The following is a 57,671-nucleotide window of genomic DNA, read 5'->3' as shown; positions in this document are numbered from 1 at the left end:
AGGATTTCCAGCAACTCGCCCTTACTGCCCCGACGAACGCTCAGCACAGTGGTTTGCAGCGTGTGAATGCTGTAACCGCGTCGGTTGAGCTCGGTGCGTACCGAGTCCACCAGAAACGGCAGATCGTGATGCAGCACTTCGACGGCAGTGTGCGTCGATTGCCAGCCGTGGCGTTCGTAATCCGGGTTGTAGACCCGCACTTGAGGTTGGGCCGGGTCAAAACGTTCGAGCAGGCGCCAGGCCGACAGCGTACAGCCGGCAAGGTCGGACATGCGACGTTGAGTGAGTTCATCCAGAGAAATGATGCCGAAGAATTGCTCGGCGAACAGCGCCACTTGTGGCAGTGCCTGTTCACTGATGTGCTGCGCCAGTGCCGCTTGCAGTTGATGCTGGAAGTCGGCCTTGCTGGCTGCGGTGAAGAACGCCATCTGTGGTACTCCGCTTGGGCTTGTTATTGAGAGACGCGTCGCGTGCTATTCCCGTAGGGGGAGTTGCCCATGCTGAGCAAGGTTTGGTCTGGCAACCGCCCTCAATGCTCAGCATGACAGGGAAGTGAAGCTGGCCGCGACCCGGGGGTCACATTCACATTCCGGGAGGGGTATCTACAAAAACGACTGCCCGATCAGCGGGCTGTGTCTTTAGAGATAGCTATCCTGGATGCAGCTTAACGAGAGGCATACCCGAGATACTTGCGATGCGGCGACATATTCAGTCATCTGGACGTAACCGCAGGTGCTGCCCATGTTCAACCCTAGCACTGGAGAGCAAAAAATCCTCACAGAAAAAACCGATTTACTGACGTCAGGTTCTGAAATGACTGACATCACAATTCGCTTCAGTTGGCTGTTTCAGCATTCAAACCTGCAAAAACGTGCGCAGGCTGGCAAACTTGCTGTTTTGATTGCTCTGCAGGCGCCCACGCGTCAGGAATAAGCCCATGAAAATCACAGCCCCCCACCTGCTTGCCTACCCGTGCGACGACGAAGAGGAAAACCTCGCCACGGTATGCTGCTACAGCACGCAGGGCGACATGTTCCTGATGAGCCGCTATCCGGATGAAGATGAGTTGAAGATCTCCCTGGGGGACAACGATCCCTCGTCACTTGAAGGGATCAAGGTCACCCTGAGCCCTGCCCGCCTGCTGATTGAAGTGGCAGCCGATGACATTGACGCATTCAATGGCGAAGATCACCTTGAAATCTGTTTTGACGAAAATTTAACGGACACCATTGAACTTGAGCAGACCCTCACGCTCATTCTCGACGGCACAGGCACCTACGTCAGCGAACTTGACGTCGCGAAAACTTAACCAGCAATGCGTGCCTGATCAGGCAGTCCGCCGCATCGCAAACACGCTGCCCAAGACAATCGCCATGCCGATCAAGACCCCGCCTGATACCGTGTTGCCCAGCAACACGGCAGCCATCAACATGGCGACGGGCGGCACCAGGTACATCACGCACACCGAACGACTCACCTCGGTGTGGGCCAGCACATAGGCCCACAGTAGATAGGCCAATGCGCTGGGGAAGATTCCCAGCACCAACACGGCGAGGTTGACCCTGACAGGCGCGGCCCTCACTTCTGCGATCAGGCCCGGTGCGTAGACGCCTAAAAGCAGGGTCCCGGCCCAAATCGTGTAGCAGACGATGGTCAACGGGCTATAGCGGCTGGAATAGTACTTTTGCAGCGCGAAATAAATGCTCCAGGACAACGCAGCCAGCAGTATCAGCAACCCCTGAGGGCGGAAACCACCCAGCCCCTTGTCACCCCAAATGACAACCAGCGCACCCAGCAGGCCCGTACCCACCCAGCACCAGCGCCAGGCACTGACTGACTCTTTGAGCCATATTGCCGCAATCAACGTACTGAAAATCGGCGTTGACTGCGCCAGCACGCTGGATGCGCCAGGGCTGACCCAACGCTGGCCGGTGTTCAAGGCCACATGGTGAATCACAATCGCAAACAGCCCCAACACCGTGAGCCACGGCGCATCACGCAGGCGAGGCAAACCGATGCCGCGGACCAGCGCAACCACGGCCATGAACAGTGAAGCCACCAAAAAGCGCAGCAAGGCCAAGTGACCGGGGGTATAGCTTTGCAGGCCTATATGAATACCGATGGGCGAATAAGCCCAGCACATCACCACCCCCGCCATCGCTGCAAGCAATGCAGGTGATGTCGCCGCGTTCAAGCGCGCACCGCAGCCGCCGGGATATCGCCCATGGCAACGGCGATGCCCTGCCAATAACGCTCAGTAATAGAGAGAAACCGATTAAATCCCTGGCACAACCCGGAGAAATCTTCTTCGGTGCAACATTCGATGGCTGCGGCTTCAACCGCCTGAACTTTATGTTCTTTTTCTGCGTCGCCAATATGGATATGAAAATATTCACACTGTTCATGAAACTCATCATTGTCTGTATACAAATATTGATAGTTTCTCGCCCCTTCATATAAACGCGTCAACATGGAATACGCCAACCATTCTTGAGCCAAGAGCGCCCCTAATACGTGAGGTTCAGAACGCCCTAGCCCCTGCGGTGCATATAAAGCATCTTGTTCATCAATAAACAGTCGGGTGGACGACAACAGAGGACCGCTTTCAAGTTCTTGCAACGAATAAGGCCGTTTGGCCAAGCGGCTCAACAAATCGAGCAAATAGCCTTGCAACAGCACACTGTGCGCTTTGTGCACATCCCCGCCGCCCAACTCCGAGTAGAGGTTTTTGACGATTTCAACCCGTGCGTGCAGGGTTTTGGCCCGTAGCAGCGACAAGGCCACCATCGTCGCTGTCCGCCGGGTACGGGCCCAATAATTACGGGCAAACACTTCAACTTCATCCAACGTCAGGGTTTCGTTGAGCCAACGCGTATAAAAGTCATTATTGAGTGCACCGTGTGTAAACACGGTCCGTGCCAATGCCTCGACGTTTGTTTTTGTAATCTTCATATTGACCTCGATGACAGAGTGGTTACGCTTCCTTCATCCAGCGCACACAAACGTCAGCCGGATGTGTTTCAGAAGTTAATGTCAGTCAGCCTCGCAAGGGCGAACAAGTGATTAATTAAGAGTTCTGAACTCATGGAGAGTGAACCGTGGAATTGAGCCAACTCAGGATGATCAAGTCAGTGGCCGAATGCGGCAGCATTGCGCTGGCTGCTCAACAACTTCACTGCGTGCCGTCCAATATCACAACGCGCATCAAACACCTCGAAACTGAACTGGGCACCGTGCTGTTCACCCGGGCGGGCCGAGGGTTGAAAATCAGTTCGGCGGGCCAGTTGTTTCTCGGCTATTGCGAACGCATCCTGGCACTGGTCGAGGAAGCCAAACGGGCGGTCACACCCGATGCCAATCCCCACGGGATTCTACGGATCGGCGCCATCGACTCTTGCGCATCGGGGCGCCTGCCGCCGCTGCTGGCCGAATATCACCAGCGCTACCCTGACGTCACCCTGGAACTGGTCACCGGCCAATGGCCACAGTTGCTGGATGACGTTCAGCATCATCGGCTGGACGCTGCAATTGTCGCCATCGATGTTCAGCACCCAAAATTGCTTGCCACTGACCTCTATCACGAGCCCTTGATCCTGATTGCAGGGGCTTCCCATGCGCCGCTGACGGAGCTGAGTGCCATCGCCCGGCAAACCGTGTTCATGTGGCCAGCAGGCTGCCCTTACCGCGCCACACTTGAGCAGTGGCTAGGCGGACACAATCTGCGGATCAACAGCGTCGCGTACGCCAACTGGGGCAGTATCATCGGCTGTGTCGACGCCGGGGCGGGGCTGGCCATCGTGCCCGAAGGCATTCTGGAGCGCTTTGGCGCCGGCGCAGCGCTGACGCGCTATCGTTTCAACGACCTGCAACCGGTGCAAAACCGGCTGGTGTGGCACCGAGAAACGGGTTGTCATACGGCACGCGATGCCTTCGCCAGCCTGCTGGCAGAGCGTTTTTCACAGCAGAACCCGTCGCTGGACACTGCTCGCAAATAAGCAACATTCTCAACAACCGGGTTGTTTTGTGCTTTTTCCACAAAAACCCCGACTGGCATTAGTCCCAACCCCCTGCAATGGATTAAAGTAACGCCCCCAGCCCCGGCGCAATTCATGCGCCGCCGGTGTCCTTTTCAGGAACAGTCATCGATGGAACATCGTGAAGCGCTGCTTGCGCTGCGAACCTTTCTTTCAACGCAGATTCTCGGTCAGGAAAAGCTGATCGACCGGCTGCTGATCGCGCTGCTGGCTGACGGCCACATGCTGGTTGAAGGCGCCCCTGGCCTGGCCAAGACCAAGGCCATCAAAGAACTCGCCGAAGGCATCGAAGCGCAGTTCCATCGTATTCAGTTCACCCCCGACCTGCTGCCCGCCGACATTACCGGCACGGAGATCTATCGCCCGGAAACCGGCAGCTTCGTGTTCCAGCAAGGGCCTATTTTTCACAACCTGGTGCTGGCCGATGAAATCAACCGCGCCCCGGCCAAGGTACAGTCAGCCTTGCTGGAGGCCATGGCTGAGCGTCAGGTCAGCGTCGGGCGCAGCACGTACGAACTGTCGCCGCTGTTCTTGGTGATGGCCACCCAGAACCCCATCGAGCAGGAAGGCACCTACCCGTTGCCTGAAGCCCAGCTCGACCGCTTCCTGATGCATGTCAAAATCGGCTTCCCGGATGCCGCCGTCGAGCGCCGCATCCTGCAGCAAGCCCGTGGCGAAGCCCTGAACGGTGAGACCAAACCCGAACGCCGAGTCAGCCAGCAAGCCATTTTCGCAGCGCGCAAGGAAATCCTCGGCCTGTACATGGCCGACGCCGTGGAGGAATACCTGGTGCAACTGGTCATGGCCACCCGCACCCCCGGCAAATTCGACCCGGAGATGGCTGAATGGATCGCCTATGGCGCCAGCCCGCGCGGCTCGATTGCGCTGGACCGCTGCGCCAGGGCACACGCGTGGCTCGCCGGGCGCGACTTTGTCAGCCCGGAGGACATACAAGCCGTATTATTCGATGTGTTGCGCCACCGCATCATTCTGTCGTTTGAGGCCGAAGCCGCCGGTATCGACCAGGACCGCGTGGTGCAGCGCATTCTCGACGTCGTAGCCGTTGCCTGACCGATGAACAGCCCCCTGCCCGCCGAACCCGGCATTCGCGTCACCCTCGCCGAGTTGATCGAAATGCGCCATCGGGTGCGCGAAGTGCAACTGTTTTCCTCGCCCAGCCAGCGCAGCCCGCTGGTGGGCCTGCACCACTCCAAACTGCGCGGGCGCGGGGTCGATTTCGATCAGGTACGGGTGTATCAGGCCGGAGACGATGTGCGCACCATTGACTGGCGCGTCACTGCCCGCACCCTTGAGCCGCACACCAAAATGTTCCATGAAGAGCGCGAACGGCCGATTTTCATCCTTGCCGAGCAAAGCCGCCGCCTGTTTTTCGGCTCGGGGTTGATGTTCAAATCCGTACTGGCCGCGCAAGCAGCCAGCCTGATTGGCTGGGCCGCACTGGGCCATAACGACCGCGTGGGCGGGCTGGTGTTCGGGGACCATGAACATTACGAAATCAAGCCGCGGCGCAGCAAACAAAGCCTGTTGCAACTGCTCAACCGGCTGGTGCGGGTCAATCAGTCCTTGCACACCGAGGTGCAATCAGACCGCGATGCCTTGGGCATGGCCTTGATCAGGGCTCGAGAAGTACTGCGGCCCGGCAGTCTGGTCATCGTGATTTGCGACGAACGCGCCCTCACCGACGCGGCTGAACAACAATTGAGCCTGCTGGCCCGCCATTGCGACCTGATGCTGTTGCCGCTCTCCGACCCGCTGGATCATGCGCTGCCTGCGGCGGGCTTGCTGCGCTTCGCGGAACGCGGTGCCCAGCTTGAACTCGACACGCTCAACTATGATTTGCGGCAGGCTTACCGCGCGCAAGCCGAAGCCCGCATCGCACGCTGGGCACTGCTCGCGCAAAAACTGCGGGTGCTGCTGATGCCCTTGAGCACCCAGAGCGAAATGATCGAGCAATTACGCGATTACCTGAATGCCAAACGGCCCGGCAAAACGCTATGAGCGCCCTTGAGCAACTGCAACCGTTAATCGCGCCTCAAGCGATAGGCCTGTGGCCGCCTGCTCCGGGTTGGTGGCTGCTGCTCGTGATCCTCCCCGCGCTGGGCTGGGGCGTGTGGTGGTTACGCCGCTATTTGCCGGCCAAACGCTCGCCCAAGCGCGCTGAGCAACCGCTTGACCCGGTGCGTCTGGCTGCCCTTGAGGAACTCGCGCGCTTTCCCAAGCCCTACGACGGCGCTCCTGCCGGCGCCTGGCTGCAACAGCTCAATGGCCTGCTCAAACGCTTGTGCCGCAACCATTACCCCTACAGCCAGAGCCACACCCTCAATGGCCGCAAATGGCTGGCGTTCCTTGATAACCGGTGCCCCGCGGCCGGGCTGACACGCTGGATGGTGCTGGTAGAAGGCGCCTATAAACCCGAATGCAAGCTCGATGACAAAGCCATCGCCGGGCTCAATCAAGCGGTTGAAACCTGGATCCGCAAACATGTTTGAGTTCGCCTGGCCCTGGCTGTTCGCCCTGTTGCCGCTGCCGTGGCTGATGCGCGCTGTGTTGCCGGTAGCGGACAGCGGCGAAGCTGCGCTCAAAATCAGTTTTCTCGGCGACCTCGAAGAACTGGCGCGTCGCAAGGCGCGTTCGACACTGCCTTCGTGGCGCCAACAAGCGCCCTACATGCTGTTGTGGCTGTTGCTGCTGACAGCAGCCGCGCGCCCGCAATGGGTCGGGGAGCCGCTGCCCATTGCCGCCAGTGGCCGGGATTTGTTAGTGGCCGTCGACGTTTCGGGGTCGATGGACTTCCCGGACATGCAATGGCGGGACGAAGACGTCAGCCGCCTGGATCTGGTCAAAAGCCTGCTGGGCGACTTTCTGGAAAACCGCGAGGGTGACCGCGTCGGCTTGATCCTGTTCGGCAGTCAGGCTTACCTGCAAGCGCCGCTGACATTTGATCGGCATACGGTGCGCACCTGGCTGGACGAAGCGCGCATTGGCATTGCGGGCAAAAACACGGCCATTGGCGATGCCATCGGCCTGGCCCTGAAACGCCTGCGCCAACGCCCTGCCCAGAGCCGCGTACTGATCCTGGTCACCGATGGCGCAAATAACGGCGGGCAAATCGACCCGCTGACCGCTGCGCGCCTGGCCGCTGAAGAAGGCGTCAAAATCTACCCGATCGGCATCGGCGCGGACCCTGAAGACAGCAGCGCCAAAGGTCTCTTCGGCATTAACCCCGGGGTTGATCTGGACGAGCCCGCGCTTCAGGAAATCGCCCGCCTGACCGGCGGCCAGTACTTCCGCGCCCATGACGGTCAAGAGCTTGCAGCCATCAAGGACACCCTTGATCAACTCGAACCGGTGGCACAACAACCCACCCAGGCCCGCCCCGCCAAGGCGCTGTATAGCTGGCCACTGGCGTGCGCATTGCTGCTGAGTGTGCTGCTGGTGATTCGCGAACTGTGGCCCAATAATCTGCTGCAACGCTGGCTGACCAAGGAGCACCTCCTGCAACCTCATCCTCAATGGCGCCAGCGCCTCAAACGGCTGCGCCTGCGGAGACGCCGATGAGCGCCTTCTGGCCGCACTGGTTCCGCCCCGAATGGTTGGCGGTGTTGCCCCTGCTCGGCTGGTTACTGTGGAAGCTCTGGCGCCGGCAAAAAAGGGCGGGACGCTGGCAAATGATCTTGCCCGTGGCGTTTCAGCGGGTGCTGCTGAGCGGCGGCAATGGCCGCGACAGCAAACTGCCATGGATGATTCTGGGGCTGGCCTGGCTGTTGGCGGCGCTGGCACTGATGGGCCCGAGCTGGCAACGGGTGGAGCAATCCACGCAAAAACCCGCCGATCCGTTGGTGGTGATGCTGGAGTTGACCCCCGAGATGCTGGCCACCGACAGCTCGCCCAATCGCCTGGAACAAGCACGGCGCAAGGTATACGACCTGCTGCAAAACCGCAGCGACGCGCAAACAGCAGTCATTGTGTACGCCGGTAGCGCCCACACGCTGGTGCCCCTGTCGGACGACCTGGCGACCAGCCGCAACCTGCTTGAAGCGCTCAAACCCTCAATCATGCCTGAGCCGGGCCATCGCGCCGATCTGGCGGTCGGTAAAGCCTTGCAGCTGCTGAATCAGGGCGGGCTGGGTCAGGGTCGACTGCTGCTGATTGGCTCATCCCTCAGCGAGCAGGAACGTGAAGGCATCCGCGCAGTGATGGATAGCCGCGCACCGCCGCTGCTGATGCTCGGTGTCGGTACGCGCGACGGAGCGCCGGTGGTCGATGAAAACGGTCAACTGCTCAAAGACGACCAGGGCGCCATCCTGTTGCCTCGCCTCGACAGCCCCGATTTGCGCAGCTTCATCCTGGACGTCGGCGGCCGCTACCGTCAGGCGCGTCTGGATGACAACGATTTGCGCGGGCTGGGCCTGCTGGACGGTGCACAACACCTGCGTGCGGACGGCCAGACCCAACGCCTTGATACATGGGCCGACCAGGGTTACTGGCTGTTGTTGCCACTGTTGCTGCTCGCAGCCTGTGCCGGGCGTCGCGGCTGGTTGTTCTGCCTGCCGCTGCTGCTCATGTTGCCGCAGCCCGGCTATGCCTTCAGCTTTACCGACCTTTGGCTACGTCCCGACCAACAGGGCCAACGCTTGCTGGAGCAGAAAAAACCGCTGCAAGCTGTGGAGCATTTTGATGATCCGATGTGGCAAGGGCTGGCGCTGTATCAAGCGGGTGACTACACCGCTGCAGCCCAGCGCTTTGCCGAGGTCAACAGCGCCAGCGCCCACTATAATCGCGGCAATGCGCTGGCCATGGCGGGCGAGCTGGAAGCTGCCGTTGACGCCTACGAGCAGGCGCTTGAACGTGAGCCCGAACTACTGGCCGCAGCCCAGAACAAAGCATTGATCGAGAAACTGCTGGCTGAGCAGCACGCGCAACCCCCGGCGCCGGACCCGCCACCCGAAGCCGAGCACCCGGCACCTGACACCCCGCCCCCGATCAGCACGCCAACCCCGGGCACGGCCGGCGTCAACACCCGCGAGCAAGACAACAGCACGGTGGCGACGCCCTCGGGCGAGCTCAATCCACACGATGCCGCCCCACCGGACGCCCAACCCGCTGCACCCGGCGAACCCGAGGCAGAGCCCGCTACCGCCCCAGCACCGCCTGCCGCCCGGCCCATCGAAGAAGAACACCGGCAGGCATTGGAGCAATGGCTGAAACAGATTCCCGACAACCCCAGCGAACTGTTGCGACGAAAATTTTGGTACGAACAGCAGCAACATCAGGACACGCCTCAATGAACCGCCTTTGTGCTTTGTTACTTTTGCTGTGGTGCTGGACGCTGCCCGCCCAGGCACTGGGGCTGGTCGCCAGTGTCGACCGCGATCACCTTAACTCGGGCGAAACCGTCGAGTTGACGCTGGAATCCAATGACGCCACGCAATTTGGCAAGCCTGACCTCACGCCCCTCAACGACCTGTTTGAGGTGCGCGGCACGCGCCAGGTCAATCAACTGACCAACCTGAGCGACAGCAACAAGGCCAACACGCGCTGGATCATCACCCTGCAACCCAAACGCACCGGCACGGTGGTGATCCCGCCGCTGCAGGTTGGCGATCACCGCAGTCAACCGATCAGCCTGACGGTCAGCCAGAGTGTGGTCAGCGACAACGAACTGGCCCCGGTTTTTATTGAGTCCAGCCTCGACCAGTCCAGCGTTTATGTGCAGGCGCAAGCCATCCTGACCCTGCGCATTTACCACTCGGTTGCGTTGTACGACGACAGCAGCCTGACCCCGTTGCACCTGAGCGATGCCATCGTCGAACAGCTCGGTGAGTCGCGCACCTACGAAAAGCTGATTAACGGCGTGCGCCACGGCGTCATCGAAATGCGCTACGGGATCTACCCGCAGCACAGCGGCGAGCTGCTGGTGCCTGCGCAAACCTTCAGCGCCACTCAGGTCGACAGCCAACAGTCCAACGCCCCGGCGCCCTTGGGCCCGATACCGGGAAAGCTGGTGCATGTGACTTCGCCGGACATCCCGCTCAAGGTCAAACCCAAGCCGCAAGACTACCCGAGCAACGCTGCATGGCTGCCCGCTCGCAGCCTGAGCATGAGTGAAACCTGGAACCCCGAGCCCGATCACTGCATGGTCGGCGACTCGCTTACCCGAACCCTTACGCTCAAGGCTGAAGGGCTGTCCAGCGCGCAATTACCCGCGCTCACCGCTACCGACGTCAACGGGTTACGGCGCTACCCGGACCTGCCGCAACTGAGCAACCAAATCACCGAAAACGGCCTGATCGGCAGCCGCGAGGAGCGCGAGGCGCTGGTGCCCACCCGCGTGGGCCAAGTCGAATTGCCCGCTGTTGAAGTGGTGTGGTGGAACACCCACGAAGACCGCCTTGAGCGCAGCTATTTACCGGCGCGCACGCTGCAAGTCGCCGCCAATCCGGACTTGGCCGTGGACGCTGCGGCCAGCAATACGGCACGCCCCCTGAGCGATAATTCGTCGCTGTGGCTGTGGCAACTCAGCACTTTCGTACTGGGTTGCTCGACGCTGATCGGCTTCGGCCTGTGGTGGCGCGCCCGCTGGCAGCCGGCCATTTTGCGAGCCGCGCACACCGGGCCCAGCCCCCGCACGCTACTGGATGACCTCAAGCGCGCTTGCCTGGCCAACGACCCGCAGGCAACCCGACAGGCACTGGATGCCTGGGCACGCCAGCAGCCGGAAACCCTGGCAGACATGGCCGCACGCTTTGTGTTGTTGTCGGATGCGCTGGACGGCCTGAATGGCGCCCTCTACAGCGAGTCCGGCCAGCATTGGCAAGGTGAAGACTTATGGAAGGCCATTCGCAGCATTCCGGCGATCGAACGCGAGCAAGACCCCGGCAGCGAGCCGAGTAGCCTGCCGCCGCTCTACCCCAAATAATTTCGAGGTATCGACAGCAATTCAGCATGCCTGTCGCCACCGCTGATGACCTTTTTTAACGGATTCTGTTATGCGCCTGTTTCACACATCTGACTGGCATTTGGGGCAAAACCTCCATGGCCAGGAACGTGACTTCGAACATGCCTGTTTTCTCAACTGGCTGTTGAGCCAACTGGCCGCCCGACAACCCGACGTGCTGCTGATTGCCGGCGACATCTTCGACACGGTCAACCCGCCGGTCAAAGCGCAGGAGCGCCTTTACGACTTCATCGTCAGCGCCCATGAACAACAACCCGCGCTGACCATCGTGATGATTGCCGGCAACCATGACTCCGGCTCACGCATTGAGCTGCCCGCCCCGTTGATGCGGCGTCTGCGCACCCACGCGCTGGGCCGCGTGTTGTGGCTGGACGATGGTCAACTGGATGCCGAACGCCTGATGATCCCGCTGCCCGATGCCAGCGGACGCATCGCGGCCTGGTGCCTGGCGTTGCCTTTCCTGCGCCCTGCCGAGGTCACCGGCGCACATCTGGGCGATGACTACCTGCGTGGCATCGGTCAGGTGCATGAGTGGTTGATCGAGGCCGCTAACGCCAAGCGCCATCCCGGCCAGGCATTAATAGCCATCAGCCATGCACACATGGCCGGCGGCTCGGTGTCCGAAGACTCGGAGCGCAGCCTGATCATCGGCAACGCCGAAGCGCTGCCCGCCAGCCTGTTCGGCCCGAGCATCAGCTACGTGGCCCTGGGGCATTTGCACAAGCCGCAGAAGGTCAATGGTGAAGAGCGGATTCGCTATTGCGGTTCGCCCATCCCCCTGTCCTTTTCAGAAATCAGCTACCCGCATCAGGTGCTGGAAGTGCAACTGGAGGGCGAAACCCTGGTCAGCGTTGAGCCCTTGCTGATCCCTCGTGCTGTGAACCTGCAACGCATCGGCCCGGCGCCTCTGGCCGAGATTCTCTCGCAGTTGAGCGACCTGCCGGACGTTGACCTGCTAGCCGATCCCCAGCGCCAGCCCTGGCTCGAAGTGCGCGTGGTACTCGACGAACCCCAGCCGGACCTGCGCCAGCAGATTGAAACCGCCCTGCAAGGCAAGTCCGTGCGCCTGGTGCGCATCAGCGCCGACTACGCGGGCAAGGGCAAAGGTGCCGACGAGGATGACGGCTCGCGGCTGATCGAACTCGACCAGTTGACCCCGCAGGAGCTGTTCAGCCGGGCCTGGCAAGAAAGCTACGGCCGAGAAGCCGATGAACAGACCCTCAAGGACTTTGCCGTGTTGCTGCAAGACGTACAGCTGGAGGGCGAACAGCCATGAAAATTCTCGCCATCCGCCTGAAAAACCTCGCTTCGCTGGCGGGGCCGTTTGAGCTGGATTTCACCGCCGAGCCCTTGGCCAGCGCCGGTCTGTTCGCCATTACCGGCCCCACAGGCGCCGGTAAAAGCACCCTGTTGGACGCCTTGTGCCTGGCGTTGTTTGGCGCCGTGCCGCGCCTGAACAACACCGGCCGCGATGCCAAAGTGCCAGACGTCGACGGCGAGATCGCCACCGGCGACCCCCGCACGCTGCTGCGCCGCGGCACGGGTGAAGGCTATGCCGAAGTGGATTTTGTCGGCATTGACGGTCGCCGCTACCGGGCGCGCTGGGAGGCCAACCGGGCGCGGGAAAAGGCCACTGGCAAGCTCCAGGCCAGCCGCCAAAGCCTGCGCGATCTGGACAGCGATCAATTGCTGGCCAGCCAGAAAGGTGACTACAAGGTCCAGCTTGAAGCCCGGCTGGGCTTGAACTTCGAACAGTTCACCCGCGCCGTGATGCTGGCCCAAAGCGAGTTCAGCGCCTTCCTCAAGGCCGACGACAACGAACGCAGCGAACTGCTGGAAAAACTCACCGACACCGCGCTGTACACCCGGCTGGGCAAACGCGCTTTCGACAAGGCCAAGGAAACCCGCGACCTGCACAAGCAGCTACAGGACCAAGCGGTGGGCATTACGCCCCTGTCGCCGCAAGCGCGCAGCAAACTGAACCAACACTTCACCCTGGCCCAGGAACAGCTCAAGGCACGGCAACTGCAACTCAAACAGCTAGAGCAGCAACATGCGTGGCTCAAGGTCTTGCGCGAGCTGCAGGAACAGCAACACAGCGCCGCCGAGCAATTGCAACAGGCGCAAGGGCTGTGGGACAGCCAGTGCAGCGAACGCGAAACCCTGCATTTGCTCGACCAACTGGCCCCCCAGCGCCATCAGTTTTCACGGTTGGCCGAGCTGGACACGCAGGTCAGTCCACTCGCCGCCCAGATTGCCAGCCAGGCACTGCAACACACGCAATTGCAGGCCCAACACGCGCAGCTGGAGCACACGTTAGAGGCTGCGCGCCTGGCGACAGAACAGGCCCAGGCCACGCACCAGCAGTGCGCCACGCCCCTGCAACACGCCTATGCAGAACAGGCCAACCTGCAACGGCTCAATCAAACGCTCGACAAGCAACATGCCCTCAAGCAGCAAGCCGACACCGCCAGTGCATCGGGCCAGCAGCGGCTCGACACCCTCGTCGAGCGCCAGCAACGCAGTACCGAACACCTGTCGCTGATTGCGCAACAGCTTGAACACAGCGCGGAACTGGCACCGCTGGCCAGTGCCTGGGACGTCTGGCGGCCGCGCTTGCAGCAACTGGTACGGTTGAACAACACCTTGAACACAGGGCAACAAGAGTTGCCGGCCTTGGAGCAACGTGCTCTGCACGCTGCGCAACAGCTGACTGCGCTGCGCAATAGCCTGGAAATCCTGTTTCAGGAAGCCGCGGCCGAACCTCATGCCGTCAACGAGCAAATCCAGACCTTGGGCAGCCTGCTCAAGGACAATCGCCAGCAGCAGCGCGATTACGAAGACTTGCAACGCCTGTGCAGCACTCAACAGGCGCAGGACGCCCGGCTGCTGGCCCTGCAAAGCAAATTGCAGGCGCTGCAAACCGAACGCGAACAGCTGATCGAACACGGCACCCAGACCAAAAAGCAGTACGAGGCGGCCGAACAGGCGCTGAACGTCACGCGCCAACTGCTGGAGCGCCAGCGACTGGCCCGCAGCGCCAGTGTTGAAGAGCTGCGCGAACACTTGCAGGACAACCAGCCGTGCCCGGTCTGCGGCAGCCATGAGCACCCGTACCATCAGCCCGAAGCGATGTTGCAGAGCCTGACGCGCCACGACGAAAGCGAAGAAGCCAATGCCCGCAAGGCCGTGGACACGCTCAAGGCCACCCTCGACCAACTGCGTGAAAACGTCAGCGGCCTGAATGCACAACTGCGCGAACTGCGCCTGCAACATCAGCAGCTTCTGGACGACCAACAGGCGCTCGCCCCGCACCTGGAAGCGCACCCACACCATGCGCAATGGCAAGACCAACCCCCGGCTAAACGTGAGCAGTGGCTGGTCCATCGGCTTGAACAGCTGCACTACAGCATCAGCCGTGACGAGGCGCGCCAGAACACCCTGCTCGCCCTGCAAAAGGACGCCGCACAACTGCAAGGCGACATCCAGCGCAACAACGACGCCAGCCAGTTGGCAGCCCGGCAATTGGCCGACCAGCAAGTGCAGCTCAACGCCGATGCCCAGCGGCTTGAAGAAGAACTGACGGCCTTTTCCAGCGTGTTGACTGCCGAGCGCTTGACCGAATTGCGCCAGCACACGTCGGCCTGTTTCATGGCGCTGGATCAGCAGGTGGCCGAGCGGCTTGCGCAAGTGGAACAACAACGCGACGAACTCGACGCGTACGCGGCGCGCAATCAGACAATCGAGCACGAGCAGGTTCAGCACAGCCATCAGTGCTCACAGCGCGACGCGCTGGAGCAGGCGCTGAACGAACTGCGCGCGCAGCACCATTCGAGCGGCCAAGCCTTGCAGGCGCTGCTGGGCGAACACAGCAGCGCCGAGGCCTGGCAGCAGCACCTCGAACAGACACAGGAGCAGGCCCGCGCAGCACAAGCCCAAGCCAGCGACACGCTGCAGGCCACCACGCGCCAGCAGATCCAGCTGACGGCCGAGCTCAAGGCGCAGCGTGAGCGTTTGCAAGCACTTGAGCAGGAGCACACCACGTTAACGGCTCACGTCGCCCAATGGCGTGGCGTGCACACCGGCGTGGATGACGCACGTCTGCGCCAGTTATTGGCCCATGACGAGCCGCAGGTGCGGGCATTGCGCGAGCGTCTGCAAAGCACTGAAAAACAGCTGGAACAAGCACGGGTTCTGCTTCAGGAGCGCGAACAGCAACTCGCCCGGCATCAGGCGCAGGCCAACGGCAATCTGGACGCCCAGGCCCTGACCCAGGCACTTGAAGCGCTCACCGCACAACTTGAGGACTGTGAACAACTGAGCGCCGGGCTGCGCGCGCAACAAGCCGAAGACGACCGGCGCACCCAGGCCAATCAGGCGCTGGCGCAGCGCACGGCACAGGCCTATGAGGAGTGGCAGCGCTGGGCGCGGCTCAGTGATTTGATCGGCTCGGGCACCGGGGACAAATTCCGCAAGATTGCACAGGCCTATAACCTCGACCTGTTGGTCCATCATGCCAATGCCCAACTGCGCCAACTGGTGCGCCGCTACCGCCTCAAGCGTGGCGGCAGCATGCTTGGATTACTGGTTATGGACACCGAGATGGGAGACGAACTGCGCTCGGTGCACTCGTTATCAGGCGGCGAGACCTTTTTGGTGTCGCTGGCGTTGGCCCTCGGGCTGGCGTCGATGGCGTCGAGCACGTTGAAAATCGAGTCGCTGTTTATCGACGAAGGCTTCGGCAGTCTCGACCCCGAATCCTTGCAACTGGCGATGGACGCACTGGACGGGTTGCAGGCTCAAGGGCGCAAGGTCGGGGTGATTTCCCACGTACAGGAGATGCACGAACGGATTCCGGTGCAGATTCAGGTTCAGCGTCAAGGCAATGGGCTGAGCACGGTGCAGGTCAAATGATGTTGCATACCCTCTACTCGTTCCGGCGCTGCCCCTACGCCATGCGCGCCCGCATGGCCCTGCGCTATAGCGGTGTGCCGTTATCGATCATTGAGGTCAGCCTCAAGGCCAAGCCGGTCGAGATGCTGGCCGCATCGCCCAAAGGCACGGTGCCGGTGCTGGTGTGCGCCGACGGGCGGGTCATCGAACAGAGCCTGGAGATCATGCACTGGGCGCTGGGGCAGAATGACCCCGACCTGTGGCTGCCACCCGCCCGGCCTTTGATCGATGAATTGATTGACGAAAACGACAGCCGTTTCAAGGTGCTGCTGGACCGTTACAAGTACGCCGTGCGCTACCCTGAATACCCGGTGGAACACTACCGGGCGCAAGGGGCGGCATTCTTGCAGCGGCTTGAGTCCCTGCTTGAACACACCCCTTACCTGACCGGCGCCACCTTGACCCTGGCCGACGTGGCGCTGGCGCCGTTCATACGCCAGTTTGCCCACGTAGACCGTGACTGGTTCGTCCAGGCACCCTACCCGCACGTGCAGGCTTGGCTCGAACGCTTCCTCACCTCTGAGCTGTTCACCGCGGTGATGGCCAAACACCCCTGATTACCCAGGGTTGACGACCTCACAGGGCTGCGCAGCCACTGCGCCTGTCGATCCGCTTGATAGACGCAATGGCCCGGGGTTCACGGCCGGTTGATGAACTTCAGGTCGGACGGGGCATCCATCGACAGGTTTTGTACGGTGTCGCCCAACTTGCCGGTCTGCGGGTCGCGTTCGACGACCACGATGTTGTTGCTCATCTGGTTGGCGATCAGTACAAACTTGCCGTTCGGGCTCAAGGCGAACTCGCGGGGGTGATCGCCTTCCACAGTGCGGCGCTGGATTTGCGTCAACTCGCCATTGGCCGGGTTAATCGCAAAAACCAGCAATTCGTTGGCTTTGCCCCGGTTACTGACATACAAGAACTTGCCGTCAGCACTGGTGTGCAGGCCGCCTGCGGCGCGGTTCCGGGCAGGTTGACCCGGGGCCAGTTCTACCGCCTGACGTTGTGTGAGCTGACCGTCGGCGTAATCGAACACAAACACCTGAGCACTCATTTCTGTGGTCAGGTAAGCGTGTTTGCCATCGCGGGAGAACAACAGGTGGCGTGGACCACTGCCGGCGGGCAGTTCAATGGCAGCCGGTTCGGCGGCGACCAGCGGATGCTCGGGGTTGGCTGCAGGGTCGTAGCGGTAGACAAAAATCTTGTCGGCGCCCAGATCGTTGGCATACACAAATTTGCCGTCCGGGGATGACACCACCGAATGCACGTGCGCAGACAACTGGCGCTCGGGATTGACCAGACTGGCCGGGTGGCTGCTCATTTGGGTCACGGGCTGCAACTGGCCCTGCGCATTGATCGGCAACACCGCAAGGCTGCCGCCGGGGTCTGCATGCACGCCATAGTTGGCCACAAACAGGTAGCGCTCATCATGGCTCAGACTGGAGTGCGTTGGCTCCTCGCCCAAGGTTTTGACTTGGTTGACCAGGGTCAGCTCATTGGTGCGCGGGTTGATCGCAACACTGCTCACGCGCCCCACCACATCCGCCTGCCCTTTACCGTTCTCGTTGACCACAAACAACCGCTGCTGGTCGGCAGACAGCGTCAACCACGACGGGTTGGCCGATTTGAAGACTTGCAGCGGCTCAGGGGTGATGCGCCCCTTTTCGCTGTCGAACTGCAAGCGGTAGATGCCCTGGCTTTTGCCTTGGGTATAGGAACCGACGAGCAACTCCACTTCGCGCTCGGAGGCAGCCTGCGCCGACATCGCGCCAACACTTGAGGCCATCAACAGCGGCAACCATTTAAGCTTCATCAGCCACCTCACCGACTTCGTCATCGTTGCTTGCGCTCACAGCACTGAGGCAAACCAGGCGGTGCTCGCCCGAGTCGCCCACGAGGGTCCAGCTTTGCAGGCTTTCATCAAAAACCGACACCTCAAGCTGCTGCGTAACGAAGCGCCAGCGCTTTTCAGCGCGTCCATCCATGCACTTGATGAGCAATTGCACATCATCCAGAGAAAAATCCCAGGCGTGCAGCCCGTCGATGATCAGCATGTCGCTGGTTTCAAGGGCTGCACGCAAGGTCTGGTTTGAATCGCTCATTAATCATTCACCTGTTGGAAAGGCGCAATGATAGGTCAAACCAGCGTCTTTAGCTCTCTCACTGGGCGTCAAGCGACAGAAAACGTTCAGTCAGCATCTTTTGACTGATAGGTGCGTAGTACACCTGAACCGGGGTTCGCCCGAGCTTGGCTTTGGCATCTTCTGCCGGCTGACTGGCATAACGCTGGGCCGCCAGTTTGAAGTGAGCGGCTTCGACGCTCTGCGCTGCGCTATTGAGCGCTTTGTAATGCAAGTGCGCATACCAGAGGGTTACGCCTGCCTGATTGTTGATCGCGTATTCCTGAACAAAATCCTGACGTTCACCACGCATCGGCACCCGTGGGCCGAGTTTGAGCAGATTGACCTGGCGCTTTTGCAGCAGAAACTCGACCGTGGCACTGGTGGGCGGCACTGACAACAGCAACTCAATCCCTTGGGCCCGCAACTGGGCGGCACTGCTTTGCAGACGTTTGATGTACATGCCCGGCGTGCCGGGTTTGGGATGCTCAACGGCAGACTGATCGGGGGCAGCTTTTTTTATTTCAAGCACCAATTGGTCAAGCTTCAGCGCATACCGCTCCAGTATTTCTTCCAGCTCCACCGGGAATTTTGAACGCCTGGCGTACCCTTTGACCCTGCGGATCTGCCCACTCACGCCCTCAATCAGCGCATTGGCTTCGGTTTTCAAGACCGACAACGGCCGTTCGACGGTGATCACGGGCGATTCGATTTCAACCCATTCATCAGGCGCGGTGCGTTTGAAGGCCACTGTCAAATGGGGTGAAGGGCTGGTACTGCGTGCACTGGCGCCTGACACATCGCCCACATCCACCACATCGGTATCCCCCAGATTCACGTCTTTTCGGGCCGTGCCGACCAATATGCCTTTTTTGCGCGTGCGCACGATCTTGCGCGTGTACGTAGGTGTTCGCACGGGCAATGACTGCGCGGGCAACCATTGTGATTGCTCCCTGGCCTGCTCTTGCAACATCGCCTCCGCGTCTTGGTCCAGCTCGGCCAGTGCCGAGAGCACCTTTTCAAACGCCTGCGTGTCCAGGTGTTGCCCCACCTCTTCTCGAAAGATCCCCAGTGCATCGTCTGCACGGGCATAACGCTCACGGATGTCAGTGAGGATTTCAATGCGCTCGGCCAGGGTAAACAACGCGCGGTCTTCCAGCGCGTATTGACTTTGTGCCGTGTAAAACAAATCCGTCAACAGGCTTCGCACGCTAACCCAAGCCGCGCTGCCGGGGGCATCGATGATCAAGTCGGGTAGCACGAGTAATTGATAGGCACGGCATACCACAGCGGAGCGAAAGTAATCCGTGTCCGCCTGCACAAACGCGACGTAGTGCTTCTGCGCCTCGATGGCCGTGGCATGCCCCAACTTTGGTACCGCCCGCAGCTTGCAGATGTAATCGTCCAGTTCGCGATAATAGGCGGCCGCTTTGTCAAAAGCCTCCACGATCGCGCGGCAGTCTGCCCGGTAGGCCGCGGCACGCAGCAACTCGGTGCTTACAAACCGGCCTTCGGTGCTGAACACCTCGGGGTGCTGCAACTTGTAAATACCCGTCAGCCACAGGTAACTATCAAACAGGGTGCTGGTCAGGCGAATCAGGTACTTGTAAAAGCCCACCAAATTGGTGGGATCTTTTTCTTCGGACAGCACTTCCTGCTTTTCCCGAAACAGCTCCAATGCCGCTTCGTATTCAGGCTTTTGACGCTCCATGATGGCAATGAAGTTTTCCAGTGCAGCGCGCCGTTTGGGCAAAGGCGTTGACTCAAGTTCGAGCTTATTGAGCTTGTCACTGAGTGTTTGCGCTGCCGTCATCTCAGCTTCCAGCACTTTGGCACGCGCGTTGTACTGCACCAATTGTTCGCGCAGTTCAGTCAGGCGCCTGATGCGCTGTTCTTTCTTGACCTGCAAGCGTGTTTTCGGTGCGCCGCCGCGCAGCCGCAGGTTTAGGTCGTAAGTCCAGACGCCCCGGTCATTGCTCACAATACGAGGCCCCCGATTCTGCGGGTCGTCAGGACTGACCAGATAGACATCCTCGCCCTCCAGTTGCACCCGATACACCCAGTTATCGACCTCGGCATATAAACGGTGCTTCAACACACGCAAACCACGGTACGGACCACGGTCAATGGCGGGCTCGTCGCTTTGGAAGCCTTCGATGTGATGGCGGTCAAACCAAGTCAATTGCCACTTTGTGTATTTGACCTGCGGGCTGGTAAACCACGAAAAATCCAGTTCGGTTTGTTGATTGCCCACCGGGATATCCACGTCATGCGCTTGCGCCAGTTCAATTGCGGCGGCAACCGCAGGTCGGGGCTGTGCGGCGCGCGCCCTCAGCCTGGCAGGCAGAAGCACTGCATCCGGCGTTTGCCGCAGCCCGCCAGGTTGGCCGGTCACGGGGCGAACATGCAGCAAGACCAATGCACAATTAAATAACAGATCAATCAGGGCCTGCGCTTTGCCCTGCTCATCAGGCGCGCGCAAGGCCTCTATGTCATTTTGCACGGCCAGGTAGGTCAGGCTGACGCCCGCAATCACGCGCAGCGGCCAGGCCAACGGCACGTTAGGCACAACCGCACTGAACAAAAGCCAGCCACCGGTGATCAACGATTGCCAGCGTTGTTCGGCATTGGAGACGGTTTGTCGGTCTGCCAGCTCGCTCAATGTTCGCGCCATTTCCAGGTACAGGTCGTGCATGAAGTGCTGACCCAGGGCGAACTCTCCCAATCGGGCGGCGCCAGGGATCACGGGGAACGAGTGGTCGTCGTGGACGTTATACGACGGCAGATGGAGACGATAAAAACCGCCCGCTTCATACAGCGGACGCGCTTGGGCTGGCAGCCATTGCAAGACGCTTCGCTGAAGCTCCCCGGGGCGTGCAATCGCAGCGAACAGGGTTCGCCATGAGGGGTACTCCACCAAGGGCTCTTGGTGTAACGGGCGATACAGCACATGACACCCGGCGTTTACATCGGCCGGGCCGATGATAAACATGCTGCGCACGGTATGGGGGGCAACGGTGGGCGCCGAGAGCAGCATCAGCGGCCTGATGCACACGGGCTGCTCGCCCACTTTGCGCATGTGCGGGTCGAGGTGCATCAAGGCCTTGACCAGTTGAAATCCACGCTCGGTGAAGTAACCCGTGTGGCGGATCTTGCATTCCAGCGCCTGCAGCGGGAGCTGCGCTCGCAGTTCTTCGGTGAACAGTTTTTCGCGACGCAGGGCCTCGTCCGGATGGGCCGTCAGGCACTCATTGATCCATTGCGGGTAGCGTTGGCCGATATCCACACGCTGGATCAAGCCTCTGATGTAGTCCGGCGTCATCCACCACGCCTGGATCAATTGTCCCTTGGCATGATGAATGGTCATGCGACTACCTCGGGCGGCACTCAAATTCTCAATGGCCAGTTCGGTCAGGGTCAGGGTAAAGCTGTTCAATGTACCGATGGTGCCCTCGCCGCCCGGGCCGACCGGGTCGACAAAGGTCAGCACTATGTCATCAGGGTCGTACCCCGGCGCCTGTGGCTGGTCGAGCAACATCTGCTGGCGCAACGCCTGGGCGGTGTAGGCGTGCAGGTCAGGAATGTCATCGTTAAAGCGTTTGCCCATCGACCGCGTGTAGGCACTGGCCAGCGCCACCAACTGCGAGCGATATTCAAAACGGTCCGCTGCCGACGCTTCGCGCAACCACAGTGGAAGCGCTGAATAGACCGGCGCCAGGTTCAGCGGCGTAGCGTTTTCACGTACCTCAAACACCGCAGCGGTGTCCGTGATTTCGTGCAAGCGCTGCTCCAGAACCGAAATGGACATCGGCTGATCCAGGTGCCGGATGGCGTCCAGTTGACGTTCCAGCACACACATCGCCTGGGTATCCAGAAAATTGCCTGCCGGTTCGTACAACACACACGTGACCCGCTCAAGGTGATAGAGGGAGCCGAACGCCATGCTCCAGGTACGGGTAAAACGGTGCAGCTGCGTAAAACACTCAATGGTGCCGCCCGGCGTGCAGTAGAACCAGCGGGCCTGCTTGCCTTCGACGCATTCGATCAGGATCTGCGGCGTCACCACATTGAACGTACGCCCGGCGACAAAACGGCCTGCCACGCTGTACACCTTCACGCTCGCGTCAAATAGCTTCGCCTCTGGCGTGCGTTGCCTGAGGCGTTCATTGCGGTGGGGGTAGCGCACAACCTGTCGCAAAGTGTTGCGTTGGTGTTGCGTGAGGTCGGCCGCACGTTCAATGCCCGCCAGCAGTTGATCCTGAATCATCTGCCCCAGCCAGAGCATGCGGCTGGTGCCGGTGTCGGCAGGTTGATTCCAATACGCAACGTGCGCCTCTTGCAGAGCATCCTGCCAGAGACGCATGACATCGAGCAGAACCGGCTCGATCTGACGCATCGGTTCGATCGAGGTGAATCCGCCAGCGGGCGGTGCCGTATCGCTCATGGCGACGAAACAGTCTTGGGCGGTGTAGTACCGGTAGTTGAGCGGTTCTCTGCGGGCGATATGCTCCAGCAACACCTCTATCAACAAACGGTAGCGCTGAGCGGACAGGGCTTTACCTTCGGCGTCGACCGTCAACACAAGGTAGGTTTTAGAGAGATCGAAGGCGTGTTGCCTGAAGGATTGTTTCAACTGCTCTGTCAGTAAGTGCGTGACCACGGTGCGCACTGTGGGACGGGTTGCAAACTGTGCAGCCACCGCACGCTGGATCACGTAAGTGGCATACATCGGTAAGGCTGAGGGGGCGGAATCAGACATGCTACTTCCTTATCAAGGCGCAGGGATGAGCCCCTGCCTGACAGGAAGAGTTAAAGGATTTACCACGCCGTGAGTGGTAGCGGGCTATGACGGGGGCTGACCACAGGCCAACCCCCGATGCGCTTACAGGCTGTTGCGCGTGCTCTGGCCATCCACCAGGCGCTGAATCCCCAGCGGGTTGGCGTTTTTCAACGGATCGGGCAGCAGGCTGTCCGGGTAGTTCTGGAAACACACCGGGCGCAGAAAACGGTCGATCGCCAGGGTCCCGACCGAGGTGCCCCGGGCATCGGACGTTGCCGGATAAGGGCCGCCGTGCACCATGGCATCACACACTTCAACCCCCGTCGGATAACCGTTAATCAAGATGCGCCCGACTTTTTGCTCCAGCAAAGGTGTTAACCCCGAGAACTGTTGCAGGTCTTCAGGCTCGCCAATCAGGGTGGCGGTGAGTTGACCGTGCAAGCTGTTGATCGCAGCGTTCAGTTGCTCGGCATGCTCGACCTCGATAACCACCGTGGTCGGCCCGAACACTTCCTCCTGTAACACCGGATCGCCTTCAAGCAGCAGACGCACATCGGCCTTGAACACCTGCGGCCTGGCCTGCGCACCGTGCTGTTCCAGGCCAGCGATGTGTTGGATGCGCGGGTGGCGCTCCAGTTGGCTGACGCCTTTGGCGTAGCTGGCCAGCGTTCCGGCGTTGAGCATGGTCTGCGCAGGCTGTTCGTTGATTTGCCCGGCCAGTTGTTCGATGAAAGCCGTGAAGGCGCTCGAGCGCAGGCCAATCACCAACCCGGGGTTGGTACAAAACTGACCGCAGCCTTGTACGACAGAGGCCGCCAGTTCGCGGGCCACGGTGGCACTGCGCGCCGCCAGCGCCTGCGGCAGAATGATGACCGGGTTGATACTCGACATTTCAGCAAAGACCGGAATCGGCTGGGGCCGTGCAGCGGCCATGTCACACAACGCGCGCCCGCCCTTGAGCGATCCGGTGAAGCCTACCGCCTGAATCGACGGGTGCTTGACCAGCGCCTCCCCGACCCCGGCGCCATAAATCATATTGAACACGCCCTGGGGCATACCGGTGCGCTCAGCCGCACGCAGGATGGCATCGGCCACCTGTTCAGCGGTGGCCATATGACCGCTGTGCGCCTTGAACACCACAGGACAGCCAGCGGCCAGCGCAGAAGCGGTATCCCCGCCCGCCGTAGAAAATGCCAGCGGGAAATTACTGGCGCCAAACACGGCGACCGGCCCCAGACCGATGCGGTACTGGCGTAAGTCCGGACGGGGCAACGGGCTGCGCTGCGGCAACGCCTGATCGATGCGCGCGCCATAAAAATCGCCCCGGCGCAGTACCTTGGCAAACAGACGCATTTGCCCGCTGGTGCGGCCACGCTCGCCTGCAATACGGGCGGCCGGGAGTGCGGTTTCACGGCATACCAGGGCGACAAACTCATCGCCCAATGCATCCAGCTCATCGGCAATGGCGTCCAGAAACGTTGCCCGATGCTCGGCGCTCACGCTTTTATAAGCCGGGTAAGCGGCGGCCGCTGCACGGGCCGCGCGGTCAACCTCTGGCAACGTGGCCTGATAGAAGTCGTAGGCCAGTGCTTCGCCGGTGTTGGCGTCCACACTTTTAACAATGACGCTGCCTTGCGCACTGCGTTGGCCGCCAATGTAGTTGTGGCCGAGAATCTGAGTCATACCTGCTCTCCTTTCAAAGTGTACCGACAGCGCCGGGTTCGAACACCGCGTCGACCGGTGCAATGCCGTTGATCAACGGTGCGCCGAAGGCCGACTGCGTGATTTCAAAGCGATCACCCGGACGGGTGCGCACACCATCGGCAAACGACAGCGTCGCGGTGCCGAAAAAATGCACGTGCACGTCGCCCGGCCGCAAAAACTGGGTGTACTTAAAGTGGTGGTATTCGAGGTTTTCCAGGCTGTGGCACATGTTGGCTTCACCGCTCAGGAATTCGTTCTCCCACAGCACTTGGCCATCACGCAGAATGCGACTGCTGCCCGACAAATGCGGCGGCAAGTCGCCGACCCGCAGCTCCGGGCCAAACGAGCAACTGCGCAGTTTGGAGTGGGCCAGGTACAGGTAGTTTTTGCGCTCCATGACGTGGTCGGAAAACTCGTTACCGACGGCGAAGCCCAGTCGATACGGCTTGCGGTCATGGCCGATGACGTACAGCCCACCGATTTCAGGCTCCTCACCCGCGTCTTCGGCAAACGGCGGCAATGGAAACGCTTCACCGGGCCGCACAACAATGCTGCCGTCGCCCTTGTAAAACCATTCGGGTTGCACACCTGCCTCACCTGCGTCCGGTTTCCCCCCCTCCACGCCCCATTTGAAAATGCGCATGGTGTCAGTGAGCGCCGTCTCGTCGTGGGTCTGCTGGTGCATTTTGTCCCGCGCCGCCGCACTGCCCAGATGGGTAAGCCCCGTGCCGCTGATCAACATATGGGCCGGGTCCGGGTGATCCAGTGGCGGCAAAATCCGGCACTCGTCCAGTAGCGCCTGATAGTCGTGGGTAATGCCCAGCCCCAGTGCCTCAATCTGCTGCGCCAGCGACACACCGGCTTCAATGGCAGCCAATGCCACCTCACGCACGCTGGTGCAATCAACGACTTCCCGAATCAGGCCGTCTTGCACGACGCCTACACGGCGCTGGCCATTGTTCAATTCAAACTGTACTAAACGCATGATGAGCCTCACTCGGGCAGTTCAGGGATGGGTAGCAGGCTGGGCGCTGGCCGCGAATTCGTTGGGTTTGAGCACGTGCTTGCGCTCCAGCTGGCGGTACACCACAACAGTCAGGCACAGGCCGAACACCATGACGCCCGACAGGAAATACAGGCCGGAGGCCAGGTGCCCGGTGTATTCCTTGAGGGCGCCAATCACGAACGGGCCGATGTAACCGCCCAGGTTGCCCACTGAATTGATCAGGGCAATCCCGGCAGCCGCACTGGCGCCCGCAAAGAAACGCCCGGGCAAGGTCCAGAAAATCGCGGTACAGGAGAACAGCGCAAAAGCCACCAGGCACAGGGCTGCCAGTTGCAGCACGGGCACGGTCAGCCAGGCGCTGAAAAACAGCCCGATGGCGCCGAGCACATACAGCACGCCAAGGTGGCCATAACGATCGTTCAGGCGGTCCGAGCTGCGCGGGATGAACAGCAAGCCGATGATGCCGAACACATAAGGCACCGACGACACAAAACCGGTGGTCAGGTCACTGCCGCCAAACTGTTTGATCAATGTCGGCAGCCACAGCCCGAGCCCGTAAATACTCAGGGTCACCGGCAGGTAGAAGAGTGCCAGCAGCAACACGCGCTTGTCTTTCAACGCATGCAGCGGGTTGCCATGACGGGTTTGCCCGTAGGCTTGCAGGTCGCTTTCCAGCTCACCCAGTAACCAGTCCTTTTCTCGCTGATCCATCCATTTGACCTGTTGCGGGCCGTCAGGCAGGTAACGCAGCACCGGCCAGGTCAGCAAAATCGCCGGGGTGCCGATCACGATAAACAGCCACTGCCAGCCATGCAGGCCGAGCACGCCGTCCATGCCCAGCAAACCACCGGAGATAGGCCCGGTGATCATCATGGCGATGGGTTGCGAGAGGATGAACAACCCCAGAATCTTGCCGCGGTGACGCACCGGGAACCATTGGGTGATGTAGTACAGCACCCCCGGGAAGAAACCGGCCTCGGCCACCCCCAGCAGAAAACGCATGACATAAAAGCTATGGGGCCCTTGCACAAAGGCCATACCGATGGTGATGGCGCCCCAGGTGATCATGATCCGCGCGAACCAGCGCCGGGCGCCGAAACGCTCAAGCATCAGGTTGCTGGGGATTTCCATAAGGAAGTAACCGATGAAGAACAAGCCTGCGCCCAGTCCATAGGCGGCGTCACCAATGCCGACGTCAGCACCCATGTGCAGTTTGGCGAAGCCGACTGCCGAGCGATCCACGTAAGCAATCAGGTACAGCAAGACCAGAAAGGGAATCAGTTTGAGCGTGATGCGACGAATAAGCCGGAGTTCCTGGCTCATGAGACGGTCTCCCATTGTTTTTGTTATGGCACCTCTGGAGTGGCCTCAGGTGAAAACACACCAGGATCAGCTCTCAGTCGAATCGACTATATAGTAATACTATTTACGCAACAACTCTTCCAAAGTGGCTTTTTTGCAGCTACTTTAGCTCCATAAAAATCAATTAGTCATACAATAAGAGAGCCGCCATGTCTGATAAAACCCCGCCACTGCGTTCCGCCCAATGGTTTGGCAGCGCCGATAAGAACGGCTTCATGTACCGCAGCTGGATGAAAAATCAGGGCATTGCCGATCATCAGTTTCAAGGCAAGCCGATCATCGGCATTTGCAACACCTGGTCGGAATTGACCCCCTGCAACGCTCACTTCCGCACGATTGCCGAACACGTAAAACGCGGCGTTATCGAAGCCGGCGGATTCCCGGTCGAGTTTCCGGTGTTCTCCAACGGCGAATCCAACTTGCGCCCAACGGCCATGCTGACCCGTAACCTGGCGAGCATGGACGTCGAAGAAGCCATTCGCGGCAACCCGATTGATGGCGTGGTGTTGCTCACAGGCTGCGACAAAACCACCCCCGCCCTGCTGATGGGCGCCGCCAGCTGCGACGTGCCGGCCATCGTGGTCACGGGCGGTCCGATGCTCAACGGCAAACATAAAGGCAAGGACATCGGCGCAGGCACCATCGTTTGGCAAATGCACGAGTCCTATAAAGCCGGCAACATCAGCCTCGACGAATTTCTTTCGGCAGAGGCCGGCATGTCGCGCTCGGCCGGTACATGCAACACCATGGGCACGGCTTCGACCATGGCCTGTATGGCTGAAGCGCTGGGTACCTCACTGCCGCACAACGCAGCGATCCCGGCGGTGGATTCGCGCCGTTATGTACTGGCCCACATGTCAGGCATGCGCGCGGTGCAGATGGTGCGTGAGGACCTGCGCCTGTCCAAGGTGCTGACCAAAGAAGCGTTCGAAAATGCGATCCGCGTCAATGCTGCGATTGGCGGCTCGACCAATGCTGTGATCCACCTTAAAGCCATTGCCGGGCGCATCGGTGTCGATCTGGAGCTGGACGACTGGACCCGCATCGGACGCGGTACGCCGACGCTGGTGGATCTGCAACCGTCCGGGCGTTTTTTGATGGAAGAGTTTTACTACGCGGGGGGGCTGCCTGCGGTTCTGCGGCGCCTGGGTGAACACAACCTGATCCCGCACCCTAACGCCCTGACCGTCAACGGCCAGAGCGTGTGGGACAACGTTAAAAACTCACCGATTTATGGCGACGACGAAGTCATCCGCGCCATCGAAAACCCGCTGGTGGCCGATGGCGGCATTTGTGTACTGCGCGGCAATCTAGCCCCTCTGGGCGCTGTGCTCAAACCTTCGGCCGCCACCCCCGCGCTGATGAAGCATCGCGGTCAGGCGGTCGTGTTTGAAAACTTCGACATGTACAAAGCACGCATCAATGATCCCGACCTGAACGTCACTGCCGATTCGATTCTGGTCATGAAGAACTGTGGCCCCAAGGGTTACCCGGGCATGGCGGAGGTCGGCAATATGGGATTGCCCGCCAAGTTGCTGGCTCAGGGTGTGACAGACATGGTACGCATCTCCGATGCACGCATGAGCGGCACGGCGTATGGCACCGTGGTGCTGCATGTGGCGCCGGAAGCCGCAGCGGGCGGGCCCTTGGCCGCCGTACAGGAAGGTGACTGGATTGAACTGGACTGCGCCAGCGGGCGGTTGCATCTGGACATCAGCGACGCCGAGCTGGCGGGTCGATTGGCGGATATTGAACCCCCGAAAAACCTGCTGATTGGTGGCTATCGTCAGTTGTACATCGATCACGTGATGCAGGCCGATCAGGGCTGCGACTTTGACTTCCTGGTGGGGTGCCGCGGTTCTGAAGTGCCGCGTCATTCCCATTGACCGACAGTCACCGGTCATGGCGCAGCGCTGCGTTGCGCCATGAGCGTCGGCTCAAGGTATATAAGCCTTGAGCCCTCGCCTGCTATGATCGGCGCCTTCCACCCACAGGATCGACTCGCCCCCAATGGATTACCGTCAGCCTTCCGAGCGCAAAAGCATGCACGCGCGCATCGTTCAAGAACTCGGCATGCAGATTGTTTCCGGGCGTTTTAAACCGGATGAGAAATTGCCGGCCGAAGCCTTGCTGTGCGAGGAATACGCCGTCAGCCGCCCGGTGTTGCGCGAAGCAACCCGGGTGTTGCTGGCCAAGGGCCTGGTGTATTCCAAGCCTCGGGTCGGCACCGTGGTCAAGCCGCGCCGCGAATGGCACATGCTCGACCCGGACGTGCTGCACTGGCTGATGCAGTGCTCGCCGCAAAACGAATTCTTTGCCTTGCTGACCAGCGTGCGCAGCATCATAGAACCCGCCGTCGCCGCCCTCGCCGCCCAGCACGCGACTGCAGAGGACGTGGCGTCGATCCGCGAAGCCTATGAACGCATGGAAAAGGCCCCCACCCCTGAAGCCCTGCTGCAACCCGACCTGGACTTTCACAGCCGCATCGCCGATGCCACCCACAACGACCTGTTGGCCAATTTGTGCAACATGCTGTCATTGGCATTGCGCGAGGCACTGAAGCATTCGAACCGCCGACCCAACCTGCATGAGTTGGCGCTGCCCCGGCACAAGGCGATTTTGACCGCCATCGAAAACCACGACGCGCTCGGCGCACGCCATGCCACCCTGGTGCAGCTCGATGATGCGCGCACTGCACTGGATACCGTCCTGGGGCAGAACCACTAGCCGGCCGATCACGCCAGCTTCGCCCCGGTCAGTCAACCCACCGGAGCGAAGCGTCACCCGGCGCCGTTACGCCAGACTTTTACTCACCACCTCAAACACGTCACTGGACAAATCACCCGCGTTGCGGATGCGCTCCAGTTCGGCCTTCATCAGGGCCTGACGTGCACTGTCGTATTTGCGCCAGCGGGTCAGTGGCGCCAACTGCCGCGAGGCGATCTGCGGGTTGAAGGCATTGAGCTGGATCACCAGATCCGCCAAGAAGCGATAGCCGGAACCGTCCTGAGCATGGAAGTTGATCAGGTTCTGCCCCGCAAAAGCCCCGATTAACGCTCGCACTTTGTTCGGGTTCTTGAGGTTGAACGCCGGGTGCTGCATCAATGCCTGCACGCGCTGCAAGCCGCCGGGCAAGGTGCTGCCGGCCTGCACGCTGAACCATTGATCCATGACCAGCGGATTGTCCTTGAAGTGCTCGGCGAAGCTGGCCAGGGCCTTGGCCTTCTCGTCCTCGAACGGCGAGTTGACCAACACCGCCAGCGCCGTGAGGCGTTCCGTCATGTTGTCGCTGTGTTCGAACTGTTCCAGAGCCGCCGCCAGCACTTCAGGCTTGCCGCTGAGCATCAGGTACGACAGGGCAATGTTTTGCAGTGCGCGGCGGGCAAAGTGTTCGGCTTGCGCGACGTACGGCGTGGCTTTGGACACCTCACGGTTGGCCTGATAACGCGCCCACAGGGCGTCATGGAGGCTTTCGGCCAGGTGCTGGCGGGCAAACTCGCGGGCGGCGTGAATGGCGTCGACATCAGCGATCTCGCTGATTTCGGCCAGGTACGCCTCGCCCGGCAAGGACAGCATCTCAGCCACCATCGCCTGATCCAGTTGCCCATTGACCAACACGCTGCGCAAGGCCTCGACCAGTCGCGGGTCCATGACCAGTGCTTCACCGCGCTGATACTGGCCAATCAAGTCTTGCAACACCTGCACCGCCAACTGCTGGCCGGCTTCCCAACGGTTGAAACCGTCGGTGTCGTGTTGCATCAGGAACATCAGTTGGTCACGGCTGTACGGGAAGTGCAATTTGACCGGCGCCGAGAAGCCGCGCAGCAAGGACGGCAGCGGCTGCCGGGTGATGCCGGTGAAGGTGAACGTCTGTTGGGCTTCGGTCACCGACACCACGCGATGGGTCGCCACCGCCGAGGATTCGCCCTGCAATTGCAACGGGAGTTCCTCGCCCTGAGCGTTTAGCAGCCCCAGCGCCACCGGAATCACAAAAGGCAGTTTTTCAGTCTGACCGGGGGTGGCCGGGCAGCTTTGGGCGAAGGTCAGGCTGTAGGTCTGGTGAGCGGCATCGTAGTGTTCACTGACATTCAGACGCGGCGTACCGGCCTGGCTGTACCAGCGTTTGAACTGGGTCAGGTCCACGCCATTGGCGTCTTCCATGGCTTTGATAAAGTCGTCGCAGGTCACGGCCTGGCCGTCGTGACGCTCGAAATACAGGTCACTGCCTTTGCGAAAACCGTCAGCCCCCAGCAAGGTGTGAAGCATGCCGACTACTTCTGATCCTTTTTCATACACGGTCAGGGTGTAGAAGTTGGAAATTTCGATAAAGCTGTCAGGACGCACGGCATGGGCCATGGGGCCTGCGTCTTCTGCAAACTGGTGGGTACGCAGGTACGCCACGTCCTGAATGCGTTTAACCGTGGCCGAGTTCATGTCCGCCGAGAAGCCTGCGTCGCGGAACACGGTGAAACCTTCCTTGAGCGACAACTGGAACCAGTCGCGGCAGGTCACACGGTTACCCGACCAGTTGTGGAAGTATTCGTGGGCCACAATCGCTTCGACCCGCTGGTGCGCAGCGTCGGTGGCGGTTTCGGCACGGGCCAGCACCGCGCTTGAGTTGAAAATGTTAAGGCCCTTGTTTTCCATGGCGCCCATGTTGAAGTCATTGACGGCCACGATCATGAAGATGTCCAGATCGTATTCGCGGCCGTAGGTTTCTTCGTCCCAGCGCATGGATTTTTTCAGGCTGTTCATCGCGTGCTGGCATTTGTCGATGTTTTCCGGCTCGACATAAATACGCAGTGCTACGTTGCGGTTGCTCTGGGTGGTGAAGGTGTCTTCGACACACCACAGATCACCGGCCACCAGGGCAAACAGGTAGGCTGGCTTTTTGAACGGGTCATGCCACGTGGCCCAGTGCCGAGCGTCGCCATCGGGGCCGCTGCCCTCCGGGTTGCCGTTGGAGAGCAGAACCGGGTACTTGTGCTGATCTGCGATCACCGTGGTGGTGAAGACACTCATCACATCCGGGCGGTCAAGGTAATAGGTGATTTTGCGGAAGCCTTCAGCCTCGCACTGGGTGCAAAACATGCTGCCGGACTTATACAGGCCTTCCAATGCGGTATTGGTCTCAGGGTGGATCTTGACACTGGTGTCCAGTACAAACTGCTCGCGCTGCGGGTGCAGGGTCAACTGGCTATCGGTGAGCTGATAATCCTCTGCGCTGAGTTCCACGTCATCGAGTGTGATCGACAGCAGCTCCAACTGCTGCCCATCGAGCACCAGGGGTGGCAGGCCAGCGCCACGGTCCGGGTTGCGGCGCATCCTCAGCTGCGCATGAACCAACGAGTGGTCCTCGAACAATTCAAAGGTCAGGTGCGTTTCGTCGATCAGATACTCGGGCGCCTGATAGTCCTTGAGGTAGATCATTTTCGGTTGTTCGGTGTGCATGCTGGAGTCCTTTTACTGATGCACGGCGAGCTGGTAAGCCGTGTATTTGCGAATGTTGATAACGCCGGTGTCGAAGATCAGGTATTGACCCTTGATCCCCATCAGCGTGCCTTCGGCGATCGGGTCTTTGTCCAGATTGAAACTGACGATCTTGCTCGGGTACTGCTCCACCGGGTAACGAATCTCGACAGGCTCGACGCTATGCAAGGGTTGGACCGCTTGCAGACCAAAACGCTCCTGCAGTTGTTGCAGGCCCTGGGCGCAGCTCTCAAACAGTTGCGCTCGCACTGCAACCAGGTCCACCGGGGCCGCATCGCCCTTGAGCAGTGCACGCCAGTTAGTCCGGTCGGCTACTTGGGAGCGGAACAGGTCTTCGACAAACCCCGATTGCTGACGCGTAGCGACCCGTACAATCGGCAAGGCCTGACTGGCGCCCTGATCGAGCCAGCGGGTGGGCAACTGCGTGGCGCGGGTGATGCCGACCTTGACCCCGGACGAGTTGGCCAGATACACCACGTGATCGGTCATGCAAAACTGTTCGCCCCACGAAGGATCACGGCAGGTGCCCGCGTCATAGTGGCAACGCTCCGGGCTCATGATGCACACGTCGCACTGCGCCAGTTTGGTCATGCACGGGTAGCAATACCCCTGGCTGAAGCTTTTCTTGGTAGTGCGCCCGCAGTGGGTGCAGTTGATAGTGCCCAGAAACTCCAGGCGCAACTTGCTGCCGATCAACGGATTGACCGGCACCTCGGTATCACCCAAACGAAATGCGTATTGAACGGTCGGCGCCTCAAGGCTGGCCGACATCTTACTGATTGCACCGCGACCAATCTCAATCAATGGATAGCATCCGATTTGAACAGGATGTTAGGCACCGAAATGGATTTGGAGCTGCACTCTTGCGGGCCCATGTAACCGGTACGTTCTTCTTCGGGCAGGTTTTGCACTTCCCAGGCGATCATGGCCTGCAACGACAACTCTCGCTGTTCGGCAGTCAGTTTGTTGCCGTCTGCCCATTTGCCGATTTCCACGGCCAGTTTCAGGCTCTGATAGATCTCGGGGGTGATGTTTTGGATCATTTCGTTGAAAGAGGACATGGTTCTTTTCCACTCGTGAAAATCAGATGAGGTGTTTGTGGCCACTGCCAGCGCGAGGCCGCGACCACAGGTGTTTCATTTAGCCTGCTTGCGGCGCGCCCACAGCCCGCCGAGCAAGCCGGTGAGGCAGCCGATCAACAGCCCGCCGACGTGTGCGGCATTGGCGATCTGGCCGAAACCGATCAGCGATACCAGGCCGGACATGCACACGGCAAGCCAGACCAGCATCATCACCAGCACACCGCGAGGCAGGCGATACAGCGGGTTCGGCGCCATGAGCTGGTAAATCCACACATGCCCCAACAAGCCGTACAGGACGCCGGACATTCCGCCGAACAGGCTTGGGCCGCCAAACAAATATTGGGCGAAGTTGGACACCAGGCTGAACAGCAAGCTCAGCCCGATCAGGTTAATGCTGCCCTGACGCAGTTCAACGCGTCGGCCCAGTTCCCAGTACCACATGCCGTTCATGGCAATGTGCAGGAAACCGAAGTGGATCAGCATCGGGGTGAACAATCTCCACCACTGGCCCGCCGCCAGGCTATCCGACAAAGGTGTGAACTGGATGTATTGGCCCCGGATGCTGAAATCAAGAAACGTCAGACCGCTGAGGAGCGGCAGGTTTTCACCCAGTTGCGTCACCACTGCCACCATCACGCACAGCAACAGGATGGTCGCGGTGGCCGGGCTGCCACGCAACTGCTGGATAAGGCCCGGACGCGCCATGGCGGGCGGGCGCTCAACGATGGGCAATTGGCCCTCGGGATCACCCTCAGGAAAACGTGCATACAGGCTGCGCACATCCTCAGCGATGCTTTCGGGCGCCCATATCACTTGCTCACCCGCCTCCTCACTGACCCGATGCGGTACTTGCATGCGCTTGAGCAGGCTGACAAAGCCGCTCAGGTCAATGGACAGGGGCAATCGTAAAACCTCTACAGCACTCATTGAATAGCCTCCGGGCGTTCAACCTCAACCCATACAAATTTGTGCGGATCGAGGTGTTTTTCCTGATCCAGGCGGTAGGCCACCAACTTGCCGTATAGCACGGCGCTGTAATCCAGGCAGGCCAGGTTAGGCCGGATCGGCGCGGGTTTGCCGCTGCGCCAGTAGTGACCGACGAACAACATCGGTTCTTCAATGCCATAACGCAGCAAGGCGCTTTTTTCGGAAGGCGATAGCGGCTTGCGGGCCACCCGCTCCGGCAAGGCGTCCGGCTGGAACACAATGTCGCCGTAGGTTTTGGGGTCGTCTTCCCAGAATTTGGTGCGGAAGAACGAACGCGTCAGGCCATCCCCACCCGTCAAGGTCATACCGTCGGGCAGGCGCATGTCCGTGCCGCGCAACAGGCGGTTAAAGCTCATGCTGGCAAAGCTATCGGGCTCGGCCGCCGCTTGCAGGAAATGTTCATCGATGCAGCCATCGGGAAATTGTGCACGCAGGGTCGCAATCACGTCGGCGTCCCAGCAGGCATGCACCACGCGGAACCGACCGGCGTCGACAAACAGTGGCATGTCGTAAAACCACTGCACAAACTCGCGCCACTCGCCGGGGTACTGCGCGAATTGCTCCAGGGTTTCGTGGATCAGTCGGGTGTGACGCGGGTTGTGCTCGCGCACAAACTGCTTGCCACTGCCCGCAGGCGCCGGTGTGCACCAGCCCAGCGCGTTGAATTCATGGTTGCCCATCAGGCACAGCGCCTGACCGGCTTGAACCATGTCGTACACGATGTGCAGCGATTCGCGGATGCGCGGGCCACGGTCAATGATGTCGCCGAGGAACACCGCCATGCGTTGCGGATGCCGCCAGACACCGGCAAATTTGCGATAGCCCAGACGCTCCAACAGATGCTCAAGGGTATGAGCACAGCCATGCACGTCACCGATCAGATCGTAACTGCGCGCCGGATCGAGCATCAGTCGCTCCTGCCGCCCAGTCGGCTGCCCCAGCCAAGCTTGGTTCGACACACTTCATAGTAGTTGTGGTCCAAGGGATGAATCAGGCGCAGCTTCTGCGCTTTTTTGCTCACGGTGATGGTATCGCCCGGCGCGCAGGTGAAATGGTTCTGACCGTCGCAGGACACTTGCGGGTAGATCTGCATGTCCTTGGCCACGACGATTTTCAGTTCGCTGTTGCCGTCCACCACAATCGGGCGGCTGCTCAGGGTGTGCGGGTACATGGGTACGATGACGATGGCATCCAGTTTGGGGTGCATGATCGGGCCGCCAGCCGACATGGCGTAGGCGGTGGATCCGGTCGGCGTGGCCACAATCAGGCCGTCGGCCTTCTGGCTGCACACGAACTGCCCATCGATGTGCAATTCAAATTCAATCATGCGCGTGGATTTGCCGGGGTGCAGCACCACGTCATTGAGGGCGTCGCCCTGGCCAATGGCTTCGCCGTGACGGCGCACTTCGGCTTGCAGCAGAAACCGGTTTTCAACCAGATAGTGGCCATCAAGCACTTCAGCGACTTTGACTTCCAGCTCATCGGGACGGATATCGGTCAAAAAGCCAAGGCTGCCCCGGTTGATGCCCAGCACCGGGACATTGTGCCGCGCCAGCGCACGGGCCGCGCCGAGCAAACTGCCGTCGCCGCCCACCACGATCACCATGTCGCACACTTCACCGAGCATTTTGCGCGACGAGGTTTGCAGGCCATGGCCGGGCAAGACTTCGGCGATGGTGTCTTCGAGGATCACGTGCATGTGCCGCTCGAGCAGGAATTTTTTCAGTCGGCGAACCGTGTCGAGCACTTGAGAACTGCCCAAACGACCAATGATGCCGATATTACGAAATTGCTCCATGAGGCTCCTGCGAGGTACGTGACGGGCGAAAACAGCGATTATGGGCGAAAGGACACGATAGACAAAACCCTTTCAGCCCGTGAGCAAAAGGCTATGCTCGCAGAATGACCCTCTTCCCCGACTTGCTCAACCTGCCCCGACAGTTACGTCACCCCGAGGTGCGTGATTTGGCGTGGGTGATGCTGGCCCCGCCCATGCTCAGCGAAACGCCCTGGCCTCAACGGCATCCGTTGACCGGTAGCGACTGGGTGCAGGCCCCGCACCGGCTGGAGGGCTGGCTACGCGACCTTGACCGGCACAGCGAGCCGTTGCAGCAGTGGCTTGCGCAGGCCACCACCCGCAGGCTGGGTCGTTACTACGAGCGGCTGTGGCAGTTCGCCATAACCCACGCCCCCGGTGTCGAGCTGGTGGCCGCCAACCTGCCCATTCGCGTGGGCGGTCATACCCTGGGCGAGCTGGACATGCTGCTGCGTGATCGCGACGGCGTGCACCATCTGGAGCTGGCGATCAAGCTGTACCTCGGCCCGCAACACGGCGACGGGCACGACCCGGCGCACTGGCTGGGGCCGGGCAGTAATGATCGGCTGGACCGCAAACTCACGCATTTCAGCCAGCATCAGTTACCGATGTCCAGCCGCCCTGAATGCCGCGACATTCTGGCGGGTCTGGACATCCAGCATTTCAGTGCGCACCTGTGGCTGGGCGGCTACCTGCTGTATCCGTGGCCCGGCGAAGCGCAGCCCCCGGCCGGCGCGCATCCGCTGCACTTACGCGGCCGCTGGCTGCATCAACGCGATTGGTCAGCGTTTGTCCGTCAACGCCCCGCCGGGTGCTGGCAGCCCTTGCCGCGGCATGCCTGGCTGGCCCCTGCGCACTACGGCCCCGACGCGATTTGGCGTGACACGCAATTGCAGGACTGGCTGGCTGCGCTGCACCCGCAGGCCCCTGCCCAGTTGCTGGTACGACTGACGCAAACGCACGGAGGGGACTGGGAAGAAGCCGAACGCCTGTTTTTAGTCTCGGATCAGTGGCCCCGCGTGCCGGGTAACCCTGAAAACTGATGCACCTCAGCGCAAAGTTGCCCAAACGTATTACTGTAAAGGTACTCCGTCATACAAGAACGGAGGCTGGATACCCAACCGTGAGGAAACACCATGTCCTGGAAAAGCTCCAACGACAGCTACAGTCGCATGTCCATTGCCCTGCATTGGGTCATGGTGCTGTTGTTTGTACTGATTTACGCCGCCATTGAGTTTCGCGGGATTTTCCCCAAAGACAGTGACGGCCGCACCTTGATGAAAGATGCCCACTTCATGCTGGGTTTAACCGTATTCGCTTTGGTCTGGCTGCGTTTACTGGCCCGCACGCTTGGCGTGGCGCCGAAAATCACCCCCACCCCGCCCGCTTGGCAAACGGCGTTGGCGACCCTTATGCACTGGGCGCTGTATGTGTTCATGATTGCCATGCCGGTGATGGGCTATCTGGTCCTGAGCTACAGCGACAAGCCGGTCTTCTTTTATGGCATCGACCTGCCGCCCCTGACCCTCAAGGACGTGGACATGGCCAAACAGATCAAAGGCTGGCACGAACTGGGGGGCAGCATCGGGTACTGGCTGATTGGTTTGCATGCAGTGGCCGGGCTGTTTCACCACTACGTGATCAAGGACAACACGTTGCTGCGCATGCTGCCTAAACGCGGCTAAGCACGTTGTTCCAAACCCCGGCGGCCCTGCAAGCCGCCGGTGTGCACAAACACCACTCGCTGACCTCGTTCCACGCGTCCCGATTCAATCGCCTCCTTGAGTGCCAGTAAGGCTTTGCCGGTGTACACCGGCTCCAAGGGCACGCCACACGCCAACTCGCTGACCCCAATGAAATCCAGCAAGGTCTCATCGACCCGTGCAAAACCGCCGCGACTGGCATCGATCAACTGATAATCGCCAGCCACCCTGCCCGCCGATTGCAGGATGGATGCCACATTGCGCGCGACGCCATGGTCCTCGGGGACCGCCATTGCACCGTAGACCCTGCGCCGCCCTGCTTCGGCCAGCACCACACCGGCCAGCGTCGTGCCCGTGCCAGCGGCCAGCCACCACGCGTCGTAATCTGCCCAGCCCAGCCCGGCCAGTTGTTCACGCACCTGTTTGACCAACGGTGAGCACCCCTGCGCGCCCGCCAAACTTGCGCCGCCCTCGGGCACGGTGTGCAAATGCGGGTACAGCGCTTGCCAGGGTTGCCAGAAATCAGGCGCATGCCGGGCGCGATAACCGGCGAACCCCAGCCAATGCAGGTGCATGCCGAAGGCTTGCAGGTCTCGAGTGGTGGGGGTTTCTTGAGGGTGCCCGCGCAGCAGGCCTACCGTGGTAAAACCAAAGCGTTTACCCGCTGCCGCCAACGCGTGCAGATGGTTGGAGTGTGCGCCGCCCAGGCTAATTAGCCCGTGAGCACCCGTAGCATGGGCCGCGTGCAGCGGGTGATTGAGCTTGAACCATTTGTTGCCAGTGATCAGCGGGTCGATCAGGTCCAGCCGCAGGACTGCAACCTCAACCCCGGCGCTAACCAGCCAGTCGAGGTGCAAACGTTGCAGGGGTGCGCGGGGCTCCCAATCAATCAAAGGCACGCTCATGGCACACTCCGCTCAAAAATGAACGGAGTTTAAACCATACGTTTTTCTATAGCCGCTACCGCTGCTTGTGTCAGCCCAGGCATCGCGTAGCGGCTACACAGGGCGCGCCTACAACTCGGCCGCCAGTCGCGATCCCTGATTGATCGCGCGCTTGGCATCCAGTTCGGCCGCCACATCCGCGCCGCCAATCAGATGCACGCGCTGCCCGGCGGCTTCCAAACCTGCTTGCAAGTCACGCAGCGGGTCTTGACCGGCGCAGATCACGATGTTGTCCACCGCGAGCAATTGAGGCTCACCGTCGCCTATGCGGATATGCAGCCCGTCATCGTCAATGCTCAGGTACTCAACGCTGTTGAGCATCTGCACATGCTTGTTTTTGAGGCCCGTGCGGTGGATCCAGCCCGTGGTCTTGCCCAGCCCGTCGCCCACCTTGGTTTTCTTGCGTTGTAACAAAAACACCTGTCGCGCAGGCGCGTGAACCTGAGGTGTGATCCCGGCCACGCCGCCGCGGGCTTCCAGGCGTGTATCGATGCCCCACTCCCGCCAGAATGCATCCCGGTCCTGGCTGGTGGACACGCCCTGATGCACCAGAAACTCCGACACGTCAAAACCAATCCCGCCCGCGCCGATAACTGCCACTTTTGCGCCAACCGGTTTGCGTTCGAGGATCACGTCCAGGTAACTCAGGACGTTGGGGTGATCCACACCCGGAATGTCAGGGGTGCGCGGCGCGATACCGGTGGCCAGAATAATTTCGTCAAACCCGCCCGCCACCAACTGCTCAACATCCACACGGGTGTTGAGGCACACCTCGACCCCGGTGGTTTGCAATAAACGCTTGAAGTACCGCAGGGTCTCGACGAACTCTTCCTTGCCCGGCACGCGCTTGGCCACGTTGAACTGGCCGCCGATCTCGCTGGCCGAATCGAACAGCGTCACCTGATGCCCGCGCCCGGCCGCCACTGTAGCCGCCGACAGCCCGGCCGGACCGGCACCGACTACAGCGATTTTTTTCACATGGATGGCAGGCAGGTAGTTGAGTTCGGTTTCGTGACAGGCGCGCGGATTGACCAGGCAACTGGTGAGCTTGCCGCTAAAGGTGTGGTCCAGACACGCCTGGTTGCAACCGATGCAGGTATTGATTTCGTCACTACGCCCGGCTGCGGCTTTGTTGACGAACTCAGGGTCGGCCAAAAACGGACGCGCCATGGACACCATGTCGGCGTCGCCCTCGGCCAGAATCTGTTCGGCAATTTCGGGGGTGTTGATGCGGTTGGTGGTGATGAGCGGCACCTTGACCGAACCGCGCAATTTGGCCGTGACTTTGCTGAACGCGCCACGTGGCACTTTGGTGGCGATGGTCGGGATGCGCGCCTCGTGCCAGCCGATGCCGGTGTTGATCAGTGTGGCACCGGCCTGTTCGACCGCCTGCGCCAGTTGCACGATTTCGTCCCAGACGCTGCCACCTTCTACCAGGTCCAGCATCGACAGGCGATAAATGATGATGAAATGTGGCCCGACCGCTTCGCGCACCCGGCGCACGATTTCAACCGGCAGGCGCATACGGTTTTCGTAGCTACCGCCCCAACGGTCGGTGCGATGGTTGGTGTGGGCCGCAAGGAACTGGTTAATGAAATAACCTTCAGACCCCATGATTTCAACGCCGTCGTAACCGGCGCTCTGGGCCAGACGGGCACAGGTTACGAAATCACTGATCTGCTTCTCGATGCCGGCTTCATCCAGTTCCTTGGGTTTGAACGGATTGATTGGCGCCTGAATCGCGCTCGGCGCAACCTGACGCGGGCTGTAGGCATAACGCCCGGCGTGGAGGATCTGCAAGCAGATCTTGCCCCCGGCATCGTGTACCGCCCGGGTCACGACCACATGCTTCTCGGCTTCTTCCGGGGTACTGAGCTTGGCCGCCCCGCTGTACACACCGCCCTCATCGTTGGGGGCGATACCGCCCGTGACCATCAGGCCGACGCCGCCCTTGGCGCGTTCAGCAAAGTAAGCGGCCATGCGTTCAAAGCCGCCGGGCTTTTCTTCAAGGCCGGTGTGCATCGAGCCCATCAGGCTGCGATTGCGCAACGTGGTGAAACCCAGATCCAGCGGGGCCATTAAATGCGGGTAGTGAGTGGCAGTCATCAGGTTGCTCCACAACAGGCTGATTCACGGAACGCGGGAGGCTCTACGGCGCCCGTCGTTGAATGACAGGCACAGTAAAGCCCCGCCCGACCCCACTCAATGACCCAAAGTGACAAATTATTAACCCAATTGCACAGCCCCTCTTGGCAAGCGTGCAGGCGCCACCTACCCTAGACACCGAATCCTGCGAATGGCTGTCTGCTCTATTTCTCATGCGTAAATTAATTGGTTGCACCTTACTGATCGCCGTTGCCGCCGCTGCAGGTGGGTATGCGTACTGGACCGAGCAACGCGACGTCGGCCATTACCTGTCTGACTTGCGGGTTGAGTTGGCAATTAACGACGGCGTCGACACCGGGCGTGGCAACCTGCTGGGGATCGAGCCGTTGCTGTCGCCCCGCGATTATCAAAGCCTTGAGCTGCTGCATCTCAAACTGGCGACTTACTTGAACAAGGCCCGCGACGCCGGCTTGCTCAACGAGAAAACCATCGTGGTGATGCCCGAACACATTGGTTCATGGCTGATGTTTCGCGGCGAGAAAGACGAGCTGTATCAAGCTGCAAACCTCCACGAAGCCATGCACTGGCTGGCCATCAGCAACCCGCTGAGCTTCACCCGTGCCTGGCTGGGGGCCGAAGGAGAAAGCCGTCTCAACGATGCCCACTTGCGCATGAAAGCCAAACGCATGGCCGCCGACTATCAGACCCTGTTCGGCGGGCTGGCCCGGGAATTTGGCATCACGCTGGTGGCCGGCAGCATCGCCCTGCCCGACCCGCGCATCGAAAACGGCACCCTGCACGCGGGCTCCGGCGCGCTGTACAACAGCAGCGTGGTGTTCGACCGCAACGGCACTGCAATAGGCAAGCCCCAGCGCCAATTGCTGCCGACCTACGAAGAACAGAGCTACATCCAGCCCAGCCCCGACCATCAGTTGAATGTGGTGGACACTCCGGCCGGGCGCCTCGGTATTCTGGTGGGCAGCGACAGTTGGTACCCCGACAACTACCGCGTGCTGAACGAGCAACAGGTGCAACTGATCGCCGTACCCGCCTTCGTGACCGGCAAAGACACGTGGAATAACCCCTGGGGCGGTTACAAAAGCGTATCGACGCCCAGCGAAATCAGCCTCAAGCCCGGCGAAGTCAGTGAAGGCGAAGCCTGGCATCGTCTGACCCTAATCAGCAGCGTGCCCAGCAGCACTGCCGAAGCCGGGATCACGGTGTTTTCCCAAGGTCGGTTCTGGGACAAACACAGCGTCGGGCAAAGCTTTATCAGCCGCAACGGCCTCACCAGCCCTGATATGCCCGTGTCCACTGCTCGCTTGCTCAACCTCTGGTTGTAGCCAATGAAACCGTTACCGATGCGTTTGGGGGATTTGTCGGTCGGTTTCGTGCAACAACTGGCGGATGCGGTGCGCAGCTGCGGTCATGACCCCTTGCCCTTGCTCGATCAATACGGCCTTGATGCTGCGCGCTTGAGCCAGCCCATGGCGCGGCTCTCGATTCCGCGCTACATGCGCCTGGGGCATGCCGCGATTGGATTGACGGGCGAGCCCGCACTGGGTTTGCGCATGGGTCAGTTGAGCCGCCTGAGTCAGGCGGGGCTGGCCGGGGTCACGGCGGCGCAAGCCCCGACGGTGCGGGAAGCGGCGCGCACTCTGATCCGCTTCGAAGCCCTCTACGGCTCCAACTACCGTGGGCAGTCGAGCCTGCACGAAGATGCTCAGGGCGCCTGGCTGCGCTTTTACTCCATCAGCCCGTACAACGCCTATAACCGTTTCGTGGTGGACTCCATCATCTCAGGCTGGCTGCAGCAATTATCCGCCGTGGCCGACTGCCCGCTGACCAGCGAACAGATCGAGATCGAGTTCAGCGAACCCGACTACGCCGAGCAGTACAGCGTGCTGAGCCACAACCCGGTGCGCTTTCGTGCAGACACCAACCAGCTACGCCTCAATCACGCCACGCTTGATCTGCGCAACCCGCAGCATTGCCCAAGCACCTGGGCATATTTGCTGCAATTGTGCGAACGCGAACTGGAGCAACTGACCCGTACGCGCAGTTTGCGCGAGCGCATCACCCAGTTGCTGGGGCCGTTGCTCAATGGCGGCCGTGAACCTGATCTGGAGGAAGTGGCTGCTCGCCTGAAACTGCCGACCTGGACGCTGCGCCGCAAGCTGGCGGAAGAAGGCACGCAGTTTCGCGCCATCCTCAATGACACACGCCGCGACCTCGCCATGACCTATATCCGGGACACCGAACTGGCCTTTGGAGAAATCGCGTATTTGTTGGGGTTTGCCTCGGCCGAGGCGTTTCAACGTGCCTTCAAACGCTGGAACGCTGAAACACCCGGAGAGTTCCGGCGCCGCCAGCGCCAGTCGGCATGAAGCGACCGTGCGCTGCGACGTTCAAAGCTCGGTAGCGTCGTCCACAGGCTCCAGCGGGTCCAGTTGGGACGCCTGATACTCCAGCAGTTCTTCCTGATAATCGTCCATGTCGGCATCCTTCTGCGTCTGTTGTCGTGATCGTTCGAGCTTAACGTGCGCGCATGAAGGAAACGTGACACCTGCGCTAACACGTCTAGGGCTCAAATTTAAACGTAGCAGATCATTTCAGATTTACCGCCGCGGTTTATTGCGCTGGAGCAGGTTCTGGGTTGACCGGTGCAGTGACCGGGGCTGGCCCTGCGACAGGGATCGGCGCTTCAGGCACAGCCGCTGCAGGCGCCGCGGGCGCGCTGGGCGCCGTCGGTTCTGGGGTTGCAGGAGCGTCAATCGGCGTGATGGGGGCTGCTTCCGCGGGCGGCACCACCGGCTGCGACCCCACGGGCTCGACCGCGGGCGGCGCGATCATCGGCGTCACCTCGGGCGCGATGACGGCCGGGGCCTCAGATGGCGGCGTGGCAGGTGTCGCTTCGACCTTGGCAGGCGCAGGCTCAGGCACACCCAGATCAGCCTCGGGTTTCTCTTCAATGTGCGCGGCTTTCTTTGCTTCCTTGGGCAGGAACACCTCTACCAATGAGAAGAAACGGTCATAAAACTGCGCAGACGATACGGTTTCGCTGGCCACCTTGACCATCGAATCATCGGTTGAACCAATGGGCATCGATACCGACCCCAGCACACCGACCCCAAGGCTGGCGGAGTTGTTAACCTTCTTCAGCGCATAGCGGTCCTGCAAGGCATTGGCGAACATCGTGGAGTGATGCGCCGCCCCGCCGTCATCGGCACAGACCACGTTAAAGCTGATTTCCAGATGGCTTTCACCGGTTTGCTGGAAGCTTTTATGGCCGCTGATCATTTTCGGGTCGCGGCTGGTGATGATGTAGCCCTGACTGAGCAAGGCGCGGCGTGCTGCCTCGCAAGAAGCCTTGTCGGCCACCGGGTAATTGCGCGAAAAAGTGCCGGAGTCATCGAAGTTTTCATGCTCGTAGATCGCGGTTTTCTGCGTCGAGCAACCTGCGAGGCCGGTCAGCACGAAGGCGACAACCGCGGTACGCAAGGGGAATGACATAGACATTGAACATCCTGAAGAGAACGGTACGGGCGAATGCGCGCAGTTTGATCGGATGGCGTGTCCAGAACAAGTCGAAGATGCGGCCTGTGGTCGCTGGCGCAGGCCAAGGACCACCGTTCACGCATGCCGCGCTTCCCGCTTAATCGCTGAGCATGAAGGTTTGGTACTCAAGGTCATGCAGCGCCGTCGACAGTTGCTGCAACGCCACGAGCACGCACACCAGCAATGACAAGGTAAACCCGTAACCAAAGAAACTCGGGCCAAGGTACAGGCTGAGCAGGGTCAAAGCGCCGTTCAGCACCACAAACATCACACACAGCTTGAGCACGATTGCCCGCTTGTCGAGGTAGAAAAACACGTTCAACAGCGCCATGAACACCACCTGAATGCTGACCCCCACCAGATCGATGTAAAACAACGGCAGGTAGTAACTGGAAATCCCCAGCCATTCGAGCAGGTGCGGCGCGAAGAGGAACAACAGCACCGCCGTCAGCCCCTGCACCTTGCAAATTTCCAGCAGCCCTTGCTGGATCGACAGCGTCATCTCTGTCTTGATCTGGCCGATATGCTGCAACGTCTCCCCTTCACGGATCGCCCGAAACAGACGGTCATACCATTGTGCGAAGTCGGTTTCGATGCGGACCAGAAACACCGCCATGCCGGGGATGATCGCCAGGTACGCCAGAAAGATCGGCAAGTCGTAGAGCACCGACGAGCGCATCGGGCCAATCACCGCGCTGGAAGTGGCCGGGTTGAACCAGAAGATGAACTTGTCGATCCAGATCCCCAAGTTGTAACAGAGCCCGGTCAGCAACAGGCTGGTGAACACCTGTCGCCGGTCTAGAAAATCGAACGCCACCAGCGTATCGGCGCGGTATTCGCGCAGGATGTCGTAGAGGTACAGGAACAACAGCGTGCCGTGGCCAATCAACAGCGCCAACAGCAAACCGTTGATACCCATGAAGCTCAACAGGTACGCACTCAAGACCATCAGTGCATAACCCACCAGCATCACCAGCAAAACCCGGTTATAGGCCTTCATCCCCGACAGAAAGATGATCACCAGCCACAGGTTGCACAGGGTCACAAAATTGGCCAGCACCAGCAGCCGGTACATCAGTGGCTCGTCAAACAGTGCCCACAGCAACAGCGTGCCCAGCACGCCTGAGCTCAGGGTGACAAGCAGCAACACGCCCACCAGGTTGGGCAAGATCCGCGAGAATTTGCGCTCAAACAGCCGGTCCGAAACAAACCGTGTGAAAAACAGTTGCAGGCCGCCCGTCAGGATCAGCGAGGTGGCCATCAGGTAAGTCACCGTGATCAGAAACTGCCGGACCAGCATTTCCGGCATCAACAACCCGAGGCTCAACACCCCCACCAGCATCACGCTGACAATCGACAGCACCCACGGCCCCGAGCTGATGAGCCCGGCGTACACATAAGCGTGCAGGGTCGCGGTGTAAGAGTCGCGGGACAGGATTTTACGCAGTTCAAAACCGATGCCAGCCATTTACACCGCCTCCATGGCTGCGCGGTACAGGGTGCGATATCGCTCAAACATCAAATTTTCTCCGTAGTAACGATGCACCCGTTGCAAGCCGCTGGTTTGCGCGGCCTGCCAGCGTTGAGGGTCGCGCAGCAGGCCGAGGATCGCGCGGGAGGTGGCTTGCGGATCAGCGATTGCCACCACTTCTCCGGCCAGCCCCAAGTCGCGGTCTTCGGCAATACCGCCTTCGATCAGCTCGCGGCATGAGCCCACGTCACTGGACACCACCGGAATTCCCGCCGCCCAGGCTTCCAGGATGACCAGCGGCTGAGCCTCACTGATGGAGGTCAGTACCATCAAACCCAATTGCGGCAGGATGTTCTGAATGCTCTGGAAACCCAGGAACAACACGTTGTCTTCCAGCCCCAGGCTGGCCACTAGGCTGCGGCACTCGCTGACGTAAGCCGGGTCTTCCTCTTCAGGCCCGACAATCCAGCCCTGCACGTCAGGCATGGCGCTGACCACGCCGCGCAGGGCGCGGATAAAGGTTTTCACATCCTTGATCGGCACCACGCGACCAATCAGCCCCACCACCGGCAAAATACCGTCGGGACGGGCCTGCAACGCGGCAGTCCATTTCGGTAAGTCGATGCCGTTGGGGATCACTTGTGTACGCGCCGCATCGGCGCCGTCCTTGATTTGCCGCTGACGGTTGCCGTCATACAGGGCAATGATGTTGTCGGCGTGGTCGTACACCAGCCGCCCGATGCGTTCAAAGAAGCGGATCCACAGCGTACGCATGTAGCCGGTGCCGGTGTCCAGGCTGCCATTGAGCGCTTGCTCGCTGCTTTCCGCGATCCAGCTGGCCTGCGCCAGGTCGATCTTGCGCTCCTTGGTGTAGATACCGTGTTCGCTCAGCAGGTAGCGACAGCCCCAGCGCTGCTTGAGAATGCAGCCCACCAACCCCGCATACCCGGTGGAAATTGAGTGCAAAGCCCGCGCCCTCGGCATGTCGCGTGCGGCCTCGGCCAGCATCAGCAAGGGCGACTGCATCGAACGCAGGGTCCAGAAATAATTCACGAACGAAGGATCGCCACAGTGTTTGAGATAGCCCGCGCTCAAGGTTTCCCAACTGGCGCGGCTGCGCAGCACGTCTGTCAGGCTAAGGCGATCCTGCGCCAGCGCGTCGAGCAACTGTTGGCCCTGCGCCACGCTGGGCGCGTCCGGGTGGTGCAAAAAGCGGTACAGGTTGGCCAGTTCCGGGGCAATTGCTTGCTCGGTGGTGGTGCTCGCCGGGCGGCCTTGCCACGCCTCCTCAAGGAACACTTCTTGGATGTGCACCACGTTCGGCGGGATGTCGTAGTTTCTGCGGCTATAGGCGTTACGCTGCCCGCCGATGAACAGCACCGAAAAGGTCACTTCGGGCAACCCCAGCAGCATCTGGTGAATCCAGCTCGATACCCCGCCGCGTACATACGGCCAGGTGCCTTCAAGCAGCAGGCAAACATCCGCCACCGGTGCGTCGTGTTGGGGTGTGTTCATAACCAGCACCTTGCGAGGTCTGCGAAGGGGGGGCGACGCAACAGGTCGGCGGGCAACGTTGCCAGCAGAAGCGGAATTTGCGCGTAATGCCCGGCCCTGAAGGCAATTTCAGCGTGAAACGGAATCAACAATGAAGCATCGATACCTGCGTGTTGCGCGGCGTCCAGGTGTGTCAGCGCAGTGTTCAAGGCATCCATTTCCAGCGCAATACGCCCCGCCAGCAGGTGCAGCTCACCCCCCTCACCTTCGCGCAAGCCTTGCTCGGCATGTTCGCGCGCCTGATTCAGGACGTGCTCCAGCACACTGCCCTGGGCCAGCCCCAGATAGGCCAGCTCCCAATACCAGCGCGCCAGCGTGGCGTGCAAAGCCGCCCGGGCCGGCGGTTTGGCGGTGGGCAGCTGTTTGAGGTCGGCCTGAATCCGCTGATTGATGTCGTTCTCCTGCTTATCGAGCATTGAATACGCCAGTAAACGCACATCATCACTGGGATCAGCCAAGGCCAGCCTGAGAATCGGGATCGCGTCCCTGCCCGGCATCCGTCGCGTGCTCAGCAACGCCGAAAGGCGTAGATCCGGGTCGGGTGCGTGACGCAGTACATCCTGCAAACCACCGTCGCGAAAAATCGGTGAATGCAGCGGCTGCGAGCGAAACGGCAACTTCGGAATGCCCAGTGACTGCCAGGCTTCTGGTTCGCGAGGGCGCGGCCAATACAGTGCCGGGAAGATCACGCAGGCAACGCCCAAGGCGCCGATCACCGGGATAAAAAACACCAGAGAGAACAGAAACAGCGGGCTCCAGGGCATGGGCTGGCGATAACGCGCAGGCAACAACATCCATACCCCGGCGCACAGCATGCCACTGGCAATCCCATGGGCGGTCACATAAAGCAGGAACGCCTGCCCCGGCGGCAGCTCGACCCAGAGGCTGGACCAACTGCTCGCCTCCAGCACTACCCCAAGGCTAAATAGCCACTTGCTGATCATTCAGGCCACACTCGTTGAACAGGAAGTTACGCAAGCCACCGCGCTCGGAAGCGGGCTCCAGGGTATACGGGAATACGCGCACACCAAGGCTTTGCAGGGTGTGTTGCTGGCCGAAATGTTCGTGAACCAGCGTGTTCAGACGCGTCAGGTAACCTTCGGCACCCTCGGCACTGGTCAGCGGTAACAGCACCAGCAGCCCTTGATGGTCGCGTTGGTTACGCACATTCAGTTGCAGGTCGAGCCCACGCTGGCTGCGTTCAAACAAGCTGAGCAATTGCGGCTCGGGTTCGGTCAGTTCGAAGAAGAACAGGCACGCTGACAAGTCGTGCTGCTGTACATCAATCAAGGAACGCTTGAGTTGCTGGGCAAAATGCTGTGCGTCGGCATCCGGCAGTTGCAGGCTATGGCTGTCACTGTTCAGCAGGTCAGCGATATGCCCGGCCAACAACGCCAGCAAGCTCAGCGTACGCTCTTGAAAGGCGAAGAACGGCATCTGCCGCACAGCCAGAATCGCCAGCAAGCGCCCGTCAGTGTCCATCAGCGGCACGCACACCTGCAGCGACGAAAAGTCACTCTGCTCCCCGTTATCCGTCAGGTTGCTGCGCACACTGACCAATTCGTTGCGCTCAAGGCATAAGGTGATCAGCGGGTCGTGCACCGCCAGCGCACCCATCACACCGAGGGTTGCCAAGGGTTCATCGTGAACCAGGCGCTGGTCATCCACCGGATACAGACCCGCCACCCGCAACGAACCGTACTGGCCAAGGATCGCCACTATCGGCTCAGCCAGAGCCGCCAAGGGTTGCGGGGTGCCTTGCAGTGTACGCAGCCGTTCACGCAAGCCCAGCAATGAGCTGCGCAGGCTTTGATCGCTGCCCGCAACCCGTTGCTCCAGCCGGTCGTGGGAAACCCGCAACACTTGATGGTGCCGGGTGAACTCGTCGAGGCGGTACTGGCGATAATTGTTGGCCATCTGCAAACGCTGCAAACGCCGGTCCCACAAGTCGCGCACTTCGCCCACCACCATGGTGCAGACCAGAACCCCGACGATGAATGAAGGCGAAATCTCGGCGTACAACGGCCAACCCTGTTGGCGCAGGACGAAAAACGCCATCACGATCAGGCACGCACTGCTGAGCCCACGCACAAACCCGTAACGCACACTGATCAGCAGCGGCGCCAGCAGCGGCCACGGAAATTCGCCACGCACTTGCAGCGGATCGTCAGGGGTCAGCCACAGCCCAAGGCCGAGCGCAAGTGCCGTGATTACCAGCGTTTCGAGCCAGGAGCCGAGGCCCTGGGCTCGGGGCGCCAGGCTGAAATCCATATGGGGGGAGTTCATCTCAGTTACTCAATCCGAAGGCCGCCGACCAGTTTGTGCAGCACTTTCTGTGCGGAACCGGCCAGGCTTTCACGGGACCAACCGGCACGCGCACCGCTTTCGCTCCACAACACCCGGCCGGTGGCCGGCTCGATGACCCGCAGGCTGATCCCGACCGCCGGTTCGCCATCCAGACCGTTTTTGTACTGCCACTCTTCGACGCTGCCGGCTACCACGTAATCGAGCTTCTGCTGGCGCGCCCATTCTATGGCGCCGTTCAAGCGCTCGTTGTCGTCCAGCAGGGCCTGCTCACCCTGCTCTGCCACCGGGTACATCTGGGGTTGCAAGCCTTTGTTGCTCAACACACTGAGCAAGATCTGCTCGCTACGCTCACCCGCCTGCGGGGTTTGCGAATAGTTGACCAGTGGCACCACGCCCCATTGGGCACTGCGAGACAAGGTCGGGCTGCTTTTACCGGTGAAGCTGCTGCACCCGGCGATGAGCAACACGCCCATGGCCAGCGTCAGGTTTCGGATTGTTTGCATCGTGTTTCTCCACATAGTCATTGATTGATCAGCGCCCAAACCGCAGGCCATAGCTCACGCCGAGCGTGCCACCGGCGCCCGCGCCGCCCTGAGGCGAAGACTGGTAACCGAACGTGAACGCCAGTTCGTCATCCCCTAGCACCTCCATGCCCAGGCCTGTGTCCACGCCCCAGTTGAAGGTCTTGTCGACCCACTGCCAGCCTGCCGTGACGTCCACCAGCCAGGTGTATTGCGCCTTGGTACGGTTCAAGGCGCCGGGCATGCCGCGCCGCCATGAACTGCCGACGTACACTTGGCCATAACGCGCTTGCAGCAAATCGCGGGCAGTGAGCGGCGACGTAACGTCCACGGCACGTGCACCCGTCACACGGCCCTCGTCATCTTCGATGGGCTCTAGCTCGTAAATCGGTTTGAGGAAGGCCGTGAGGTCATTCAGCTCAGCGCTTTTAAGGCTATTGCGCTGATAGTCGGCACCGGCCCGCACCACCCAGTTGGGGCCTTCGAACTCCAGGGTATGGGCCAGCTCCAGCTTGGCCTCCTGACCGGAACCCAATGCATCGCCTGCACGGGTCGAAAAGCGGTTATGCGTCAGTGCCCAACTCAACTGGTCACGCGCCGAGAAACCATGCTGCCCCTTGACCCACACCCCGTCGTGCTGGCCAAAAGCGCGCATCAGGCCGGTTTCGTCGCTCTGGCGATGCCAGTCGAGACCGGTTTCAATTTCATCGGTTGCACTCAACTGCCACGCCCGGCTCAGGCCAAAGCCGTTGCGGTCGTGATCCTGGCGGGTGCTGATGTCGGCAACCAGGCTGTAGCTGCCGTCACTCAATTGGCGGCGCAACGTGAGCAACGCATTGCGCTCCTGACCCAATTGGCCATCACGCAGTTGATCGCTGTCATAGCGGCCTTGTCCCAGCACCAGGCTGGCGTACCAGTCGTCATTGAGGTGACGGGCGAGCGTCAGTTGCGGGCCAGAAATATCCAGCCCACCAAAATCCTTGCCCTCCCAGCGCAACTGAATGCCTTGCGGCGTGCGGTCAAGGATCTCCACCGCCTGACGCCGCAATTGCTCGCGAATCATGGCGGACTGTTCGTCTCCCAGTGCCGACAAGCCCACGCTCAGGGCGTGACCATCATGCCCCAGTTGACTGAGGGCCTCGACCTGTTGCGCCGGGTCCAGTTCGCCGCTGGCCAGCAGTTGCTTGAGCATGTCGCGATTGCGGTCACGCAGCGCTTGCTGGATCAGTTCAAAGCGGTCGACTTTTAGGCCCTGACTGCGCGCCCAGGCCAGCCAGTCGTTTTTCTGGGCCGATTGATTGGTTTCGTCCAGCCGCGCCAGCAGGCGTTCGAACCACAGTTGCAACATGGCGGGCGAGCCGTCCTGCCATTGCAATGCCTTGTTCTGCGCCAGACGCGCCGAATAACTGCTGGCCAGCAGTCGCAGCCACATGGCATACCGTTGAGAGGATTCAATCCCCGGTTGCAGGTCCACGGTGCGGGTCAACTGCAGGCGCAAGCGTTGCGCCGCTGCCAACGAACCGGCTGCTTCCAGCGCATCGGCATAGCCCGCCTGCACCAGCCAGTCTTGGGGATTGGCCTTGAGGTACAGGCGATACCAGGCCAACGACTCACTGGTGCGCCCAACCATCTGGCTGGCACTGGCGAACGGCAGCCACAGCAGGTTGTCGTTACGCGCCCGCGCCCGCCATTTTTGCAACAACGGGCCGATCTCTGCCGTACGCCCCTGATCGATGTACAACCACAGCAAGCGCTCGCGAAACAGGTTGTCATCGTCGTAACGCGCCAAGCCCTGCTTGAGCAGACGCTCGGCATCGACGAAGCGTTGCTCATGCACGGCCAAAGCAGCGCGGGCCGCCAGTACTTGCTCCTGTTCGTTGGCCTGCTGCCATGCCTGCGCACTGTCGAGCAAAACACTGACTTGAGCCCAGTCCTGCAGTTCCTGCGCCACTTGCAAGGCCACGACCAGACGCTGCGGGTTATGGGTTTTGTTCCAGCTCGCAATCATCAGCGCCAATGCCTTTTGCGGCGCACGCTTGCGGTACAGGTTGGCCAATTGCTCCTCTTCGCCGTAATTCAACGAACCCTTGATCGCCAGTAACCGTTCAAGTGCCGGCTGCAAGTCATCGTCACGCTCCAGTTCCCACGCCAGTGCCGCCCGCAGCTCCCAATAATCGGGGTCTTGAATGTCCCGGTTATCAATGTCCAGTACGTTCCACGCCCCTTGGGTATCAAAAAACCTCAGGTGCGACCCGGCCCAGTCCACACGCTCGGTGACGGTGAGCGGAAAATGTTGCGCCATTGCCTGCATGACCACGGTCTTGGCCGGGTATTGCTCGGTGTTTTCCAGGTTCTGGCTCAGACGCACCCAGGCCAGACGCTGTTCAGGGTATTTTTTCAAGCTGGCGCGCAGCACGGCTTCGGCCAGTTGCGGCGTGCCACGCTGTTCGTGGGCAAACACCAGCGCATCCAGCTCGGGCCCGGTCAGGCTGCGTGTCTCCAGGAGGCTGGTGAGCAACGGGATGCCATGATCGAAATCAAACAACTGAATCGACAAGCGCCAGGCATGCTCATACGCCGCCGGGTCATCCTGCAGCTTGAGGTAGGCCATCCAGTAATCCAGCGCCTGATAGTTATCGCCCTTCCACTCGCCCAGTCGGGCCATTTGTTCAAGAAAGGCAGCATCGCCCGCTTCGATCTGCAACAGTTCTTGCCCCACGGTCCAGGCGCCGTCCTGATCGCCAAACGCCAGCCGCAATCGGAACTCCTTGCGTAAAGCCTCAAGGTTGCCGGGTTGCAAGGTCCGCCACTGCTGTAACAACACTTCGGCTTGGTGCAACTGGTCATGGGCGATCGCGGTTTCAACACCTTGCTCCAACCAATGCGGGTCGCTGTCAGGGTCATTGAGGAGCGCCACTTGCCGGCTTAACAACGCCGCCGCTTCAGCCCCTCGATCTGCGGCAATCAAGGCATCGAATGCTTGCCGCAGGTAGTGTTTGTGCTGCTCGGGCGTGCTGCTGGACGCTTCCAGTTGCAGGTACACGTCAGCGGCACGGCCCGGCTGTCCACCTGCCATCGACCATTGCGCGGCACTGCTTAACCACGTCAGGCGCCGGGCCGGGTCACGCTCGGCCAGCTCGGCATAACATTGCCCCGCCAGGCCCGGGGCTTGCAGCACTAACAGCAACTGCGCCATACGTTCCAGTGCAGCAATCGGCAACTGAGCGCGATCCAGTGTGCTGAGGCGTTCGACCAGCACGGTGCGGGCACGGGCATCGGCATCCTTGGGCAACGCCAATTGATCGAGCTGCAACCCGTACAAGCGGGCGACCGTGGCGTTGGGCTGCGGCCATTGACTCAAATGTTTGCGGGCCCTGGAGTACTCGCCCAGGGTAATCAGCAGGTCCAGCAGCTTGATGCGCAACGCATCGTCTTGCGGGTGCGCGGTGAGCAGCAGTTCCGCATAGTTGGCCGAGACTGCATCTGGCTGACGGTCATCCGGGAGGAAGACGCTTTCTTGTTCAAAGGTCAGCCACAGCAGTCCGCCGACCGCCACGGCCACCACACCCTGCGCCCACGGATTGAGCAGCCGGGTTTTCTTACTGGCAGAGGAGTTGGGCATCACTCACCTGCTTCATTGGCAATTTAAAGAACCACAGGCCATTTTCCGCACGCGGGGAATAGCGCTGCCCGTTGATTTCAACATGGCACGGCCCAGCGGCCCGTACTGAAAACTGCACCTCAAACTCCCCGGCCATTGCAAAGGTGACGCGACCGTCATTCTCAAACCGCCAGGCCTGGAGCGGCACGTTGGCCTCCTCCAATGCCGGCCGTGGGTCGCGATCCGGGCGCAGGGCGAGCAACGCGCGATCGCTGCTCAAATGGACATACCGGCCTTGCGGCAGGTCGCGCACCCCGGCAACACCTGTAGAGCGAGTCAAGTCAGGCCAGCCCATCTGCGGGTCAATACGCAAGGTGCGCAAAGCGTTCATCCCGAGTACTTGCCAGTCACCATCGGCGGTACGCGCCAGGCTGGATTCATACAGGCCGCGCACCCGTGGCAGGTAGTCACTCATCCACAATGAGATCGGCTGCTGCTTGATCATGAAGGCGTAGATATCATCCATGACCTTGATCGATGCCTGCTTGGTGCCGGAATAGAAGTGGTAATACAGGTGCAAGCCCCGCAAACGGCGCGGGTTGTCAGTCAGCTCAAAGGTGTCGATAACATCGCGAAAGCCGTAGAACGGCCCCTTCCACAGGTTGGTGTACATGTTTTCGTTAATGATCGGGGCATAGATCTGCAAGCCGCCCGCGGTGGGTCGCAATAGCGGCGAGAGCCCGGTCAGTGACGGGTTGGCGTGGGTGATGATGGTGGTGCCGCCGTTCACATTTTGCAGGCCGGCTTCATAGGCGTACTGGAGGGTGGCTTCGTCCGGTAACGCATCGCCGGGCCAGAAAATCATCTTTACCGGCTTCTGCGGGGTGGTCAGGTTGTTGTTGATGTAGTCCCGTGAACCAAACACTTCGCGACGAAAGTCGATCTTGTTGTACCCCGCAATTTTCATGTTCAGGCCATATTCGGGATGGAAGCCCTCTTCTTTCATGGCTTTTTCCGGCTGCATGAAGAATGGGTGGCTGAAGGTATGGGTGGCCACCTCGACTTTGGGGTTGGCAAACAAGGTGCGTGCAATCGGTTCCAGTTCTTTGGCCAAAAACGGGAACATGCCGCGAGGGGAGATTTCCCCTTCAATGATCGACACCGACGTCAGGAACGGATAAGGCTTGATAAACAGGTCCAGCACAGACTGCCCTGCGTAGGGCGTGCCACGGATCTCTGCGCGGGACGGAAAACCGTCACCGTCGATGTGCACGGTCGCAATGCGTCGGCCGTTTTCCGTGGTGGTGTCAGGATGCGGTTGCAGGGGAAGGCGCAACGCACGTTGAATAAACACGAACGGATCAATGATCCAGCGGCTGGCTTCGCCATTGGATTCCACCAAATACGGCGCCATTGCCATGCCGCCCCACTGGCCAATGGCAACCGGCGCAAATTCATTGCCCTTCTCATCGGCCAGCAACAGACCGGGTTTCGGGCCGCCCGGCAATATCGACAGGGGCGTCAGTTCGCGGGTGCGCAGCATTAATGGCGCTTCGAAACCGCCGATCAACGACGCGTCTTGCGACAGCAACGTGAGTGACGTCGGAGCACTCTGCACTGACGGGTGCAAACCGAGGCGTTTAAGGAGGACGGCGTTCTCAATCGGCATGCCGGCCAGGAACACCAGTGGCACGTCTTCATCCAGGCGTTGGTTGATCCAGGCATTGAAATGCTGTGCATCTTGCGGCGGGCCCGTGTTCATCCAGCTCACCACACCGGCATACACGCCCTTGAGCCGATGGGCAGGGAGCGGTTGATCGACCGGGAAATAGTCAATCCGGTAGCCCAGGTACTCGAGCAAGCCACCGAGCATCACATGCCCGGCGTTAACCGTAAGGTCCCCTTCACGCGGGTCATACAACATGGCGATCCGGCGCGGCTGGACTTCAAGGGTACTGACACCCAGGTAGTCGAGGTCCGGGGTGGTCACGAACGGGATAAAGCCTTCATCGCGTAATTGACGGGCCAGTTTGCGCGCCTGTTCTCGTTGGCTCGGCGGCAGGTAATCAATGGCTACCAGCGGCATGCCTTTGTCCCGCAGAGGTTTGAGACGAGTCTCCAGCCACTCACGGTCGGCTTGTGAGACAGGCCGATAGCGTTTGGCACCGGCGTCCCACCCTGCGTGAATCGACTCGACTGCCACGGCGGCGGCCACACCGTCCAGCTCAGGCAACACTTCAAAACCGCGGTTAAAGAACAGCTTCAGCTGCGGTTCGCGGGTGTGCAGTTCGCGCAGAAAACTGGCCAGTGCTGTTTGCTGACCGGGCCATGCCGATTCCGGCAGCAGTTGAAAGCTGTCCAGCGTGTCGAGAAACAGCCCGGCGTAACCCTGCGCCTGCAGTTCATGCGCGCGTTTGAACAGATGATTGCGCCATTGCGGTGACGCCAGGTCCATCACCTGGCTGTTCCAAGCCTTGTTACGTTTAGAACTGGCGCCTTTATCCAGCTCTGACTCAATCAGTGTATTGCGATCGCCATCAAACTCGCCCACGGACAAATACGCAAACGGCTGACTGCCTAATTGACGAATTCGGGCAACGTCTGCAGTGGACAGGTGGCCGGACTCAACAACCGCCCACTCAAACTGTGCCAGCTCTTGCAAGGGGGGATTGTCTGCGTACCAAAACGCCACACTGCGAGGCGCAGGTTCAGCCGCATGACTGGCGGTGCCGGAGAGGTACAGTGAAAACGCTGCGAACAGGCGCAAAGCGACGGTACACGCACGCCTCCTGCGAAACTTGTGCTCCATAAATGACGTTTGACCTTAATGACCGAATCCAGGGCAGTTATTGCAGTGCGGCCGCTTCGGTACTCTCAAACATGATGATGAGGAGCACGCCAGTTAATCGAGTCAGGGGCATTAACGTTTGGTTCGTCACACATCAGCGACAACGTTTTACGACCCGTTACTCATTAATCGGAGACAGCACTGCGCACCAATTGCGGGCAATCCTATGGATCCAATATTGAGCAGTCCAATTTGATTTTTTATCGCCATCGGGAATAAGCGTCGTTTTTTTGACGACTTGCGCCTGACTTAGGATTTTAAATCGCACGCGCTGGAAAAATGACGTAACCAGGAGAGTATCGAGCTAGAGCCTTACAATCCAAACGAATAGTTAATATTCCAAAAAAGGAGCGTGCCAACGCACACAGGGACGCCATTTGCGTGAGAAGACGGTCGCGAGGCAAAACTGACAGAGAGGTAAAATTCAGGCACAAAAAAAGCGACCCTGAGGTCGCTTTCTTTGTAGCTTCTGAGAGTTCAAGGGCTCAGAAACAGATATGGCGCAGCGGACGGGACTCGAACCCGCGACCCCCGGCGTGACAGGCCGGTATTCTAACCGACTGAACTACCGCTGCGTATCGCTCGGACTTGCGTCCGTTTGAAACTTTGAAATCGTTGATTGAACAGCTTCGGTGCTTTTCAATCGCAAGTCAGGCTGGCCTGACTTGTACAAATATGGCGCAGCGGACGGGACTCGAACCCGCGACCCCCGGCGTGACAGGCCGGTATTCTAACCGACTGAACTACC

The 57,671-nt window shown here is 60.3% G+C and carries 44 protein-coding genes and 1 tRNA gene (1 of these 45 running past the window's edge); 18 read left to right on the top strand and 27 right to left on the bottom strand.

The window, feature by feature from the left end:
- Positions 1–428: the beginning of an NAD-glutamate dehydrogenase gene (locus CJF39_RS14125; RefSeq protein WP_094993969.1), read on the bottom strand. The gene continues 4,429 nt to the left of window position 1, outside the view; the window shows 428 of its 4,857 coding nt (coding positions 1–428); the start codon lies at positions 426–428; the stop codon falls past the left edge of the window.
- 304 nt (positions 429–732) lie between these two features.
- Between CJF39_RS14125 and CJF39_RS14120 the strand changes: the two genes are divergently transcribed.
- Both CJF39_RS14120 and CJF39_RS14115 read left to right on the top strand, forming a co-directional pair.
- Entirely contained in the window at positions 733–933 is a 201-nt protein-coding gene (locus tag CJF39_RS14120; protein WP_141232190.1) for a hypothetical protein, read from the top strand.
- Positions 934–937: 4 nt separating this feature from the next.
- Positions 938–1,309 carry a hypothetical protein gene (locus tag CJF39_RS14115; RefSeq protein WP_094993967.1) on the top strand — a complete coding sequence of 124 codons (372 nt, stop codon included), beginning with the start codon at positions 938–940 and terminating at the stop codon, positions 1,307–1,309.
- A gap of 18 nt (positions 1,310–1,327) precedes the next feature.
- Here CJF39_RS14115 and CJF39_RS14110 read toward each other — a convergent pair whose 3' ends face one another.
- Complete coding sequence (locus CJF39_RS14110) at positions 1,328–2,158, bottom strand: DMT family transporter (RefSeq protein WP_094993966.1); 831 nt, start codon at positions 2,156–2,158, stop codon at positions 1,328–1,330.
- A 32-nt stretch (positions 2,159–2,190) separates the two neighbouring features.
- On the bottom strand, positions 2,191–2,952 hold the full coding sequence (locus tag CJF39_RS14105; protein WP_094993965.1) for an iron-containing redox enzyme family protein: 762 nt from the start codon (positions 2,950–2,952) through the stop codon (positions 2,191–2,193).
- A 146-nt stretch (positions 2,953–3,098) separates the two neighbouring features.
- Here CJF39_RS14105 and CJF39_RS14100 point away from each other — a divergent pair, with 146 nt between their 5' ends.
- From CJF39_RS14100 to CJF39_RS14055, 10 genes are all read left to right on the top strand, one after another.
- Positions 3,099–3,995, top strand: a complete 897-nt coding sequence (locus CJF39_RS14100; protein ID WP_094993964.1) for a LysR family transcriptional regulator — start codon at positions 3,099–3,101, stop codon at positions 3,993–3,995.
- A 150-nt stretch (positions 3,996–4,145) separates the two neighbouring features.
- Positions 4,146–5,105 (top strand): AAA family ATPase, encoded by a 960-nt coding sequence (locus CJF39_RS14095; RefSeq protein WP_016780594.1) that lies wholly within the window; start codon positions 4,146–4,148, stop codon positions 5,103–5,105.
- A gap of 3 nt (positions 5,106–5,108) precedes the next feature.
- A complete protein-coding gene (locus tag CJF39_RS14090; RefSeq protein WP_094993963.1) occupies positions 5,109–6,053 on the top strand; it encodes a DUF58 domain-containing protein in 945 nt (314 codons plus the stop codon).
- Complete coding sequence (locus tag CJF39_RS14085) at positions 6,050–6,544, top strand: DUF4381 domain-containing protein (RefSeq protein WP_094993962.1); 495 nt, start codon at positions 6,050–6,052, stop codon at positions 6,542–6,544. Before CJF39_RS14090 ends, CJF39_RS14085 begins: the two co-directional genes overlap by 4 nt.
- Positions 6,537–7,613, top strand: coding sequence for a vWA domain-containing protein (locus CJF39_RS14080; RefSeq protein WP_094993961.1), 1,077 nt, complete (start codon positions 6,537–6,539; stop codon positions 7,611–7,613). The genes CJF39_RS14085 and CJF39_RS14080 overlap by 8 nt, the downstream gene beginning before the upstream one ends.
- Positions 7,610–9,343, top strand: coding sequence for a tetratricopeptide repeat protein (locus CJF39_RS14075; protein WP_094993960.1), 1,734 nt, complete (start codon positions 7,610–7,612; stop codon positions 9,341–9,343). The genes CJF39_RS14080 and CJF39_RS14075 overlap by 4 nt, the downstream gene beginning before the upstream one ends.
- On the top strand, positions 9,340–10,974 hold the full coding sequence (locus CJF39_RS14070) for a BatD family protein (protein WP_094993959.1): 1,635 nt from the start codon (positions 9,340–9,342) through the stop codon (positions 10,972–10,974). Before CJF39_RS14075 ends, CJF39_RS14070 begins: the two co-directional genes overlap by 4 nt.
- A gap of 70 nt (positions 10,975–11,044) precedes the next feature.
- The gene (locus CJF39_RS14065) at positions 11,045–12,289 is read left to right on the top strand and encodes an exonuclease SbcCD subunit D C-terminal domain-containing protein (protein WP_094993958.1); all 1,245 of its coding nucleotides are present in this window, start codon (positions 11,045–11,047) and stop codon (positions 12,287–12,289) included.
- A complete protein-coding gene (locus CJF39_RS14060) occupies positions 12,286–15,927 on the top strand; it encodes an AAA family ATPase (RefSeq protein ID WP_094993957.1) in 3,642 nt (1,213 codons plus the stop codon). The genes CJF39_RS14065 and CJF39_RS14060 overlap by 4 nt, the downstream gene beginning before the upstream one ends.
- Before the next feature lie 2 nt (positions 15,928–15,929).
- A complete protein-coding gene (locus tag CJF39_RS14055) occupies positions 15,930–16,523 on the top strand; it encodes a glutathione S-transferase (RefSeq protein WP_094993998.1) in 594 nt (197 codons plus the stop codon).
- A gap of 80 nt (positions 16,524–16,603) precedes the next feature.
- Here CJF39_RS14055 and CJF39_RS14050 read toward each other — a convergent pair whose 3' ends face one another.
- The 6 genes from CJF39_RS14050 to CJF39_RS14025 form a co-directional block, all read right to left on the bottom strand.
- Positions 16,604–17,776 carry a lactonase family protein gene (locus tag CJF39_RS14050; protein WP_094993956.1) on the bottom strand — a complete coding sequence of 391 codons (1,173 nt, stop codon included), beginning with the start codon at positions 17,774–17,776 and terminating at the stop codon, positions 16,604–16,606.
- On the bottom strand, positions 17,766–18,065 hold the full coding sequence (locus CJF39_RS14045) for a DUF5629 family protein (protein ID WP_094993955.1): 300 nt from the start codon (positions 18,063–18,065) through the stop codon (positions 17,766–17,768). The genes CJF39_RS14050 and CJF39_RS14045 overlap by 11 nt, the downstream gene beginning before the upstream one ends.
- A gap of 58 nt (positions 18,066–18,123) precedes the next feature.
- A complete protein-coding gene (locus CJF39_RS14040; RefSeq protein WP_094993954.1) occupies positions 18,124–22,842 on the bottom strand; it encodes a dermonecrotic toxin domain-containing protein in 4,719 nt (1,572 codons plus the stop codon).
- Positions 22,843–22,965: 123 nt separating this feature from the next.
- Complete coding sequence (locus tag CJF39_RS14035; RefSeq protein ID WP_094993953.1) at positions 22,966–24,546, bottom strand: aldehyde dehydrogenase (NADP(+)); 1,581 nt, start codon at positions 24,544–24,546, stop codon at positions 22,966–22,968.
- 13 nt (positions 24,547–24,559) lie between these two features.
- Positions 24,560–25,552, bottom strand: a complete 993-nt coding sequence (gene araD1 / locus CJF39_RS14030) for an AraD1 family protein (RefSeq protein ID WP_094993952.1) — start codon at positions 25,550–25,552, stop codon at positions 24,560–24,562.
- A 21-nt stretch (positions 25,553–25,573) separates the two neighbouring features.
- Positions 25,574–26,896 carry an MFS transporter gene (locus tag CJF39_RS14025; RefSeq protein WP_094993951.1) on the bottom strand — a complete coding sequence of 441 codons (1,323 nt, stop codon included), beginning with the start codon at positions 26,894–26,896 and terminating at the stop codon, positions 25,574–25,576.
- Between the two features lie 188 nt (positions 26,897–27,084).
- On the opposite strand from CJF39_RS14025, the gene CJF39_RS14020 reads away from it, so the two are divergent.
- Both CJF39_RS14020 and CJF39_RS14015 read left to right on the top strand, forming a co-directional pair.
- On the top strand, positions 27,085–28,821 hold the full coding sequence (locus CJF39_RS14020; protein WP_094993950.1) for an IlvD/Edd family dehydratase: 1,737 nt from the start codon (positions 27,085–27,087) through the stop codon (positions 28,819–28,821).
- Between the two features lie 124 nt (positions 28,822–28,945).
- Positions 28,946–29,662: a FadR/GntR family transcriptional regulator gene (locus CJF39_RS14015; protein ID WP_094993949.1), complete on the top strand. Its 717-nt coding sequence runs from the start codon at positions 28,946–28,948 to the stop codon at positions 29,660–29,662.
- Between the two features lie 66 nt (positions 29,663–29,728).
- Here the strand turns inward: CJF39_RS14015 and pepN are convergent, their stop codons facing one another.
- From pepN to CJF39_RS13985, 6 genes are all read right to left on the bottom strand, one after another.
- Positions 29,729–32,386 carry an aminopeptidase N gene (gene pepN, locus CJF39_RS14010; RefSeq protein ID WP_094993948.1) on the bottom strand — a complete coding sequence of 886 codons (2,658 nt, stop codon included), beginning with the start codon at positions 32,384–32,386 and terminating at the stop codon, positions 29,729–29,731.
- A gap of 12 nt (positions 32,387–32,398) precedes the next feature.
- A complete protein-coding gene (locus CJF39_RS14005) occupies positions 32,399–33,229 on the bottom strand; it encodes a DUF2797 domain-containing protein (protein WP_094993947.1) in 831 nt (276 codons plus the stop codon).
- Positions 33,226–33,486, bottom strand: coding sequence for a YeaC family protein (locus CJF39_RS14000; RefSeq protein WP_047276494.1), 261 nt, complete (start codon positions 33,484–33,486; stop codon positions 33,226–33,228). The genes CJF39_RS14005 and CJF39_RS14000 overlap by 4 nt, the downstream gene beginning before the upstream one ends.
- A gap of 75 nt (positions 33,487–33,561) precedes the next feature.
- Entirely contained in the window at positions 33,562–34,434 is an 873-nt protein-coding gene (locus CJF39_RS13995; RefSeq protein ID WP_094993946.1) for a rhomboid family intramembrane serine protease, read from the bottom strand.
- Positions 34,431–35,402 carry a metallophosphoesterase gene (locus CJF39_RS13990; RefSeq protein WP_094993945.1) on the bottom strand — a complete coding sequence of 324 codons (972 nt, stop codon included), beginning with the start codon at positions 35,400–35,402 and terminating at the stop codon, positions 34,431–34,433. Before CJF39_RS13990 ends, CJF39_RS13995 begins: the two co-directional genes overlap by 4 nt.
- Positions 35,402–36,292, bottom strand: a complete 891-nt coding sequence (locus CJF39_RS13985; RefSeq protein ID WP_048364997.1) for an NAD(+) kinase — start codon at positions 36,290–36,292, stop codon at positions 35,402–35,404. The genes CJF39_RS13990 and CJF39_RS13985 overlap by 1 nt, the downstream gene beginning before the upstream one ends.
- Positions 36,293–36,396: 104 nt before the next feature.
- Here CJF39_RS13985 and CJF39_RS13980 point away from each other — a divergent pair, with 104 nt between their 5' ends.
- Complete coding sequence (locus CJF39_RS13980; RefSeq protein WP_094993944.1) at positions 36,397–37,353, top strand: DUF1853 family protein; 957 nt, start codon at positions 36,397–36,399, stop codon at positions 37,351–37,353.
- Between the two features lie 93 nt (positions 37,354–37,446).
- Positions 37,447–37,995, top strand: coding sequence for a cytochrome b (locus tag CJF39_RS13975; RefSeq protein ID WP_094993943.1), 549 nt, complete (start codon positions 37,447–37,449; stop codon positions 37,993–37,995).
- On the opposite strand, the gene CJF39_RS13970 is transcribed toward CJF39_RS13975, so the two are convergent.
- Together CJF39_RS13970 and CJF39_RS13965 are read right to left on the bottom strand one after the other, a co-directional pair.
- The gene (locus CJF39_RS13970; RefSeq protein ID WP_094993942.1) at positions 37,992–38,918 is read right to left on the bottom strand and encodes a 1-aminocyclopropane-1-carboxylate deaminase/D-cysteine desulfhydrase; all 927 of its coding nucleotides are present in this window, start codon (positions 38,916–38,918) and stop codon (positions 37,992–37,994) included. The two genes, CJF39_RS13975 and CJF39_RS13970, sit on opposite strands and share 4 nt — an antisense overlap.
- Before the next feature lie 108 nt (positions 38,919–39,026).
- Positions 39,027–41,063 carry an NADPH-dependent 2,4-dienoyl-CoA reductase gene (locus tag CJF39_RS13965; protein WP_094993941.1) on the bottom strand — a complete coding sequence of 679 codons (2,037 nt, stop codon included), beginning with the start codon at positions 41,061–41,063 and terminating at the stop codon, positions 39,027–39,029.
- A gap of 212 nt (positions 41,064–41,275) precedes the next feature.
- On the opposite strand from CJF39_RS13965, the gene CJF39_RS13960 reads away from it, so the two are divergent.
- Together CJF39_RS13960 and CJF39_RS13955 are read left to right on the top strand one after the other, a co-directional pair.
- A complete protein-coding gene (locus CJF39_RS13960; protein WP_094993940.1) occupies positions 41,276–42,406 on the top strand; it encodes a carbon-nitrogen hydrolase family protein in 1,131 nt (376 codons plus the stop codon).
- Positions 42,407–42,409: 3 nt separating this feature from the next.
- The gene (locus CJF39_RS13955; protein WP_094993939.1) at positions 42,410–43,450 is read left to right on the top strand and encodes an AraC family transcriptional regulator; all 1,041 of its coding nucleotides are present in this window, start codon (positions 42,410–42,412) and stop codon (positions 43,448–43,450) included.
- A gap of 21 nt (positions 43,451–43,471) precedes the next feature.
- Here CJF39_RS13955 and CJF39_RS22840 read toward each other — a convergent pair whose 3' ends face one another.
- From CJF39_RS22840 to CJF39_RS13910, 10 genes are all read right to left on the bottom strand, one after another.
- Positions 43,472–43,654, bottom strand: coding sequence for a hypothetical protein (locus CJF39_RS22840; protein ID WP_141232189.1), 183 nt, complete (start codon positions 43,652–43,654; stop codon positions 43,472–43,474).
- 40 nt (positions 43,655–43,694) lie between these two features.
- On the bottom strand, positions 43,695–44,582 hold the full coding sequence (locus tag CJF39_RS13950) for a DUF2242 domain-containing protein (RefSeq protein WP_094993938.1): 888 nt from the start codon (positions 44,580–44,582) through the stop codon (positions 43,695–43,697).
- Between the two features lie 136 nt (positions 44,583–44,718).
- Entirely contained in the window at positions 44,719–46,089 is a 1,371-nt protein-coding gene (gene pelG, locus CJF39_RS13945) for an exopolysaccharide Pel transporter PelG (protein WP_094993937.1), read from the bottom strand.
- Entirely contained in the window at positions 46,090–47,607 is a 1,518-nt protein-coding gene (gene pelF, locus CJF39_RS13940; RefSeq protein ID WP_094993936.1) for a GT4 family glycosyltransferase PelF, read from the bottom strand.
- Positions 47,604–48,590 (bottom strand): HEAT repeat domain-containing protein, encoded by a 987-nt coding sequence (locus tag CJF39_RS13935; protein WP_094993935.1) that lies wholly within the window; start codon positions 48,588–48,590, stop codon positions 47,604–47,606. The genes pelF and CJF39_RS13935 overlap by 4 nt, the downstream gene beginning before the upstream one ends.
- The gene (locus CJF39_RS13930; RefSeq protein ID WP_249275364.1) at positions 48,568–49,932 is read right to left on the bottom strand and encodes a PelD GGDEF domain-containing protein; all 1,365 of its coding nucleotides are present in this window, start codon (positions 49,930–49,932) and stop codon (positions 48,568–48,570) included. The genes CJF39_RS13935 and CJF39_RS13930 overlap by 23 nt, the downstream gene beginning before the upstream one ends.
- Before the next feature lie 5 nt (positions 49,933–49,937).
- Entirely contained in the window at positions 49,938–50,456 is a 519-nt protein-coding gene (locus CJF39_RS13925) for a penicillin-binding protein activator LpoB (RefSeq protein ID WP_094993933.1), read from the bottom strand.
- A gap of 28 nt (positions 50,457–50,484) precedes the next feature.
- Positions 50,485–54,096, bottom strand: coding sequence for a tetratricopeptide repeat protein (locus tag CJF39_RS13920; protein WP_094993932.1), 3,612 nt, complete (start codon positions 54,094–54,096; stop codon positions 50,485–50,487).
- Positions 54,074–56,884, bottom strand: a complete 2,811-nt coding sequence (locus CJF39_RS13915; protein ID WP_094993931.1) for a bifunctional glycoside hydrolase 114/ polysaccharide deacetylase family protein — start codon at positions 56,882–56,884, stop codon at positions 54,074–54,076. Before CJF39_RS13915 ends, CJF39_RS13920 begins: the two co-directional genes overlap by 23 nt.
- Before the next feature lie 537 nt (positions 56,885–57,421).
- Positions 57,422–57,498, bottom strand: a tRNA-Asp gene (locus tag CJF39_RS13910).
- Positions 57,499–57,671: the final 173 nt, after the last annotated feature.

Origin of the sequence: Pseudomonas lundensis (genome assembly GCF_002269125.1) — a bacterium.
Lineage (GTDB): Bacteria > Pseudomonadota > Gammaproteobacteria > Pseudomonadales > Pseudomonadaceae > Aquipseudomonas > Aquipseudomonas lundensis_A.
The sequence above is the reverse complement of the archived record's forward strand: the minus strand, read 5'-3'. Positions and strand labels throughout refer to the sequence as shown.

What these genes read in the sequence shown, in the direction of transcription:
- CJF39_RS14115 (WP_094993967.1), top strand. Translation starts at nt 938, where the DNA reads ATGAAAATCACAGCCCCCCACCTGCTTGCCTACCCGTGCGACGACGAA.
- CJF39_RS14110 (WP_094993966.1), bottom strand. Translation starts at nt 2,158, where the DNA reads ATGGCGGGGGTGGTGATGTGCTGGGCTTATTCGCCCATCGGTATTCAT.
- CJF39_RS14105 (WP_094993965.1), bottom strand. Translation starts at nt 2,952, where the DNA reads ATGAAGATTACAAAAACAAACGTCGAGGCATTGGCACGGACCGTGTTT.
- CJF39_RS14095 (WP_016780594.1), top strand. Translation starts at nt 4,146, where the DNA reads ATGGAACATCGTGAAGCGCTGCTTGCGCTGCGAACCTTTCTTTCAACG.
- CJF39_RS14090 (WP_094993963.1), top strand. Translation starts at nt 5,109, where the DNA reads ATGAACAGCCCCCTGCCCGCCGAACCCGGCATTCGCGTCACCCTCGCC.
- CJF39_RS14085 (WP_094993962.1), top strand. Translation starts at nt 6,050, where the DNA reads ATGAGCGCCCTTGAGCAACTGCAACCGTTAATCGCGCCTCAAGCGATA.
- CJF39_RS14080 (WP_094993961.1), top strand. Translation starts at nt 6,537, where the DNA reads ATGTTTGAGTTCGCCTGGCCCTGGCTGTTCGCCCTGTTGCCGCTGCCG.
- CJF39_RS14075 (WP_094993960.1), top strand. Translation starts at nt 7,610, where the DNA reads ATGAGCGCCTTCTGGCCGCACTGGTTCCGCCCCGAATGGTTGGCGGTG.
- CJF39_RS14070 (WP_094993959.1), top strand. Translation starts at nt 9,340, where the DNA reads ATGAACCGCCTTTGTGCTTTGTTACTTTTGCTGTGGTGCTGGACGCTG.
- CJF39_RS14065 (WP_094993958.1), top strand. Translation starts at nt 11,045, where the DNA reads ATGCGCCTGTTTCACACATCTGACTGGCATTTGGGGCAAAACCTCCAT.
- CJF39_RS14060 (WP_094993957.1), top strand. Translation starts at nt 12,286, where the DNA reads ATGAAAATTCTCGCCATCCGCCTGAAAAACCTCGCTTCGCTGGCGGGG.
- CJF39_RS14050 (WP_094993956.1), bottom strand. Translation starts at nt 17,776, where the DNA reads ATGAAGCTTAAATGGTTGCCGCTGTTGATGGCCTCAAGTGTTGGCGCG.
- CJF39_RS14045 (WP_094993955.1), bottom strand. Translation starts at nt 18,065, where the DNA reads ATGAGCGATTCAAACCAGACCTTGCGTGCAGCCCTTGAAACCAGCGAC.
- CJF39_RS14040 (WP_094993954.1), bottom strand. Translation starts at nt 22,842, where the DNA reads ATGTCTGATTCCGCCCCCTCAGCCTTACCGATGTATGCCACTTACGTG.
- CJF39_RS14035 (WP_094993953.1), bottom strand. Translation starts at nt 24,546, where the DNA reads ATGACTCAGATTCTCGGCCACAACTACATTGGCGGCCAACGCAGTGCG.
- araD1 (WP_094993952.1), bottom strand. Translation starts at nt 25,552, where the DNA reads ATGCGTTTAGTACAGTTTGAATTGAACAATGGCCAGCGCCGTGTAGGC.
- CJF39_RS14025 (WP_094993951.1), bottom strand. Translation starts at nt 26,896, where the DNA reads ATGAGCCAGGAACTCCGGCTTATTCGTCGCATCACGCTCAAACTGATT.
- CJF39_RS14020 (WP_094993950.1), top strand. Translation starts at nt 27,085, where the DNA reads ATGTCTGATAAAACCCCGCCACTGCGTTCCGCCCAATGGTTTGGCAGC.
- CJF39_RS14015 (WP_094993949.1), top strand. Translation starts at nt 28,946, where the DNA reads ATGGATTACCGTCAGCCTTCCGAGCGCAAAAGCATGCACGCGCGCATC.
- pepN (WP_094993948.1), bottom strand. Translation starts at nt 32,386, where the DNA reads ATGCACACCGAACAACCGAAAATGATCTACCTCAAGGACTATCAGGCG.
- CJF39_RS14000 (WP_047276494.1), bottom strand. Translation starts at nt 33,486, where the DNA reads ATGTCCTCTTTCAACGAAATGATCCAAAACATCACCCCCGAGATCTAT.
- CJF39_RS13995 (WP_094993946.1), bottom strand. Translation starts at nt 34,434, where the DNA reads ATGAGTGCTGTAGAGGTTTTACGATTGCCCCTGTCCATTGACCTGAGC.
- CJF39_RS13990 (WP_094993945.1), bottom strand. Translation starts at nt 35,402, where the DNA reads ATGCTCGATCCGGCGCGCAGTTACGATCTGATCGGTGACGTGCATGGC.
- CJF39_RS13985 (WP_048364997.1), bottom strand. Translation starts at nt 36,292, where the DNA reads ATGGAGCAATTTCGTAATATCGGCATCATTGGTCGTTTGGGCAGTTCT.
- CJF39_RS13980 (WP_094993944.1), top strand. Translation starts at nt 36,397, where the DNA reads ATGACCCTCTTCCCCGACTTGCTCAACCTGCCCCGACAGTTACGTCAC.
- CJF39_RS13975 (WP_094993943.1), top strand. Translation starts at nt 37,447, where the DNA reads ATGTCCTGGAAAAGCTCCAACGACAGCTACAGTCGCATGTCCATTGCC.
- CJF39_RS13970 (WP_094993942.1), bottom strand. Translation starts at nt 38,918, where the DNA reads ATGAGCGTGCCTTTGATTGATTGGGAGCCCCGCGCACCCCTGCAACGT.
- CJF39_RS13965 (WP_094993941.1), bottom strand. Translation starts at nt 41,063, where the DNA reads ATGACTGCCACTCACTACCCGCATTTAATGGCCCCGCTGGATCTGGGT.
- CJF39_RS13960 (WP_094993940.1), top strand. Translation starts at nt 41,276, where the DNA reads ATGCGTAAATTAATTGGTTGCACCTTACTGATCGCCGTTGCCGCCGCT.
- CJF39_RS13955 (WP_094993939.1), top strand. Translation starts at nt 42,410, where the DNA reads ATGAAACCGTTACCGATGCGTTTGGGGGATTTGTCGGTCGGTTTCGTG.
- CJF39_RS13950 (WP_094993938.1), bottom strand. Translation starts at nt 44,582, where the DNA reads ATGTCTATGTCATTCCCCTTGCGTACCGCGGTTGTCGCCTTCGTGCTG.
- pelG (WP_094993937.1), bottom strand. Translation starts at nt 46,089, where the DNA reads ATGGCTGGCATCGGTTTTGAACTGCGTAAAATCCTGTCCCGCGACTCT.
- pelF (WP_094993936.1), bottom strand. Translation starts at nt 47,607, where the DNA reads ATGAACACACCCCAACACGACGCACCGGTGGCGGATGTTTGCCTGCTG.
- CJF39_RS13935 (WP_094993935.1), bottom strand. Translation starts at nt 48,590, where the DNA reads ATGATCAGCAAGTGGCTATTTAGCCTTGGGGTAGTGCTGGAGGCGAGC.
- CJF39_RS13930 (WP_249275364.1), bottom strand. Translation starts at nt 49,932, where the DNA reads ATGAACTCCCCCCATATGGATTTCAGCCTGGCGCCCCGAGCCCAGGGC.
- CJF39_RS13925 (WP_094993933.1), bottom strand. Translation starts at nt 50,456, where the DNA reads ATGCAAACAATCCGAAACCTGACGCTGGCCATGGGCGTGTTGCTCATC.
- CJF39_RS13920 (WP_094993932.1), bottom strand. Translation starts at nt 54,096, where the DNA reads ATGCCCAACTCCTCTGCCAGTAAGAAAACCCGGCTGCTCAATCCGTGG.
- CJF39_RS13915 (WP_094993931.1), bottom strand. Translation starts at nt 56,884, where the DNA reads ATGGAGCACAAGTTTCGCAGGAGGCGTGCGTGTACCGTCGCTTTGCGC.